52 protein-coding genes and 7 tRNA genes (1 of these 59 cut by a window edge) are annotated in these 56,049 nt (G+C 65.1%); 32 read left to right on the forward strand and 27 right to left on the reverse strand.

Going from position 1 to position 56,049, the window contains the following annotated elements:
- Positions 1–4: 4 nt before the first annotated feature.
- From AC1RNP_RS16510 to AC1RNP_RS16530, 5 genes are all read right to left on the reverse strand, one after another.
- Positions 5–511: a hypothetical protein gene (locus AC1RNP_RS16510; protein ID WP_493052379.1), complete on the reverse strand. Its 507-nt coding sequence runs from the start codon at positions 509–511 to the stop codon at positions 5–7.
- An 82-nt stretch (positions 512–593) separates the two neighbouring features.
- Positions 594–860, reverse strand: coding sequence for a cell division topological specificity factor MinE (gene minE, locus AC1RNP_RS16515; RefSeq protein ID WP_226469836.1), 267 nt, complete (start codon positions 858–860; stop codon positions 594–596).
- Positions 861–862: 2 nt separating this feature from the next.
- Positions 863–1,672 carry a septum site-determining protein MinD gene (gene minD / locus AC1RNP_RS16520; protein WP_493052380.1) on the reverse strand — a complete coding sequence of 270 codons (810 nt, stop codon included), beginning with the start codon at positions 1,670–1,672 and terminating at the stop codon, positions 863–865.
- A gap of 81 nt (positions 1,673–1,753) precedes the next feature.
- Complete coding sequence (gene minC, locus AC1RNP_RS16525; RefSeq protein ID WP_493052381.1) at positions 1,754–2,548, reverse strand: septum site-determining protein MinC; 795 nt, start codon at positions 2,546–2,548, stop codon at positions 1,754–1,756.
- 2 nt (positions 2,549–2,550) lie between these two features.
- Positions 2,551–3,156, reverse strand: coding sequence for a GNAT family N-acetyltransferase (locus AC1RNP_RS16530; RefSeq protein WP_493052382.1), 606 nt, complete (start codon positions 3,154–3,156; stop codon positions 2,551–2,553).
- 456 nt (positions 3,157–3,612) lie between these two features.
- Here AC1RNP_RS16530 and AC1RNP_RS16535 point away from each other — a divergent pair, with 456 nt between their 5' ends.
- From AC1RNP_RS16535 to AC1RNP_RS16555, 5 genes are all read left to right on the forward strand, one after another.
- Positions 3,613–4,860 (forward strand): sensor histidine kinase, encoded by a 1,248-nt coding sequence (locus tag AC1RNP_RS16535; RefSeq protein WP_493052383.1) that lies wholly within the window; start codon positions 3,613–3,615, stop codon positions 4,858–4,860.
- A 97-nt stretch (positions 4,861–4,957) separates the two neighbouring features.
- The gene (locus AC1RNP_RS16540; RefSeq protein ID WP_226469841.1) at positions 4,958–5,599 is read left to right on the forward strand and encodes a response regulator; all 642 of its coding nucleotides are present in this window, start codon (positions 4,958–4,960) and stop codon (positions 5,597–5,599) included.
- 198 nt (positions 5,600–5,797) lie between these two features.
- The gene (locus AC1RNP_RS16545; RefSeq protein ID WP_493052384.1) at positions 5,798–6,988 is read left to right on the forward strand and encodes a polyketide cyclase; all 1,191 of its coding nucleotides are present in this window, start codon (positions 5,798–5,800) and stop codon (positions 6,986–6,988) included.
- 80 nt (positions 6,989–7,068) lie between these two features.
- Positions 7,069–7,428, forward strand: a complete 360-nt coding sequence (locus AC1RNP_RS16550) for a DUF423 domain-containing protein (protein ID WP_493052385.1) — start codon at positions 7,069–7,071, stop codon at positions 7,426–7,428.
- Between the two features lie 149 nt (positions 7,429–7,577).
- On the forward strand, positions 7,578–8,252 hold the full coding sequence (locus AC1RNP_RS16555; protein ID WP_493052386.1) for a DNA-3-methyladenine glycosylase family protein: 675 nt from the start codon (positions 7,578–7,580) through the stop codon (positions 8,250–8,252).
- 12 nt (positions 8,253–8,264) lie between these two features.
- On the opposite strand, the gene mfd is transcribed toward AC1RNP_RS16555, so the two are convergent.
- Complete coding sequence (gene mfd / locus AC1RNP_RS16560) at positions 8,265–11,798, reverse strand: transcription-repair coupling factor (protein ID WP_493052387.1); 3,534 nt, start codon at positions 11,796–11,798, stop codon at positions 8,265–8,267.
- 250 nt (positions 11,799–12,048) lie between these two features.
- Here mfd and AC1RNP_RS16565 point away from each other — a divergent pair, with 250 nt between their 5' ends.
- From AC1RNP_RS16565 to AC1RNP_RS16575, 3 genes are all read left to right on the forward strand, one after another.
- The gene (locus AC1RNP_RS16565; RefSeq protein ID WP_493052388.1) at positions 12,049–12,315 is read left to right on the forward strand and encodes a DUF6289 family protein; all 267 of its coding nucleotides are present in this window, start codon (positions 12,049–12,051) and stop codon (positions 12,313–12,315) included.
- A gap of 35 nt (positions 12,316–12,350) precedes the next feature.
- Positions 12,351–12,602 (forward strand): hypothetical protein, encoded by a 252-nt coding sequence (locus AC1RNP_RS16570; RefSeq protein ID WP_493052389.1) that lies wholly within the window; start codon positions 12,351–12,353, stop codon positions 12,600–12,602.
- A 108-nt stretch (positions 12,603–12,710) separates the two neighbouring features.
- Complete coding sequence (locus tag AC1RNP_RS16575; protein WP_493052390.1) at positions 12,711–12,980, forward strand: hypothetical protein; 270 nt, start codon at positions 12,711–12,713, stop codon at positions 12,978–12,980.
- A gap of 100 nt (positions 12,981–13,080) precedes the next feature.
- Here the strand turns inward: AC1RNP_RS16575 and AC1RNP_RS16580 are convergent, their stop codons facing one another.
- The 3 genes from AC1RNP_RS16580 to AC1RNP_RS16590 all read right to left on the reverse strand — a co-directional run bounded on the left by AC1RNP_RS16580 (position 13,081) and on the right by AC1RNP_RS16590 (position 15,658).
- Positions 13,081–13,617 (reverse strand): GNAT family N-acetyltransferase, encoded by a 537-nt coding sequence (locus tag AC1RNP_RS16580; RefSeq protein WP_493052391.1) that lies wholly within the window; start codon positions 13,615–13,617, stop codon positions 13,081–13,083.
- Positions 13,618–13,779: 162 nt separating this feature from the next.
- Positions 13,780–14,703, reverse strand: coding sequence for a DUF808 domain-containing protein (locus AC1RNP_RS16585; protein WP_493052392.1), 924 nt, complete (start codon positions 14,701–14,703; stop codon positions 13,780–13,782).
- Positions 14,704–14,785: 82 nt separating this feature from the next.
- The gene (locus AC1RNP_RS16590) at positions 14,786–15,658 is read right to left on the reverse strand and encodes a 23S rRNA (adenine(2030)-N(6))-methyltransferase RlmJ (RefSeq protein WP_493052393.1); all 873 of its coding nucleotides are present in this window, start codon (positions 15,656–15,658) and stop codon (positions 14,786–14,788) included.
- A 142-nt stretch (positions 15,659–15,800) separates the two neighbouring features.
- Between AC1RNP_RS16590 and creB the strand changes: the two genes are divergently transcribed.
- The 3 genes from creB to creD are packed head-to-tail and all read left to right on the forward strand — an operon-like array spanning position 15,801 to position 19,397.
- The gene (gene creB / locus AC1RNP_RS16595) at positions 15,801–16,490 is read left to right on the forward strand and encodes a two-component system response regulator CreB (RefSeq protein WP_493052394.1); all 690 of its coding nucleotides are present in this window, start codon (positions 15,801–15,803) and stop codon (positions 16,488–16,490) included.
- 9 nt (positions 16,491–16,499) lie between these two features.
- Entirely contained in the window at positions 16,500–17,942 is a 1,443-nt protein-coding gene (gene creC, locus AC1RNP_RS16600; protein ID WP_493052395.1) for a two-component system sensor histidine kinase CreC, read from the forward strand.
- A 39-nt stretch (positions 17,943–17,981) separates the two neighbouring features.
- Positions 17,982–19,397, forward strand: a complete 1,416-nt coding sequence (creD, locus tag AC1RNP_RS16605; RefSeq protein WP_493052396.1) for a cell envelope integrity protein CreD — start codon at positions 17,982–17,984, stop codon at positions 19,395–19,397.
- A gap of 75 nt (positions 19,398–19,472) precedes the next feature.
- On the opposite strand, the gene AC1RNP_RS16610 is transcribed toward creD, so the two are convergent.
- The 7 genes from AC1RNP_RS16610 to phoB all read right to left on the reverse strand — a co-directional run bounded on the left by AC1RNP_RS16610 (position 19,473) and on the right by phoB (position 27,844).
- Positions 19,473–20,024, reverse strand: a complete 552-nt coding sequence (locus AC1RNP_RS16610) for a phosphatase PAP2 family protein (RefSeq protein WP_493052397.1) — start codon at positions 20,022–20,024, stop codon at positions 19,473–19,475.
- Entirely contained in the window at positions 20,002–21,153 is a 1,152-nt protein-coding gene (locus tag AC1RNP_RS16615) for a glycosyltransferase family 4 protein (protein ID WP_493052398.1), read from the reverse strand. Before AC1RNP_RS16615 ends, AC1RNP_RS16610 begins: the two co-directional genes overlap by 23 nt.
- A 130-nt stretch (positions 21,154–21,283) precedes the next feature.
- Complete coding sequence (locus AC1RNP_RS16620) at positions 21,284–22,012, reverse strand: tellurite resistance TerB family protein (RefSeq protein WP_493052399.1); 729 nt, start codon at positions 22,010–22,012, stop codon at positions 21,284–21,286.
- A gap of 90 nt (positions 22,013–22,102) precedes the next feature.
- On the reverse strand, positions 22,103–23,635 hold the full coding sequence (gene ppx, locus AC1RNP_RS16625) for an exopolyphosphatase (RefSeq protein ID WP_493052400.1): 1,533 nt from the start codon (positions 23,633–23,635) through the stop codon (positions 22,103–22,105).
- Positions 23,632–25,740 carry a polyphosphate kinase 1 gene (gene ppk1, locus AC1RNP_RS16630; protein ID WP_493052401.1) on the reverse strand — a complete coding sequence of 703 codons (2,109 nt, stop codon included), beginning with the start codon at positions 25,738–25,740 and terminating at the stop codon, positions 23,632–23,634. Before ppk1 ends, ppx begins: the two co-directional genes overlap by 4 nt.
- Positions 25,737–27,071: a phosphate regulon sensor histidine kinase PhoR gene (phoR, locus tag AC1RNP_RS16635; RefSeq protein WP_493052402.1), complete on the reverse strand. Its 1,335-nt coding sequence runs from the start codon at positions 27,069–27,071 to the stop codon at positions 25,737–25,739. The genes ppk1 and phoR overlap by 4 nt, the downstream gene beginning before the upstream one ends.
- Positions 27,072–27,154: 83 nt before the next feature.
- Complete coding sequence (gene phoB, locus AC1RNP_RS16640) at positions 27,155–27,844, reverse strand: phosphate regulon transcriptional regulator PhoB (protein WP_226469858.1); 690 nt, start codon at positions 27,842–27,844, stop codon at positions 27,155–27,157.
- A gap of 144 nt (positions 27,845–27,988) precedes the next feature.
- On the opposite strand from phoB, the gene AC1RNP_RS16645 reads away from it, so the two are divergent.
- Together AC1RNP_RS16645 and AC1RNP_RS16650 are read left to right on the forward strand one after the other, a co-directional pair.
- Positions 27,989–28,333, forward strand: a complete 345-nt coding sequence (locus AC1RNP_RS16645; RefSeq protein WP_493052403.1) for a hypothetical protein — start codon at positions 27,989–27,991, stop codon at positions 28,331–28,333.
- A gap of 57 nt (positions 28,334–28,390) precedes the next feature.
- A complete protein-coding gene (locus AC1RNP_RS16650) occupies positions 28,391–28,930 on the forward strand; it encodes a KOW domain-containing RNA-binding protein (RefSeq protein ID WP_493052405.1) in 540 nt (179 codons plus the stop codon).
- Between the two features lie 78 nt (positions 28,931–29,008).
- On the opposite strand, the gene AC1RNP_RS16655 is transcribed toward AC1RNP_RS16650, so the two are convergent.
- On the reverse strand, positions 29,009–30,652 hold the full coding sequence (locus tag AC1RNP_RS16655; protein WP_493052450.1) for a M48 family metalloprotease: 1,644 nt from the start codon (positions 30,650–30,652) through the stop codon (positions 29,009–29,011).
- Positions 30,653–30,944: 292 nt separating this feature from the next.
- Between AC1RNP_RS16655 and grxC the strand changes: the two genes are divergently transcribed.
- From grxC to AC1RNP_RS16680, 5 genes are all read left to right on the forward strand, one after another.
- Positions 30,945–31,223, forward strand: coding sequence for a glutaredoxin 3 (gene grxC / locus AC1RNP_RS16660; RefSeq protein WP_493052406.1), 279 nt, complete (start codon positions 30,945–30,947; stop codon positions 31,221–31,223).
- Positions 31,224–31,285: 62 nt separating this feature from the next.
- Positions 31,286–31,618 (forward strand): carboxymuconolactone decarboxylase family protein, encoded by a 333-nt coding sequence (locus AC1RNP_RS16665; protein WP_493052451.1) that lies wholly within the window; start codon positions 31,286–31,288, stop codon positions 31,616–31,618.
- A gap of 124 nt (positions 31,619–31,742) precedes the next feature.
- Positions 31,743–32,750 carry an isocitrate dehydrogenase gene (locus tag AC1RNP_RS16670; RefSeq protein WP_493052407.1) on the forward strand — a complete coding sequence of 336 codons (1,008 nt, stop codon included), beginning with the start codon at positions 31,743–31,745 and terminating at the stop codon, positions 32,748–32,750.
- 136 nt (positions 32,751–32,886) lie between these two features.
- The gene (locus tag AC1RNP_RS16675) at positions 32,887–34,563 is read left to right on the forward strand and encodes a serine hydrolase domain-containing protein (RefSeq protein ID WP_493052408.1); all 1,677 of its coding nucleotides are present in this window, start codon (positions 32,887–32,889) and stop codon (positions 34,561–34,563) included.
- Positions 34,564–34,682: 119 nt separating this feature from the next.
- On the forward strand, positions 34,683–36,005 hold the full coding sequence (locus tag AC1RNP_RS16680; protein WP_493052409.1) for a Na+/H+ antiporter NhaC family protein: 1,323 nt from the start codon (positions 34,683–34,685) through the stop codon (positions 36,003–36,005).
- Between the two features lie 232 nt (positions 36,006–36,237).
- On the opposite strand, the gene AC1RNP_RS16685 is transcribed toward AC1RNP_RS16680, so the two are convergent.
- The 6 genes from AC1RNP_RS16685 to AC1RNP_RS16710 all read right to left on the reverse strand — a co-directional run bounded on the left by AC1RNP_RS16685 (position 36,238) and on the right by AC1RNP_RS16710 (position 38,606).
- Positions 36,238–37,155 carry a hypothetical protein gene (locus tag AC1RNP_RS16685; RefSeq protein ID WP_493052410.1) on the reverse strand — a complete coding sequence of 306 codons (918 nt, stop codon included), beginning with the start codon at positions 37,153–37,155 and terminating at the stop codon, positions 36,238–36,240.
- Between the two features lie 8 nt (positions 37,156–37,163).
- Positions 37,164–37,760 carry a hypothetical protein gene (locus AC1RNP_RS16690; protein WP_493052411.1) on the reverse strand — a complete coding sequence of 199 codons (597 nt, stop codon included), beginning with the start codon at positions 37,758–37,760 and terminating at the stop codon, positions 37,164–37,166.
- 412 nt (positions 37,761–38,172) lie between these two features.
- Positions 38,173–38,248: transfer RNA gene (locus tag AC1RNP_RS16695), tRNA-Lys, on the reverse strand.
- 21 nt (positions 38,249–38,269) lie between these two features.
- Positions 38,270–38,346, reverse strand: a tRNA-His gene (locus AC1RNP_RS16700).
- Between the two features lie 41 nt (positions 38,347–38,387).
- Positions 38,388–38,464 (reverse strand) — tRNA-Arg (locus AC1RNP_RS16705).
- A gap of 65 nt (positions 38,465–38,529) precedes the next feature.
- Positions 38,530–38,606, reverse strand: a tRNA-Pro gene (locus tag AC1RNP_RS16710).
- Positions 38,607–38,781: 175 nt separating this feature from the next.
- Here AC1RNP_RS16710 and AC1RNP_RS16715 point away from each other — a divergent pair.
- From AC1RNP_RS16715 to AC1RNP_RS16765, 11 genes are all read left to right on the forward strand, one after another.
- A complete protein-coding gene (locus AC1RNP_RS16715) occupies positions 38,782–39,543 on the forward strand; it encodes a Bax inhibitor-1/YccA family protein (RefSeq protein ID WP_493052412.1) in 762 nt (253 codons plus the stop codon).
- A 34-nt stretch (positions 39,544–39,577) separates the two neighbouring features.
- A tRNA-Leu gene (locus AC1RNP_RS16720) sits at positions 39,578–39,662 on the forward strand.
- Positions 39,663–40,022: 360 nt separating this feature from the next.
- Positions 40,023–41,324: a trigger factor gene (gene tig, locus AC1RNP_RS16725; RefSeq protein WP_493052414.1), complete on the forward strand. Its 1,302-nt coding sequence runs from the start codon at positions 40,023–40,025 to the stop codon at positions 41,322–41,324.
- Between the two features lie 45 nt (positions 41,325–41,369).
- Positions 41,370–41,990, forward strand: coding sequence for an ATP-dependent Clp endopeptidase proteolytic subunit ClpP (gene clpP, locus AC1RNP_RS16730; RefSeq protein WP_493052415.1), 621 nt, complete (start codon positions 41,370–41,372; stop codon positions 41,988–41,990).
- Positions 41,991–42,155: 165 nt separating this feature from the next.
- Positions 42,156–43,445 carry an ATP-dependent Clp protease ATP-binding subunit ClpX gene (gene clpX / locus AC1RNP_RS16735; protein WP_226469866.1) on the forward strand — a complete coding sequence of 430 codons (1,290 nt, stop codon included), beginning with the start codon at positions 42,156–42,158 and terminating at the stop codon, positions 43,443–43,445.
- Positions 43,446–43,898: 453 nt separating this feature from the next.
- Positions 43,899–45,575 carry a galactose oxidase early set domain-containing protein gene (locus AC1RNP_RS16740; RefSeq protein WP_493052417.1) on the forward strand — a complete coding sequence of 559 codons (1,677 nt, stop codon included), beginning with the start codon at positions 43,899–43,901 and terminating at the stop codon, positions 45,573–45,575.
- A gap of 203 nt (positions 45,576–45,778) precedes the next feature.
- The gene (gene lon / locus AC1RNP_RS16745; RefSeq protein ID WP_493052418.1) at positions 45,779–48,247 is read left to right on the forward strand and encodes an endopeptidase La; all 2,469 of its coding nucleotides are present in this window, start codon (positions 45,779–45,781) and stop codon (positions 48,245–48,247) included.
- 231 nt (positions 48,248–48,478) lie between these two features.
- The gene (locus AC1RNP_RS16750) at positions 48,479–48,751 is read left to right on the forward strand and encodes an HU family DNA-binding protein (RefSeq protein WP_493052419.1); all 273 of its coding nucleotides are present in this window, start codon (positions 48,479–48,481) and stop codon (positions 48,749–48,751) included.
- Positions 48,752–48,802: 51 nt separating this feature from the next.
- Positions 48,803–48,877: transfer RNA gene (locus AC1RNP_RS16755), tRNA-Val, on the forward strand.
- Between the two features lie 138 nt (positions 48,878–49,015).
- Positions 49,016–49,092 (forward strand) — tRNA-Asp (locus tag AC1RNP_RS16760).
- 155 nt (positions 49,093–49,247) lie between these two features.
- Positions 49,248–51,239 carry a SurA N-terminal domain-containing protein gene (locus AC1RNP_RS16765; RefSeq protein WP_493052420.1) on the forward strand — a complete coding sequence of 664 codons (1,992 nt, stop codon included), beginning with the start codon at positions 49,248–49,250 and terminating at the stop codon, positions 51,237–51,239.
- A gap of 105 nt (positions 51,240–51,344) precedes the next feature.
- Here the strand turns inward: AC1RNP_RS16765 and AC1RNP_RS16770 are convergent, their stop codons facing one another.
- The 4 genes from AC1RNP_RS16770 to gloB all read right to left on the reverse strand — a co-directional run bounded on the left by AC1RNP_RS16770 (position 51,345) and on the right by gloB (position 54,738).
- Positions 51,345–51,731 carry a YciI family protein gene (locus tag AC1RNP_RS16770; protein WP_493052421.1) on the reverse strand — a complete coding sequence of 129 codons (387 nt, stop codon included), beginning with the start codon at positions 51,729–51,731 and terminating at the stop codon, positions 51,345–51,347.
- A gap of 14 nt (positions 51,732–51,745) precedes the next feature.
- Complete coding sequence (locus AC1RNP_RS16775; RefSeq protein ID WP_493052422.1) at positions 51,746–52,540, reverse strand: enoyl-ACP reductase FabI; 795 nt, start codon at positions 52,538–52,540, stop codon at positions 51,746–51,748.
- A 117-nt stretch (positions 52,541–52,657) separates the two neighbouring features.
- The gene (locus AC1RNP_RS16780; protein WP_493052452.1) at positions 52,658–53,944 is read right to left on the reverse strand and encodes a lytic transglycosylase domain-containing protein; all 1,287 of its coding nucleotides are present in this window, start codon (positions 53,942–53,944) and stop codon (positions 52,658–52,660) included.
- A gap of 14 nt (positions 53,945–53,958) precedes the next feature.
- Complete coding sequence (gene gloB / locus AC1RNP_RS16785) at positions 53,959–54,738, reverse strand: hydroxyacylglutathione hydrolase (RefSeq protein WP_493052423.1); 780 nt, start codon at positions 54,736–54,738, stop codon at positions 53,959–53,961.
- Positions 54,739–54,846: 108 nt separating this feature from the next.
- Between gloB and AC1RNP_RS16790 the strand changes: the two genes are divergently transcribed.
- The 3 genes in view from AC1RNP_RS16790 to dnaQ are tightly spaced (each overlapping or abutting the next) and all read left to right on the forward strand, a layout consistent with a single transcriptional unit that may run on beyond the window.
- The gene (locus tag AC1RNP_RS16790) at positions 54,847–55,545 is read left to right on the forward strand and encodes a hypothetical protein (RefSeq protein WP_493052424.1); all 699 of its coding nucleotides are present in this window, start codon (positions 54,847–54,849) and stop codon (positions 55,543–55,545) included.
- Positions 55,542–55,991, forward strand: a complete 450-nt coding sequence (rnhA, locus tag AC1RNP_RS16795) for a ribonuclease HI (protein ID WP_493052425.1) — start codon at positions 55,542–55,544, stop codon at positions 55,989–55,991. The genes AC1RNP_RS16790 and rnhA overlap by 4 nt, the downstream gene beginning before the upstream one ends.
- Positions 55,991–56,049, forward strand: partial view of a DNA polymerase III subunit epsilon gene (dnaQ, locus tag AC1RNP_RS16800; protein WP_493052426.1) — the 5' portion only. It continues 640 nt past the right edge of the window; only the first 59 of its 699 coding nucleotides appear in the window; it begins with the start codon at positions 55,991–55,993; the stop codon falls past the right edge of the window. Before rnhA ends, dnaQ begins: the two co-directional genes overlap by 1 nt.

Genomic DNA, 56,049 nt, shown 5'->3' on the forward strand with positions numbered 1-56,049 from the left:
AGCCTCAGGCCGCGAGAGCGGGCAGCAATCCACGCTGCTGCAGCCAGCTTCGCGCGTCCTCGGCATCGCGTTCGAACCACGCCCGCGTGGAGCCGAGGCGGAAGGAATAACCCCAGGTGTCCATGTCACGCATCAGGCGCTCGCTGCCGACGCCGGGCAGTGCGTCGGCGAGCACGATCTGCAGGTAGCAGGTCGCGTCTTCCTCTTCGACCGAATCGGTGGCGTCGGTGTGTACCAGGGCGCGGCGCTGCGGCGGCAGCACGATGAGATGGCAGGCCTCGTGCAGCAGCGAATGCACCGGCGTGTCGTCGCGGGCATAGACCGCCGCACCGATCACGCCGGCTTCGGGATCTCCCCAGTAGCTGCCGGGAATCGGCGTATGCGCTTCCACATGCGCCAACTGCAGGTCGTAGCGGGCGAGCAGGGCGCTGACGTCGCCGAAAGCGACGTCGCGCAGGCACAGCACGGCGCCATCGCCCTCGTCAGTGGTTGCGGGTTGTGCGGTTCGCATGGAATTGCGCATCGTCTTCGCGACAGGATCGGCGCACGATGAATGCTGTGACCGAATCACTCCGAGTGGTGCGGCGGCGTTTTTACGAGGAAGCGGGGATGCGCTCTTCCGGAAGCGCCACGGAAATATCGAGCACGTCGTGCTCGCCTTCCTTGACCAGGTCGACCTTGATCGCATCGACGTCGATGCTGACGTACTTGCGGATCACTTCCAGCAGCTCGCGCTGCAGCAGCGGCAGGTAGTCGGGGCCACCCCGCTTGGTGCGTTCCTGCGCGACGATGATGCGCAGGCGCTCCTTGGCGATCGACGCGGTGTTCTTCTTGGTTTTCAGGAAGTCGAACAGTCCCATGCTCAACCTCCGAAGAGCTTGCTGAAGAAGCCCTTCTTCTCGAACTGGGTAAAGCGCATCGGCCGGTTCTCGCCGAGCAGGCGCGCGACGGCGTCGTCGTAGGCCAGGCCAGCCTCGGATTCGAGATCGAGGATGACCGGTTCACCCTTGTTGGAAGCGTTGAGCACATCGCCGGATTCCGGGATCACGCCGATCGTCTTCAGGCCGAGCACTTCCTCCACATCCTTGATCGACAGCATCTCGCCTTCTTCGACGCGCCGCGGGTTATAGCGCGTCAGCAGCAGGTTGGCCTTGGGCGATTCGCCGGCTTCGGCCTTGCGGGTCTTGGAGTCGAGCAGGCCGAGGATGCGGTCGGAGTCGCGCACGCTGGAGACTTCCGGATTCACCACCACGATCGCCTGGTCGGCGAAGTACATCGCCAGGAACGCACCCTTCTCGATGCCGGCCGGGGAGTCGCAGACGATGAAGTCGAAGCCGTCCTCGCCGAGGTCGTTGAGCACCTTCTCCACGCCTTCCTTGGTCAGCGCGTCCTTGTCGCGAGTCTGCGAGGCGGCCAGGATGAACAGGTTGTCGAAGCGCTTGTCCTTGATCAGCGCCTGCTTCAGCGTCGCCTCGCCCTGCGTGACGTTGACGAAATCGTAGACCACGCGCCGTTCGCACCCCATGATCAGGTCGAGGTTGCGCAGGCCGACGTCGAAGTCGATCACTGCAACCTTCTTGCCGTGGCGCGCGAGCCCGCAGGCGATGCTGGCGCTGGTGGTGGTTTTGCCGACGCCGCCCTTGCCGGACGTGACTACGATGATTTCTGCCAAAGCCTTATCTCCTGTTGATCGATGTGCCGCGCCCTCGCCAAGCCTGCGGGAACACCCGCGGATTTTGTGAAGGGCTCCGCATTATTGCAGAGCGGCTATTTTGAGTTCTTCTTTTTCGAGCCAGACCTGCACGGCCTTGCCATGCAGCTCCTTGGGAATTTCGTCCAGCACCTTGTAGTGCCCGGCAACGGCGACGAGTTCGGCATGGAACTCGCGGCAGAAGATACGCGCCTTCTCGTTGCCCTGGGCGCCCGCCAGCGCCCGCCCGCGCAGGGCGCCGTAAATGTGAACGGAGCCGTCGGCGATCACCTCGGCACCGGCGCCGACCGTGGTCAGGACGGTGAGGTCGCGGTTGTCCGCGTAGATCTGCTGGCCGGAGCGGACCGGGGCGGTCTGGATCATGCCGGGCTCGCCGCCGGGGGCGGGGGCCGTCGGGCGGGGCGTCGGGCCGGGGTCCGGAGCGGCCTGCGGCGATGGCGCGGAGGTTGCCCGCGGGGCCGGCGCGGCCGCCTCGGCCGAGGATTCGTACTGGGCGCGGAACTTGGCCAGCAGCGGCAGGCCGAGCTCGACGGCGAGCTTCTCGTTGTCGCTGCTGCCGTAGGCCAGGGCGACCGGCAGCACGCCGGCGTCCTTCAGGCCCTCGAGCAGGGCGCGGGCGGTGGCGGCGTCGGGCGTGGCGGCGAGGCCGCCGAAATCGATGATCACCGCGGCCCGCGCGAACAGCTTCGGCGCGCGGGCGACGCGCTCGCGCATTTCCTGGGCCAGCTGCGCCACGTCGAGCGTGCGCACGCGCAGGTTAGCGATGCCGACCTGGCCGATCTTCAGTTCGCCGGCGAGTTCGTAGTTCGGGATTTGGGAGGAGGGTGTCGCTGCCATGCTCAGGTTCCCGTCGCGCGCCGGGCCTGCGACAGGTCGCGTGGGCGGGTGAGCCAGGGGGCATTGGGCAACTCGTCACCGTACTGCTCGCGCACCCAGGCGTAGCTGCACAGGTCTTTCATCAGCATCGAGGCGCGCACGCCGTTCTCGGGCATCACGTGCTGGCCGACTTCCTGGAAGCCGAAGCTGCCGTGGAACACGCGCGCCGGATCGCTGTCGTGCTCGATGAAGACCTCGCAGGTCAGCAGCGGATAGCGCAGCTCGGCGTAGCTCTGCACATCGGCATAGAACGCGCGGCCCACGCCGCCGCCACGGCGGCGGCTGGCGACCACGATGCGGTCGATGTAGAAGAAGCGCTCGTGGCGCTGGCGGAACCAGTCGTAGTTGCTGCTGTCGTGGCCGGGGTCATACTCGGGGGTGCGGCCGAAACCGACCAGGAAACCGGCCATCAGCCCGTCGCGCTCGGCGACGCGGAAATATTCGGCCGTATCGAAGAAACGGCGCAGCCGCGTGGCTTCGAGCGGCAGGATCACGGGGCCGGCGGCATTGTTCAGGGCAAGGATGGAATCCAGCTCGTGCTCGCGCACGTCGCGGATGACAATCGACATTCCAGAGTTCCTCGCTGCTTAAAAACGTCCTGGGCCGGCGGTGCGCAAATGCATCGCACGACCGGGGCGGGATTATCGCATATGAGCGAAGAAGCGCGTGCTTGGCGGACACCTTCAAGGCGTCCGCTGCGCTTCTGAGCGCTCGGCCATGGACGGCCGGGCGGGCGGCCCGAATCCGCGATATCGCGCCAGGGACGGCAGCGATGAAGCGCGAGATGAAAACTGCGCTTTCCATCGTGTGCGACCTTCGTTTGATGGTTCCGTTTTTTGCCATCCATGGCGCAAACCCCTTGTCTTCGGGCCATCCGGCCTGGCCATTCATGGCCGGGCGTTCGCTTAAGCAGCGCGGCATGCCGCGCAAAGCACGCTCGGCTCACCCCGAATTGTTTCAAACTCGTAAAACAGACATGACTTTCGGTGGGGTCCTCACCCGCCGTTTGCGCCTAACATGTCAAGATGTTCGCCCGTCTCGACCACCGACGCCTGCTGCGCTACGCGGGCCTGTTCACCTGGATCGTGGTGGGCGTGCCGTTGCTCGTGTTGTCGCAGCCGGCCGAACAGGCGATCGAGCTGGCGGTGCAAGCCGGCCCCAGTGCCGGTGAACCGATCTGGCAAGCCTGGATCGCATGGGGATTGTTCGGTGCGAGCTACGCCTGGCTGACGCAGGCCCTGGGCGCGCGCCGGGTCCGCATCTTCGATTTCATCGCGCTGCTGTTGCTCACCATCAGCGCGGTGGCCGTCAGCTACTACACCAACAGCGGACTGGGCAGCATCCTGCTGATGGTGGTGGCCTGCGTGCTGCCGTGGCTGCTGCCGCTGCCGGCGGGGATCGCCTGGCTGATCCTCAGCCAGCTGATGGTCATGCCGATGTTCCTCGGGATCGGCTTCTCGTGGGCGGAGGCCCTGCTGCAGTCGATTCTGTACGGCGGCTTCTGCGTCTTCATCTTCGTCACCAGCATGGTGGCGCGCCAGCAGTCACTGGCGCGCGAGGACCAACGCCGGCTCAACGCCGAACTGCGCGCCACGCGCGCGCTGCTGGCCGAGAGCGCGCGCGTCAACGAGCGCACCCGCATCTCGCGCGAGCTGCACGATCTGCTCGGCCATCATCTGACCGCGCTGAGCTTGAACCTGGAAGTCGCCAGCCATCTCACCGAAGGACAAGCGCATGAGCACGTCGACCAGGCACACACGCTAGCGCGGCTGTTGCTGAGCGACGTGCGCGAGGCGGTCAGCCAGATCCGCGACAACGACGCCATCGACATGGCCGCGACATTGCTGCCGCTGGCTGACAACGTCCCCGGCCTGCACATCGACATGGCCATGCCGAAGCCCTTCCTGATCGACGATCCCGAGCGCGCGCACGTCCTGCTGCGCTGCACACAGGAAATCATCACCAACGCCGTTCGCCACGCCCAGGCCCAGGTGTTGCGCCTGCGCTACAGCTGGGATGGGCACGCCATCCGGCTGCACGCGCGCGACGACGGTCGCGGCGCCGAGGATGCCGCGGCGGTCGGCAACGGCCTGCGCGGCATCCGCGAGCGCCTGGTCGAGTACGGTGGCGAACTGGAAACCGAAACGGCCGCGGGGCAGGGCTTCGTCCTGCGCCTGCGGCTGCCGCTGGAACCGGGGACTCCGGTCCCCGCCGAGCCGCCGGCGCCCGAACCGGCGGTCAGGCTCGATAACGACATGGCGGCGGCGCCATGAACACCCTCGCGTGCGGATCGGCGCATTCCCAGAGCGTGCGTCCACCTGCGTCATTCCGCGATCGAAACGCGAACAAGTCTTCCAAGGAGTAGTCAGCATGATCCGTGTGTGTCTGGTCGATGATCAAACGCTGGTGCGGCAGGGGATCCGCTCGCTGTTGGCCCTCGACGGCGGCATCGAAGTGGTTGCCGAGGCCGGTGACGGGCGGCAGGCGGTCGAACTGATCCCGCAGGTGAAGCCCGACGTGGTGCTGATGGACATGCGCATGCCGGCGATGTCCGGCCTCGAAGCGTTGCAGGCGCTGGCACGCCTCAATGCCTTGCCGCCGACCATCATCCTGACAACGTTCGACGATGACCAGCTCGTGCTGGCCGGACTGAAGGCCGGCGCCAAGGGCTATCTGCTCAAGGACGTCTCGCTGGAGCAACTGGTCGGTGCGATCCGCGCCGTGGCCGATGGCGGCTCGCTGGTGCAGCCGGCGGTGACCCAGCGCCTGCTCTCGGGCCTGGAACACATGCGCAACGATTTCGTCAGCCTCGACCGGCCCGATCCGCTGACCGATCGCGAGACCGAGATCCTGCGGCTGATGGCCAGCGGCTTCTCGAACAAGGAGATCGCCAATTCGCTGGGCGTGGCCGAGGGCACGATCAAGAACCACGTCTCGAACATCCTCTCGAAGCTGGGCGTGCGCGACCGCACGCGGGCTGTGCTGAAGGCCTTCGAGCTGCAATTGGTCTGATGCAAGGGCGATTGTGCGCCGCAACTCGCCCCGCGCCCCAAAAACAAGGGCAGAACGGGGGGATGACGGGCTATGCCCTTGATTTCATTCCAGCCATTTGGCGCTGATCGATGCCGCGATCGGCTCCGCGGTTCCAAAACTTGCTACGATTGCCGGTCTGTGCCCGCCCCAGCCGGATAAGGTCCTGGAGAACCCTGAATGACCCGCCTCATCGAGATTCTGATTTCGTTCGCAATCGTAGCCGCCCTGATGCTGATCGTCGGCCTTGTGTTGCCGTCCGAGCGCCACTTGAGCGAAAGCGTCGAAACCAATCGCAAGATGAACATCGTTTTCGACACGATCAACAGCCTGCGCCGCTTCAAGGATTGGAATCCGCTGTTCCTGCGCGATCCCCGCCTCAAGACCGAATTGTCGGGCCCCGGTTCCGGTGTCGGCGCCAAGCTCAGCTACAGCTCCGATGTGAAGCAGATCGGCAACGGCAGCTGGGAGATCGTCGAGTCCGAGCCGGGCAAGAAGGTCAAGTACGCGCTCGAGAATCCGCAGCGCGGCAGCGACAAGTTCATGACCTTCACCCTGAAGCCCACCGGTAAGGGCGCGGTGAAGCGCAACATCGAGATCACCCAGGAATACGACGTCAACTACGGCTGGAACCTGTTCGGCCGTTACGCCGGTCTCTACGTCAAGCGCCACGTCGGCGACGACATCAAGCTCGGCCTCGCGCGCCTGACCACGATGCTGGCCACCGTGCCGAACGTCGACTGGGCCGTGCCGGGCACCAAGATGCGCGGCATGCAGGTGGTCGAGCGTCCCGCCGAGGACCTGCTGGTGGTGAAGGCCGGTTCGATCGAGCGCAACAACGAGACGATCAAGGGCTCTATGAAGGCCAACATGGAGTGGATCAAGCGCACCATGGATGCCAACGGCCTGGTCGCCGCCGGCCCGATGCGCATCATCTCCACCGAACTCGGGCGCGAGAACTACACCTTCGACATCGCCCAGCCCGTGCGCAAGGCCGGCAGCGGCGAGAAGCCGAAGACCGAGGAAGCCAAGCCCGAGGCCGACAAGCCGGCCGCCGATGCCGCCACTGCCGAGGCCGCCGCGCCGAAGCCGGACAGCCTGACCCCGATCACCGCCGCCGGCGACAAGCTCGACATCAAGATTCCGGCCGGCGCCCCGGTCGAATACGTGCAGACCAAGGGCGGCCGCGTTTCCGTGGCGTACTACACCGGCTTCATGGCCGAACTCGACAACGTCCGCAACGCACTGCGCGCCTGGACGCTGACCCAGGGTTACGAAGTCGCGGATCGCCCATACGAGATCTACAAGAACGGCATCGACAAGGCGTTCACCGCCGAGGGCGAATACGAGGTCCTGTGGACCCTGAAGTAAGCGTTCGCACTCATCGATGAAGATCGACCGACGCGCCGCATCCTCGTGATGCGGCGCGTTGCGTTTGTGGAGGCGGAAACATGTCGAACGTAGGGAACGGCGCGCGGTGGCTGGTGTCGGCGGGCGCCGTGCTGGCCGCGGCGGCGGTGGCGTTATCGGCGTATGCCGCGCATGGCGCCGAAGGCGAGGCGCAGACGCGTTTGCAGACGGCGGCCGTGTTCGCCTTCGGCCACGGCATCGCGCTCGCGGCCCTGGCGCGCAGATCATTGCGCAGGCTGGCCTGGATTGCCCTGGTCGCGATCCTGTGTGGGACGCTGCTGTTCTCGGGCGCGCTGGCCCTGGCCGAGATCGCCGGCGTGCGCGCGCGCACGGCGCCGTTCGGCGGCACGCTGTTGATCCTCGCCTGGCTGCTGTATGCAATCGATGCATTGCGCAGGTAAGCTGCGCAGGCCGTGATCTTGAACACCTCGATGCCTTCCATGGCGAAACATTCTCCCCTTCGGAACGTCAGGCCCGGCCATCCATGGGCGGGCGTTCCGAAGCGCAGCAGGCGCCTTGAAGGCGCCTGCTAGCACACGCGCTCTCACCCATGCCACGACACGCCCGAGGATTCGACACCGACGCCGCTTTCGCGCACCTGACCAAGCGCGACCGCAAGCTCGGCACCTGGATGAAGCGCCTGGGCGCGATCGATCCCGATCCGCGCTGGCGCAAATCCTTCGATCCGGTCGACGCACTGGCACGCGCGATCCTCTACCAGCAGCTCAGCGGCAAGGCCGCATCGACGATTGTTTCGCGCGTGGAAGCCGCGATCGGCAGTGATCGTTTCCATTGCGACACCCTCGGCCGCATCGACGACGCCGGCCTGCGCGCCTGCGGGGTTTCCGGCAACAAGACCCTGGCGCTGCGCGATCTGGCCTTGCGCGAATCGCGCGGCGAAATCCCCGATCTGCGCCGCATGTCGACGATGCACCACGACGACATCGTCGCCGCGCTCGTCCCGATCCGCGGCATCGGCCGCTGGACCGTGGAAATGATGCTGATGTTCCGCCTCGGCCGGCCCGATCTGCTGCCGGTCGATGATCTTGGCGTCCGCAAAGGGGCGCAGGTCGTCGACAAGCTCGAAGAGATGCCCACGCCCAAGGAATTGGTCGAGCGTGGTGAACGCTGGGGCCCGTATCGCACCTACGCCAGCCTCTATCTGTGGCGCATCGCCGATTTCGGTTCGCAAGCGAAAGAGCCCACGAAACGGTCGCAGGAATAGCCCGGCAGACCTCTAAGCCGCGGGCCGCAGCGTTGTCAGCAACCCGCGCGCGGCATTGAAGCGCGTGGCCGCATCGGGCAATTCCAGCTTGATGCGCAGCTTGTCCGGGCCATCCATCTGATAGAGCTTCGGCTGGCCCTGGATCATGCGGATGATCGACATCGGATCGACGTTCGGCTTCTCCACGAACTGCACACGCCCGCCGCCCGGCCCGAGATCGAGCTTGCGGATGCCCAGTTCGGTGGCTTGCAGCTTGAGTTCGGCCGTGGCGAAAAGATGTTTGGCCGCATCCGGCAAGAGGCCGAAACGGTCGATCATCTCCACCTGCAGTTCGCGCAATTCCTCGGCCGTGCGCGCGGAGCTGATGCGCTTGTAGAGCGTCAGGCGCGTGTGCACGTCGGGTAGGTAGTCGTCGGGGATCAGCGCTGGCACGTTCATCACCACGTCGGCGCCGCGTTCCTCGGGCATGTCGACGTCGGGTAGCTTGCCTTGCTTGATCGAGCGCACCGCGCGTTCCAGCAGTTCGGTGTAGAGGCTGAAGCCGACTTCGGCCATCTGGCCGCTCTGATCCTCGCCCAGCAATTCGCCGGCGCCGCGGATTTCCAGATCGTGCGTGGCAAGCGTGAAGCCCGCGCCCAACTCGTCCATCGCCGAGATCGCGTCGAGGCGCTTGCGCGCGTCGGCCGTGATCGAACGCTGATCCGGCGTCACCAGATAGGCATAAGCACGGTGATGCGAACGCCCGACACGGCCGCGTAGCTGGTGCAGCTGCGCGAGGCCGAACTTGTCGGCGCGATTGATGATGATCGTGTTGGCGTTCGGGATGTCGATGCCGGATTCGATGATCGTCGAGCACAGCAGCACGTTGGTGCGCTGCTTGTGGAAATCGAGCATCACCCGTTCCAGTTCGCGTTCCGGCATCTGGCCATGGGCGACGCCGATGCGGGCATCCGGGACGAGTTCCTGCAGCTGGCGCTGCATGCGCTGGATGCTTTCGACATCGTTGTGCAGGAAATACACCTGGCCGCCGCGTGCGAGTTCGCGCTGGAAAGCCTCGCGCAATTGCGCATCGTCCCAAGGCACGACGAAGGTCTGCACGGCCAGGCGATGCGCGGGCGGCGTGGCGATGATGGCCAGATCGCGCAGGCCCGCCATTGCCATGTTGAGCGTGCGCGGGATGGGCGTGGCCGTCAGCGTGAGCAGATGCACGTTGGCGCGCAGCGCCTTCAGCGCTTCCTTCTGGCGCACGCCGAAGCGCTGCTCCTCGTCGACGATCACCAGGCCGAGGTCCTTGAAGCGCACGTCCGGCTGCAATAGCCGATGCGTGCCGACGATGACGTCGATCTTGCCTTCGGCGAGCTTGTCGAGCTCGGCCTTGATCTCCTTCGTGCTCTTGAAGCGCGACAGCACTTCCACGCGGATCGGCCAGTCGGCGAAGCGGTCGCGCATCGTGCGGTAATGTTGTTCGGCCAGCAGCGTGGTCGGCACCAGCACCGCGACCTGCTTGCCAGCGGTGGCGGCGACGAAGGCGGCACGCACGGCGACTTCGGTCTTGCCGAAGCCGACGTCGCCGCAAACCACGCGATCCATCGGCTGCGACGAGGACAGATCGCGGATGACCGCCTCGATCGCGCTGTGCTGGTCCGGCGTTTCCTCGAACGGGAAGGTCGCGGCGAACGGTTCGTACAGCGAGCGATCGACATCCAGCGCGAGTCCGGCGCGCGCCTGCCGCTTGGCCTGGATTTCCAGCAGTTCGGCGGCGACGTCGCGCACCTTCTCGGCGGCCCGGCGTCTGGCCTTGGTCCATTGCTCGCCGCCGAGCGAATGCAGCGGCGCGGTCTCCGGCGACGCGCCGGAGTAGCGGCTGATCAGGTGCAGCTGCGCGACCGGCACGTAGAGGCGGTCGCCCTTGGCGTATTCGATCTCGAGGTATTCGCCGGGCTGGCCGCCGGCTTCGAGCGTGATCAGCCCGCGATAACGGCCGACGCCGTGGTCTTCATGGACGATCGGTGCGCCTTCGCTCAATTCGCCGAGGTCGCGAATGATCGCTTCCGGCTCGCGGCCCACGCGCTTGCGCCGGCGTGGCTGCGAAGCGCGCTCGGGAAACAGCTGGCGTTCGGTGAGGATGGCGATCGGCCCGCCGTCGATGCTGTCCGCATCGAGCGCAGAGCCGTTATCAAGCGCGAATCCGTTGTCGAGCGGCGCGACCGCGATGGAGAATTTCGCGGCTTTCTTCGTGGGCTTGCCGCTATGGATGAAGCTCTGGAAATCCGGTAGCACTTCCGGCTGCAATCCCGCTGCCTGCAACACTTCCAGAAGCGCTTCGCGCCGGCCCGCCGAATCCGTGGCGATCAGCGTACGGCCGGGATAGGCGGCGAGGAAGGATTTCAGTGCCGCGGCGGGTGCGACGTCCTTGGCGGCGACGGGCAGGTCGGGTGCGGGCTGGTCGCCGAGCGGCATGGCCTGCGCATGGCGAGGATGCTGCGCATTGCAGACTTCGACGCGCTCGGACAGATTGAGCCGCTCGCGCAGCGCATCGGGAGACAGATAAAGCTCGTTCGGCGGCAGCAGCGGACGTTCGATGTCGTGCCGGCGCTGCTCGTAACGATCGCCGGTCTGCTTCCAGAAATGATCGGCCGCCTCCGAGACGCCATCGCACAGCAGCGGCAGCGCCGCGGCGTCGAAATAGTCGAACAGCGTGGCGGTCGACTGCTTGTCCTTGCCGGAAGGCGCGAAGAACAGCGGCAGGTAGTACTCGATGCCGGCGGGCGCATGCCCTGATTTCAAATCCTGGAACAGCGCGCTGCGTCGCGTATCGATGTCGAAGCGCTCGCGCAGCGCGTCCATCGCGCGCTCGAGCGAATCCTCGTCCATCGGCACTTCGCGTCCCGGCAGCAGTTGCACGGCATCGACCTTGTCGAGCGAGCGCTGGCTTTCCGGATCGAAGGCGCGAATGGTGTCGATGCTGTCGTCGAACAGCTCCACGCGATAGGGCGTTTCCGCGCCCATCGGATAGACGTCGAGCAGCGCGCCGCGCACGGCGAAATCGCCGGGATCGAACACCTGCGGCACGTTGCGGTAGCCGGCCGCTTCCAGGCGGCGCTTCTCGGCATCGAGATCGAGTGTCTGCCCGACCCGCACGTCGAAGGCGCTGCCGACCACATACGACAGCGGCGGCAGGCGCTGCATCAGCGTCTGCACCGGCACCACGACAATGCCGCGCTTGAGCGTCGGCAGGCGATACAGCGTGGCCAGGCGCTGCGACACGATGTCCGGATGCGGACTGAACTGGTCGTAGGGCAGGGTTTCCCAGTCCGGGAAGGGCAGGACCGGGAGCGTGTCGTCGTGGCCGATCAGCGTGTGCAGATCGGATTCGAGCTGATGCGCGCTCTGGTTGTCGCGCGCGACCACCAGCAAGGGGCCGGCGTGCGCGGTGGCGGTGCGGGCGATGCTCCAGGCGAGCGCGCTGGCGCTGGCTGGCGCGCGCCACCAGGCGCGTTGTTGGCCGGACTTCGGCAGCAGGTCGAGGGCGCTGGGAGGAGTCATGAAACCAGATAGTTTAGCTGCACTGCATCATGCGCGTACTGCCAAGCGCGTCGCGTCGGCGTCACTGCCGGGTGCGGAAACGCCGTGTTATACCGGACAAGCCGTTGGCGGGGACTTGTCCGTTGGCTGCTCGCGGGCATGCGCCGATGCTGGTGGGGAAGGATCGAATTGCGTCGTCCCGGGTAGATGGGGACGCAATGACCCAGGGCAACAGGGTTTGTTGCCATCACTTTTGAAGGAAGCAATGCTCATGAAAGAAGTGAAGAAGGGAATGCGCATCAGGAATTTTCTGCTGGGCGGCGTGTTCGCGCTGACCGCCTTGTCGTCGGCCGCCGTTCTGGCACTGCCGGTGACGCCAGCGGGTTACTGGGGGATGTACACCTATTACGATGCCTCGGGCGAAATCGTGGGCCAGCGTTCACAAGGCCTGTGTCCGGGCATGGCGCCGGTCGAATGGGGCGTCCGAACGACCCACTTCGACTTCGATAAGGGCCCGTGCCAGAGCGATCCGTACTGATCCGGCAGCTCTCTCAAATTCCCGGGAGAATGGAGATGAAAAAGATCAGGCTCGTGCCCTTGGCGCGAAGAATGCTGTTTGCGATGGCATTGTTCGGAACGTTGCTGGGAACACGCGCGGCACCGGCATATGCCGCCGGCTATGTGTGGGTGACGTTCTATTACGACGACAGCGGCGCCATCGTCGGAGCCGAGAGCTGGGGCGACTGTTCGATCGGATCGTGGGGCCGCACGACCGCGAATTCGACGACACAGGTCTATGCCTGCGACGGCGAACAGCCCTACTGAACATCGGTCGCGCAACCCGCCAGCCAGGAGCCGTCATGCGTGGCGGCGGTGCGGGCGATGGATGTAATCGTTGCATTGACAATCAAACCAATCAAAGGAATCGATCACATGAAGAACACGAGGAAGGGCATGAGCACCGTGACCAAGCTGGCGCTGGTGAGTGGCGTTCTTGCGCTGGGAACGCTGTTCTCGGCTATGGCGATCCCGCCGGTGCCGGCCAATGGCTGGATCACCTACACGTACTACAACGGCGAGGGCGAAGTAGTGGGTGAGCGCTCGGAAGTCGCCGGCTACTGCAACGGCATGCAACCCTTCGAGTGGGGGGAGAGGACGCGGATCATGACGTGGCGTACCGGCAGCTGCGGTCCGATCGAGTAAATTCCAATCGAACAGAGGGACGCCCGCTCGGGCGTTCCATGCAATCAGGCGCCGGCGGATGGGAATCCATGCGCCGGCGCCGCCATTTCACTTCAGATTCTCACTCCAGATCCAGCACCACGTGGATCAGGCCCGGGGTATCGGCGACTTCGCGGCGAAAGCCCAGCGATTGCACCAGCGAGAGCATCGGCACGTTGCTCTCCAGCACATCGCCGTAGAGGTGCTTGAGCTTCTTGCCGCGCGCCCAGCGCACGAGGCGGCGCATCAGATGGCGGCCCAGGCCCATGCCGGCGATGTAGCGGCTCACCAGGATCGCGAATTCGGCATCCTGCGTGCCGGGAGTGATCGAGACGCGGGCCACGGCCCCGATCAGCGCCTCTCCGGGCGGCAGTGGCTCGGCGGCGACCAGGGCGAATTCGGTCTTGGGATGCGGCTGGGTGAGCCGCTGCGCCATCTCTGGCGAGAGCTCCTTGAGCGCGTAGAGGAAGCGCTGGCGGATCTCGTCGGGCTGCAGCAGGCCAAAGCCGGCCTGCAGCGGGCCGGCGTCATCGGCCCGGATCGGTCGGATCAGGAGGTCGCGCCCGTTGGCGAGTCGGACTTCTTCATGCCAGGGCGGAAGACGGTTGCGAGCAGCCATTGGCCCATGCTCGCATAGGGAAGGTGAAGACTGACTCTAGACGGCATGCTCTAGACGGCATGCCCTATGGACGGCATGCCCTGGACGGTATGGGCCCATCCCATGCGGGACTGGGTTCGCGCTACGCGCGTGGGCCCGTTCCCGTTCTTGAGTTTAGGCGCTCTAGGCGTGCTTGGGCTTGCGCAGGCGTGAGATCACGGCAACCACGGCCAGCACGATGATGCCCGTCACGATGCCGACGACGGCATCGAAGAGCAGGCTCACCACCGTTCCCAGCGCGCCGCCGGTATACGGTTCGATCAGATGATGGAGTGCCGCGATGCCATGGACGAGGATGCCGCCACCAACCAGGAACATCGCGGCCGTGCCGGCGATGGACAGCGTTTTCATCAGATAGGGGGCGGCGCGCAGGATCAGCGCGCCGACACCGCGCTTGAACCGCGCCCATGCGTTTTGGCGCGCGTCGCGGCTCAGCAGCAGGCCGAGATCGTCGAGCTTGACGATGCCGGCGACCAGGCCGTAGACGCCGACCGTCATGATCAGCGCGATCGCGACCAGCACCGAGATCTGGCGCGTCAGATCCTGTCCGGCGACGCTGCCGAGCGAGATGACGATGATTTCCGCCGAGAGGATGAAGTCGGTGCGGATCGCGCCTTTGATCTTGTCCTTCTCGAACGCGATGATGTCGACCTTCTCGTCCTGCACCGCATGCACCAGTTCCGCGTGGTGTTGCTCGTCCTCGGTCTTGCTGTGCAGGAACTTGTGCGCGAGCTTTTCCACGCCCTCGTAGCAGAGGAATCCACCGCCGAGCATCAGCAGCGGCGTGATCGCCCAGGGCGCGAACGCGCTGATCGCGATCGCAGCCGGAACGAGAATCGCCTTGTTGAGCAGCGAGCCTCTCGCCACCGCCCAGACCACGGGCAGCTCGCGGTCGGCATTGACGCCGGATACCTGCTGCGCGTTGAGCGCGAGATCATCGCCGAGCACGCCGGCGGTCTTCTTCGCGGCCACCTTCGTCATCACCGACACGTCGTCGAGCAGGGTGGCGATATCGTCGATGAGGGCGAACAGGCTGGATCCGGCCATGGGATTGATGATTGTGCGGTTGCCACATTCTGGCATACCGCGGCGACCGTCAGTGCGGACGGATCAAGCCGGAAGCGAGCGGCTATCCAGAGGCGCGCAGATAGTCCAGTCGCCAGGAAGCACCATCTTCTCCCAGTGCGTCACGCAGGATCGGCAGGGCGGGCGAGAGCCGCTCGTCGATCTTCCACGGTGGGTTCAAGAGCAGCATGCCGCTGCCATTCAAGCGCAGCGGCGAATCGTCCGGGCGCACCAGCAGTTCGGCCAGCAGTGCCGGCTTCGCGACGGCATGTCTGGCCGGCAGGGCGGCGGCCTTGCGCAGGAACGGCAACAGGCTGCGGCGCTGCTTGATCGGATACCACACGGCACAGATCGCCTGCGGCCAGCGCGTCAGGATTTCCTCCAGGGCCTGGAGAATGCGGGGATACTCGGCCTCCTGCGCCTCGTAGGGCGGATCGATCAGCACCAGGCCGCGTGCGTAGCGCGTCGACCCGATCCGGGGCGGCAGCAGCGCCTTGATCGCGTCGTAGCCGTCGCGCGCGTGCACGGCCACGCGCGCGTCGCCGGCGAACAGTGATTTCAGGGCGGCCGCTTCTCCGGGCTCGAGTTCGCAGGCGGCCAGACGGTCCTGCGCGCGCAGGGCATCCGCCGTCAGCAGCGGCGAGCCTGGATAGATGTCCCATGTTCCCGGCGTGTTGTGGGCCGCCACGGCATGCAGATAGCGCGCGATCGCGGGCGGCGTCGAGCCGTCGCCGGCCAGGCGCAGGATGCCGAGATCGGATTCGCCGGTCTTGCGGCTTGCCTCCTCGGCCAGCACGTAACGGCCGCGCCCGGCATGCGTGTCGAGCACGAAGAAGGCCGCATCCTTTTCCCGCAGAGCATCCAGGATCGCCAGCAGCACGACGTGCTTGAGCACATCGGCGTGGTTGCCGGCGTGGAAGGCATGGCGATAGTTCACAGGGATAGATGCGCGGGAGACGGGAAAAGTATGGAGGTTTTACCGCTACCCGTCATGCCCGCGCCGAAGCGCGCCGCCGGGATGCCGAAGCGGGAATGACGGAAAGGGGTTACGCTTTTCCCGTCCCGGATCCGCCGTCCCAATGCCCAACATCCTGCTCGTCGAAGACGAAAGCGCCATCGCCGACACCGTGCTGTATGCCCTGCGCGCGGAAGGATTCACGGCGACGCATTGCCTGGCCGGACACGAGGCGCTGCAGGCTGCGCGAGAACACACCTTCGACCTGGCCATCCTGGACGTCGGCCTGCCGGACATCGGCGGATTCGCCCTGTGCCGGGAATTGCGCCGCGATCGCGACCTGCCGGTGATCTTCCTGACCGCGCGTGATGCCGAGATGGATCGCGTGCTGGGCCTCGAACTCGGCGCCGACGACTACGTCGTTAAACCATTTTCGCCGCGCGAACTGGTCGCGCGCGTGCGCGTGGTGCTGCGCCGGATCATCACGAGCACGGGCACGACGAGCGCGGGCACATCGCAGCGACACGGCGATTTCGAACACGACGGCGAGGGCAAGCGCATCCGCTACCGTGGACAGATGCTGGATTTGACGCGATACGAATACGGCTTGCTGGCCGCGCTGCTGTCGCGCCCCGGCGCGGTGCTGTCGCGCGGGCAATTGATGGATCGCGTCTGGGGCGACGCGCTGGAAAGCGGCGACCGCACTGTCGACACCCACGTCAAGACGTTGCGCGCGAAGCTCAAGGCGATCGCGCCGGAGGTCGATCCGATCCGCACGCACCGGAGTCTGGGTTATTCGCTGGAGATCACCTAAGGCCGCGTCATGAAGATCGGTCTGCGCATCCTGCTCGGTTACTTCCTCATCGTCGCATTGGCGGGGGTTCTGCTGGCACGGGTATTCATCCAGGAGGTGAAGCCAGGCGTGCGCCAGGCGGTGGAAGATACCCTGGCCGACACCGCCAATGTCCTGGCCGAACTCGTCCGCGACGATTTCATCGGCGGCAGCATCAACGACGGACGCTTCGCCGAACGCATGCATGCGCTGGCGAAGCGGCAAGTGGGCGCCAACATCTGGGGGTTCAAGAAGGGCAAGGTGAGCTATCGCGTCTACATCACCGACGCGCGCGGCATGGTCGTGTTCGATTCGACCGGGCGGGACGTCGGCAAGGACTATTCGCGCTGGAACGATGTCTATCTCACCTTGCGCGGAAAGTACGGCGCGCGCTCCACGCGCACCGATCCCGACGACGACAACACCAGCGTCATGCATGTCGCCGCGCCGATCCGCGATGTCGATGGTCGCATCATCGGTGTCCTGACCGTCGCGAAACCCAATCAGGTGCTCGCGCCGTTCATCGCCCGCAGCCAGCGGGTGGTGATGAGTTGGGGGCTGGTGTTGCTGGGAACGGCATTGCTCGTAGGTTTGATGGCCGCGTGGTGGTTGTCACGTCAACTCGGAGGATTGCGCCGATACGCCAACGCGGTCACGGCGGGCGAGCGTGCACAGCTCCCTGATTCCGCTGGCGAGTTCGCGGACCTCGGCCGCGCGCTCGAGACCATGCGCACGCGTCTGGAAGGCAAGCAATACGTCGAGCAGTATGTTCATGCATTGACGCACGAACTGAAGAGCCCGCTCTCGGCGATCCGCGGTTCCGCGGAACTGCTGGAACCGCATCCCGGCCAGCCACCACTGCCCGAAGCGGATCGCGCGCGCTTCGTGGCCGCGATCCGCGCGCAGGGAGAGCGGATGGCGCAGACGATCGACAAGCTGCTGGCGCTGGCGGCGGTCGAGCATCGCCAGCGCATCGAAGAACCGGACGCCATCGAGCTGGACGAACTGCTGCGGGACGCCACGACCCAGGTCGAACAGAAAGCCGCCGATGCCGGTGTCGTAATCGCGTTGCCCGTTGCGAACGATGCGGTAGTGCGTGGCGATCGCTTCCTGCTACGTCAGGCGTTGGTCAACCTGCTCGACAACGCGATCGACTTCGCGCCGCGCGATTCCCGGATCGAAGTCAGCGTCGACAACAACGACGAGACGTCACGCATCATCGTGGCCGATCGTGGCCCGGGCATCCCGGACTACGCCATCGGCCGCGTCTTCGAACGTTTTTACTCCCTCCCGCGCCCCGGTGGTGGCAGCCGCAGCAGCGGACTGGGGCTGTGTTTCGTCGCGCAGGTGGCGGATCTGCATGGGGGGCATGCGGTCCTGGCCAATCGTGATGGCGGCGGAGCCCTGGCGACATTGAACCTGCCCAAGGGCTGACTTCACCCTGACTTCACCATGCCGCCATCGCGGCCCCGCATGCCTGCGGAATCCTGTCCTGCAATACGACAGAGGAGGATTCCCGTGCAGCTCGTTTCCAGGATTTCGTCGATTTTCAAGATTGCCATTGTTGTGGTGCTCACGCTGCTGATCCTGATCCCGTTGAGCATGATCCGCAGCACGATCTCGGAACGTCAGGCCTACCGCGAGCAGGCGGTGGCCACCATCGCGCGCAGCGAGGCAGGCGCGCAGGGCGTGGCCGGCCCGGTTTTGGTGGTGCCTTACACCGAGACCATCGAAGTTGAGGAAACCAACAAGGCCGGCGAAGTGATGCGTAAGGTGAAGCGCGATGGCGAGAGCGGACAGTGGATCTTCTTTCCAGGATCACTGGCGCTCTCCGGACGGATGGAGCCCTACACGCGCCGTCTCGGTCTGCACGAAGTGCGGATGTTTTCGCTTGCCGGCACGATAGGAGCACGGTTCGACGTCACCATACCGCGTGATGTCGACCCCAACCTGCCGCGCAAGATCGGGCGGCCCTGGCTGGCCTACGGCATCGCCGACGTGCGCGGATTGCGCGGAATGCCGAAGCTGCGGGTCGATGGAAAGGAAGTCTCGTTGGAGCGGGGACTGGGTGCGAGCGATGCTCCGGGACTGCATACACGTTTCGGAGCACCGGCTGCGGGAGCGCAGATGGCATTTTCGACGCAATTGCAGATCGAAGTCGGAGGTAGTGAAGCCTTTGCGTTCGCGCCGCTTGGCGACAGCAACAGACTCGAACTCGATTCGCGCTGGCCGCATCCGCAATTCAACGGTGCCTTCCTGCCGCGGACGCGCAAGGTGGACGACGCCGGCTTCAAGGCGACATGGGAAGTCTCATCGCTGGCGAGCAATGCACAGGCCCAGTATCTGCGTGGCAGCCGCATCGGGTCCGACCAGATCTCCGCGCTTGCTTCTGGCGCTCCCGGCACGCTCGATCTGATGGGCGTTTCGCTTGTGGAACCAGTCAACGTCTATTCCCAAGCCGATCGCGCCACCAAGTATGGACTGCTGTTCGTGATGCTGACTTTCGTCGGATTCTTCATGTTCGAGCTGATCAAGCAACTTCGCATCCACCCGATCCAGTACGGACTGGTCGGGCTGGCGTTGGCAATCTTCTTCCTGCTGTTGGTCAGCCTGTCCGAGCACATTGCTTTTGGTCTGGCTTATCTGGTGGCGAGTGCGGCGTGTATCGGATTGATCGGATTCTATCTGTGCAATGTCCTGCATAGCGTGGCCAGAGGCATCGGGTTCTCGGCGATGCTCGCGACGCTTTATGCTGCGCTCTATGGTTTGCTGGTATCCGAAGACAACGCCCTGGTGCTCGGATCCGGCCTGCTGTTCGTGATTCTTGCGGCGATCATGGTGATCACGCGGCGCGTCGACTGGTACCGGACCACGACGTTGCCGCAATGAGGGAGGAAAGTGCCCGGTCAGGTGATCCTGGCCGGGCATTCTGACGCGCACAGCCTCGAATCGTAGCGTCCCGCCTCACCCGAACAGGGTTGCGTTCGGAATGAGCCACAACGAAAACCCGGCCAGCCCGCTGCCGATCGCGGTCGCCGCCAGCACATCGCTGGGGTAGTGCAGACCGAGCACCACCCGCGACAGCGCCACGCTCGCCGCGAACGGTACCAGCACCCAGACGAGAGCCGGATAGTGCGCGATCGCAACCAGCGTGAAGGCGACGGCATGCAGCGTATGCCCGGACGGGAAACTGAACTCGTCCAGTGGTGCCACCCAGGCGCGGATGCGCACATCGGACGCGAATGGACGCGGCCTGCGCGTCCAGCGCTTCAGCCCCTTGTACAACAGCAATGCAATCAGACCGGTACAAGCCATGTGCGCGGAAGCGAACAAGCCGTCGTACCCATCGAAGAGCACGAGGATCGCCATCAGCGCATACCAGAACGCGCCGTCGCCGAGCCGGCTGACGATGGCGAAGAAGCGACGCACGCCGTCGCGCGCACCGTATCGGTTTGCCCGCAGGCACCAGCCCGATTCGCGGGCGAGCATGCGGCTACGCGGCGACAGTGCCTGCATCGGCGCCTCCTCGTGCTCGTGCGAGCCCTTCAAGAATGTTGTCGAATTCCGCCGCGACCTGCTCCGGCCGCAGGCTGGCGACCGCGCTGCGTGCGGCGGCACCCATCGCGGCCCGCAATGCGGGATCGCGCCCGATCCTGCAGGCAGCTTCGATGAAGCCCTCATCGTCGCCGTCGGCAATGGCGGCGCCATGCACGCCATGCCGCAGATATTCGTGCGCCGCGCCGTAATCGAATGCCACGGTGGGAATCCCGCTGGCCATTGCCTCGAGCGTCACGTTGCCGAAAGTTTCCGAATGGCTGGGGAACAGGAACAGATCGCCGCTGGCGAAATGCCGTCCGAGCGCATCGTCGCGCTGCACGCCGCGGAAGATGAAGTCCGGATGCTCGCGCTGCAGGCGCTCGCGTGCCGGCCCGTCGCCGATCCAGACGAAGCGCGCATCCGGCTGCACCGTCTGCAGGGCACGGAAGGCACGCACCGCCAGCGCCAGGTTTTTTTCCGCGGCGATACGCCCCACGTGCACTACCGCCACGGTGTCTTCCGTGATACCCCATTCGGCGCGCAGGGCGGGGTCGTGCTTCGCGGGATCGAACAGGACCGTGTCTACGGCACGCGGAAGCAACTTCACGTTATCGAAGCCGTTCCTGGAAAGAAAAGACTGCAACTCACGCGTCGGCACCAGCGTCGCGTCGGCGCCGTTATGGAAATAGCGCATCCAGCGCAGCGCCGTTCCTTCCAGGAAGGCCGCGCCGTAATCGCGCATGTAGCTGTCGAAGCGTGTGTGGAACCCAGTGGCGGCTGGGATGCCGAGTTTGCGCGCTGCCCGCAAGGCCGACCATCCAAGCGGGCCTTCCGTGGCGACATAGATGGCATCGGGGCGGTGTGTGCTCCACAGATGCGACAACCGGCGCGTGGCCGGGAATCCGAACTTCAATCCCGGATAGCGTGGCAACCCCGCGCCACGCACGAACGTTTCATGGGCGAGAGATTGCTGCCCGGCATGCTGGCGCGGCCGCACCAGCGACACCTCGTGCCCGCGCGAACGCAGTCCCTGTTCCAACGACTGCACCGTCAGCGCAACGCCGTTGACTTCTGGTGGCCAGGTTTCGGTCACGATCGCGTAATGCATACGCGGCGTCCGGGCTGAGTTCGGATGCCGCCATCGTGTTGTCGGCCGATGACGTCACGATGGCGCTTTGGTGACAGCTCTGCGACAGCGTTTATGGCATTGGTTTGACATGCCAGTTAATCGCAAGGGTTCATTGCCCTTTGGCTTGCTGCAGCTGTTGCTCTAACTGTGCTTTCAAGGCATCGTCGATCTTCAGCTGCCGCGCAAGCTCATCGAGGTAGGCGCGCTCCATGTAGCTCTGCTCGTCCGCGGCGAGCAGGCTGGCGAGGTACATCTCCGAGGCGATTTCCGGGGTGGTCGCGGCCGAGGCCACTTCGGCCGGGTCGAGCGGCTTTTCGAGTTCGGTGTGCAGCCACTGTCGCAGTTGGGGATCGTTGTCGATGCGGGTGAACTCGCCTTCGATGACTTCGCGTTCACGGGCATCGATATGGCCGTCGGCCTTGGCGGCGGCGACCAGGGCCTTGAGGATCGCCTGGCTGTGCTGTTCGGCCTGCGGTGGCGGCAGGCGATCGACGGTTTGCGGCTCGATGCCGGGCTGGCCCTGCTGCTTGCGATATTCGCCATAGGCCTTGTAGGCCAGCACGCCGACGGCGGCGACACCGCCGTAGAGAGCGATCTTGCCGGCGTGCTTGCGCACCTTCTTGTTGCCGAGGAGTAGGCCCAGCGCGCCGCCGGCCAGCGCGCCCTTGCCGAAATCGGCGTTGAGGAAGTCCGTGCCGAGCGCGCCGCGCTTTTCCTGCTGTTGCGGAGCTTCCTGCCGGACCGGCGCCTTGTTCCTCAGCAGGCCATCGAGTGCTCCACCGCCGAGGCTCTGTTGCGCGGTCTTCAGCAGTTGGTCGAGAAAGCCCTGGGTCTTCATGCGCGTCGCTCCGGAGTGGTCATGAAATCCCGACCTGTGGGCGGCGGCAATGGCCTTCAAGGATGCCGGAATGCACCGGCGGGGCGAGATTCAGACCGTCTGCACCGCCAGCAGGACACCGAGCGCTTCAAGATCGTCCGGTTCGCCGGCGAGATCGGCGCGCAGCAGCGGGCGCGATTCCAGCCAACGTTTTGATAACGCGATCGCCAGCGCCGGGCCTTCGGTAGCGGCGTCGAGCTGCGGAATCGCCGCGGTCTCGTGGGCGCGATGCAGCAGTACGGCGATGCGCAGCAATGCGGCGCTGCGACGCGCGGCGGCGAGCAGGCGATCGGGCAGGGCGTTGAAGTTCGATTTGGAGATCTTGCGCCGGTGCGCGCGCACGAGCGCGGCGAGGAATTGTTGTTCCTGGCGCGAGAAGCCGGCGATGTCCGAGTTCTCCAGCACGTAGGCACCGTGAACGTGATATTGGCTGTGCGCGATGGCAAGGCCGAGTTCGTGCACGCGCGCGGCCCAGCCGAGCATGAGGCGGTCGTCGGCGGTGAGCTGCCAGGTTTCCGCCACCTGATCGAACAGGTGCAGCGCGGTCTGTTCGACCAGCGAGGCCTGTTCGGGATCGATGGCGTAGCGCTGCATGAGCGCGGCGATCGAGGCATCGCGTGGATCGTGATCGCCGGCGCGGCCGACCATGTCGTGCAGCACGCCTTCGCGCAGCGCCGCCTTGCTGACGACCATGCGATCGATGCCGAGTGCGTCGAACGCGGCTTCGAGCACGAGCACGCCGCCGGCGATGATCGGACGGCGATCCTCGGAGAGGCCTGGCAGGTTGATCGCGTCGATGCTCTCGGCCTGCAGCAGCCGGTCGCGCACTTGCGGCAGGGCTTCGGCGGTCACCGAACCCTTGGTCAGCTTCATCGCGGCGCAGATGTCGCCGATGGCCTTGTTGGTGCCGGACGAGCCCAGCACCTCGTTCCAGCCGAGCGCGCGGTAGATGCCGGCGAACTGCTGGAATTCGGCGCTCACTTCGGTCAGTGCTTCCTTCCAGCGTTTTCGCGAGAGCTTGCCGTTGCTGAAAAAGCGCCGCGTGCTGGCGACGCAGCCGACCTGCAGGCTTTCACGCTCGACCGCGTCGAAGCCGCTGCCGATGATGCATTCGGTGGAACCGCCGCCGATGTCGATCACCAGGCGCAATTGTCCCGGCTTCGGTGGTTGCGCGTGGGCGACGCCGAGATAGACCAGTCGCGCCTCTTCGCGGCCGGAGACCACTTCGATGGCATGTCCGAGCGCGTTTTCGGCCGGGACGAGGAAGGTCTGCGGCGCCGACAGCGCGCGCACGGTGTTGGTGGCGACGGCGCGCACGCGTTCGGGCGGGATGTCGCGGATGCGCTGGCCGAAGCGGGCCAGGCAGTCCAGCGCACGCTGGCGCACGTCGACGCGCAAGCCGCCCTTGCCGTCGAGGCCCTCGGCCAGGCGCACGGTCTCGCGGATGCGATCGATGGTGCGCAACTGCCCGAGCATGTAGCGCGCCACCACCATGTGGAAGCTGTTGGAACCGAGGTCGATGGCGGCAAGCAGTTCGCCGTCCTGCAATGGGGCGGCGGCGGCGCGGGCGAGGGCTGGACTCATGCGCAGATTTTAGCCAACAGAGCCGCTTGCGCCGAATGCGGCATGTCGCCGTTTTCCGGTTGCAGCTTGCGGTAGCTGCCGTCGCTCTGCAGTTCCCAGGCGTTGAGGTTGTCGGCGAGATAGTTGTCGAGAGCCTCGTCCTGCACGCGCGCCGCGAGTTCGGGATCGAGGATCGGGAAGCCGGTCTCCACGCGTCGCAGCAGATTGCGTTCGAGCCAGTCGGCGCTGGTGCAGAACAGGTCGGGATCGCCGTCGTTGGCGAACCAGTAGACGCGGCTGTGTTCGAGGAAGCGGCCGACGATCGAGCGCACGCGGATGTTGTCGGAGAAGCCGGACACGCCCGGGCGCAGCGTGCAGGCGCCGCGCACGATCAGGTCGATGCGGACGCCGGCCTGCGAAGCGTTGTACAGCGCGCGCACCACTTCGGGTTCGTTGAGGGCGTTCATCTTGGCGATGATACGTGCTGGCCTGCCGGCCTTGGCATGCCTGGTCTCGCGCTCGATGCGCTTGAGCACGCCGGTGTGCAGGGTGAAGGGCGATTGCAGCAGGCGCTTGAGCTTGATCGCGGGCGCGAGGCCGGACAATTGCTGGAAGATCAGGTGCACGTCGTTGCCGATGTCGGGATCGGCGGTGATCAGGCTGAAATCGGTGTAGACGCGCGCGGTGCCGGAGTGATAGTTGCCGGTGCCCAGGTGCACGTAGCGGCGCAGCTTGCGGCCTTCGCGGCGCACGATCAGCAGCATCTTGGCGTGGGTCTTGAAGCCGACCACGCCGTACACGACCTGCACGCCGGCTTCCTGCAGGCGATCGGCGAAGGCGAGGTTGGCTTCCTCGTCGAAGCGCGCGCGCAGTTCGATCACCGCGGTCACGTCCTTGCCGTTGCGCGCGGCCTGGATCAGGTTCTCGACGATGGGCGAATCCTTGCCGGTGCGGTACAGCGTCTGCTTGATCGCCAGCACGTTCGGGTCTTCGGCGGCTTGCTTGATCAGTTCCACGATGGGGGCGAAGCTGTCGAAGGGGTGGTGCAGCAGCACGTCGCCGTCACCGATGCGGTCGAAAATGGCATCGCTGTCCGTCATCAGGCGCGGCTGGAACGGCGGGAATTTCAGATCCGGGCGATCCACCTCATCGTAGATCTGGATGATGCGGCTGAGATTGACCGCGCCGTTGATGCGGTAGACGGCGTTGTCGGTGAGATCGAAATTGCGCAGCAGTGTCTGCACGATGGGCTTGGGGCATTGCGCGGCGATTTCCAATCGCATGGCGCGCAGATAACCACGGCCGACTAGTTCGTCGCGCAGGGCGAGGGCGAGGTTCTCGACTTCGTCCTCGTCGACGATCAATTCGGAATTGCGGGTGACGCGGAACTGATAGGCGCCTTTCACTTCCATGCCGGGGAACAGCTCGTCGACGAATTCCGACAGGATCGAGGACAGGAACACGAAGTCGTATTCGCCGCCGGAGACTTTTTGCGGCAGCTGGATGATGCGCGGCAGCGAGCGCGGCGCACGCACGATGGCGAGGTTGCCGGTTCGGCCAAAGGCGTCCTTGCCCTTGAGCACCACCACGATGTTGAGCGATTTGTTGAGGATTTTCGGGAACGGATGCGCCGGGTCGAGTCCGAGCGGAGACAGGACCGGCAGGATCTCGTCGCGGAAATAGGCACGCAGCCAGCGTGTCTGTTTCGAGTTCCAGCTGTCGCGGCCGAGCACGCGGATTCCGGCCTCGGCGAGTGATGGGCGAAGCTCGTAGTTCCAGCAATGGTATTGCGCTTCCACCAGTTCCGCGGCGCGGTCGTGGATGCGCTTGAGCAGGGCCGCGGGCGCCACGCCGTCAGTGGCGATGGGCATGCCGAAATCCTGGGCATGGCGCACGGTGGCGGCACGGATCTCGAAGAACTCGTCGAGATTGGTGCAGGAGATGCACAGGTAGCGCAGGCGTTCGAGCAGCGGCACGGTCACGTCCTGCGCCTGCGCCAGCACGCGGAAGTTGAAGTCCAGCTGCGACAGCTCGCGGTTGAAGTACAGCGAGGGATCGCGCAACGCGTCCTGTTGCGCGTTGTCGGTCGCGGGGGTTTCGAGATTGGCGACGGCTGGAGGGGTCATAGGAGGGCGGGAGAGGAGGAGGCCTGGTCGCGAATGCGCGTGCGCTCGGGACCGAAGTGACAGGAGAAGATGCTGCCGCGCCCGACTTCGCTTTCGATCTCGAGGCGGGCCTGGTGCAGCTGCAGGACGTGCTTCACGATCGACAGGCCGAGGCCGGTGCCGCCGAGTTCGCGCGAACGGCTGGTGGAGACGCGATAGAAGCGTTCGGTGATGCGCGGCAGGTGCGCAGCGGGAATGCCGTAGCCGGTGTCCTGCACGGAGAGGACGGCGCCGCCGTCATCGCCACGCGCGAAACGGATGCTGACGCGGCCACCGGCCGGCGTGTAGCGCACGGCGTTGGCGACGAGATTGGAGAAGGCGCTGTGCAGTTCCTTGATCGAGCCCCACAGGTCGACCTGGGCGACATCCTCGACCGTGATCTCGTGGCGACGCTGGCTCAGCGCTTCGGCCTCGCGCTTGAGCGTGGCCAGCATCGGCGTCATTGCCACGGATTCGTCGGTGAGGCTGTCCTGCGCTTCCAGTCGCGAGAGCGTCAGCAGGTCCTCGACGAGCTGGGTCATGCGCTGCGACTGGCGCTGCATCTCGCTGAGCATCGGCGCCCATTCGGGCTGGTCGGCCGGATCGAGCATGTCGAGATAGCCGTGCACCACGGTGAGCGGCGTGCGCAGTTCGTGCGAGACGTTGGCGACGAAGTCGCGGCGCATCTGCTCCAGGCGCATCAGCTTGCTGACGTCGCGCGCGACCAGCAGCCATAGTTCGTCGGAGTAGGGGATCAGGCGCAGGCTGAGGCGGATCGCCGGGTCGACGGGCGAGGGCGCGTCGAGCAATGGTTCGGCATGGCGCCCGGTGGCGAGCCAATGCGACACCGGCAGCGGCTGCAGGCGTTCGCTCAGCGGGGCGTCGATGTCGTCGGGATAGCGCAAGCCCAGCAGATTGGTGGCGGCGTCGTTGAACCAGCGTACCCGCTGATTGTTGCGTTCCAGTACCACCACGGCATCGGGCAGGGCGGCGGCGGCGGCGCTGTAGGCGCGCAGCATTTCGACCAGGCGGTGCTTGCGCGAACGGGTTTCGTCCTGGCTGCGGTAGAGCAGGCGATCAAGTTCGCTCCACACACCGGTGCCGGCGGCCGGCGGGGCGATCCATTGGCGTGCGGTCAGCCGCGTGAGCACGTCGCGCAGCTTCCAGTAATGCCAGGCGACGATGCCGAGCGCGGTGAGCGTGAGCACCGGCCATGGATGCTGGATCAGCAGTCCCAGCACCAGCGCGGCGACGAGAATCAGCGCCAGCTGGCCGAGCGTCTTGATCCAGGCGGTGCGGGCGTGAGGAGGCATGCGGGAATTGTGACAGACGGCGTTGGAACGTCAGGGGTGGCGCTGTCGCGTTCGCTGCTCCCCTCCAGCAAGGGGAGGAACGCTCACATCGCCGCGGAAAAGCGATAACCCGCGCCGCGCACCGTTTGCACCATGCCTTCCAGCCCGGTGGGCTCCAGCGTCTTGCGCAGGCGGCGGATGTGCACGTCGACGGTACGTTCTTCGACATAGACGCTGCCGCCCCAGACGTGGTCGAGCAGTTGCGAGCGCGTGTAGACGCGTTCGGGGTGGGTCATGAAGAAATGCAGCAGGCGGTATTCGGTGGGGCCGATCGACACCGGAGCGTCGCTGGCGAAGACGCGGTGCGCGCTGCCGTCGATGCGCAGCTGGCCGACCGCGACGCTGCCGTCCTCGTCGTCGTCGCGCGAACGGCGCATCACCGCGCGGATGCGCGCCAGCAGTTCGCGCGAGGAGAAGGGCTTGACCACGTAGTCGTCGACGCCGGCCTCGAGGCCGCCGACGCGGTCATTCTCCTCACCGCGGGCGGTGAGCATGATGATCGGCACCTCGCGGGTCAGCGCCTCGCGGCGCCAGCGCCGGGCCAGTTCGATGCCGCTGGTGCCGGGGAGCATCCAGTCGAGCAGGATCAGGTCGGGGACGCGGTCGGCGATGGAGGCCTGGGCTTCGCGGGCGTCGCCGGCATGGGCGGGCTCGTATTCACCCTTGCGCAGGGCAAAGGCCACCATGTCGCGGATGGCGGGTTCGTCGTCGACGATCAGGATGCGTTTTTGCATGCTCTAGCGGGGCAGAAGCCTGGACGCTGGGATTAGACGACAGTTTTGTGACGGTCACATTACACCGATTGCGGCCATTCCGCCGGGGCTGCCGGCGCTAGACTCGGCTGCCTGGGGATCCGGGACTATTTAAGGAGAAGGGGCGTGAAACGTTTCCTGTCGTTTTTCGTCATTTGCCTGCTGGGGCTGGCTGCCTGCGCCAAGCCGTTGCCGGAGGATCGGAAGGACTATGTCGGTATCTGGACCGGCACCAGGGACGCCGAGCAGATGACGCTCGCCATCGACGCAGGCGGTATGGTCAATTACAAGCGCGAGAAGCCCGGCATGAGCAAGTCGGTAAACGCGCCGATCAAGGCGTTCGAGGGCGATGATTTCGTCGTGGGGATCGGGCCGATGACCACCCGGTTCAAGGTGACGCAGCGGCCGAAGCAGATGGAGGGGGCGTGGACGATGGTGGTGGATGGGGTGACCTTGGAACGTCGGCAGTAGCCGCGATTTGGTCGCCGAATTATGTTCAGACGACTACTCGCCCTTCCTGGTAAGAGCTTGCAGGGACGCACTGGCGGTGCATATACCGTCACCGAACAAGACGCCGACGTTGTCCGACAATTGAGTGATCTGCCGCAGTCTTCGATCGGCGCGCCGCTCCCCACCATTCTTGCGGGGGAGTTCTGCCTGGCAGTTGCTTACCTTTGTGAACTACCTGATGCCAATTGGGATGGTTCGTATGTGCGGGTGGTTTCGGCGGAATCAGAAGGTGAAACGATTTGCGTGGTGTCTTTCGACAATGCGATCGCCCATTTCTTCGGGCCACCGAACGATGAAGCCTTCTCGGGCCATCCTCTCGCCGACAGGGGATTGAGGCCTTACGGAACGTTCGAAATCACTTCTTCCTCATGGATTCGTGCGCTGGAACGCATGAATTCCGTCCATCCGCACCACAAGCCGGAGATTTTCTCGGGGTACAGGCACTTTGTATTGTCCTTTCACGACACGACGTTCGAATGTGTGGCAGCCGGTTATACGTTCCAGACCCGCAGCGGTAGGCTGCGGGATGTGATGGGTGATGTGTGCGCTTCGTTGTAGCGAAGCTGCGGCGGAACCTCTGGAGCAAACTGTCTGCACGCTCGGGATGTCGTTACGCAGGCGATCCTGTCCGTTCCGTCACTGCGGCCGCACGTCCTGATCCCGCATGCCCTGCCGCCGCAGTTCCAACACCATCGGCGTGATCGCCGCGATGCGCGCATCGATGCGGGCGCGCGCGTAGTAATCCAGATCGTCGCGTCGCTTCAGGTTGTTGAGCTGCACCAGCGCCTGCTCGGCGCGGCCGTTGAGGTAGGCGGCTTCGGCGTAGGCTTCACCGGCGCGAATCGGATCACCGGCGATCTCGTTGGCGCGAGCGAAGGTGGTCTGGAACAGCGGATCGTCGCTGGCCGAGTTCAGAAGCGGCCGCAGGATGGTTTGTGCCTGCTGGCCCGCGACCTTGGTGTTGCGTTCGCCCAGCACGCCGGCATAGGTCAGGGCGACGGCACGATTGCCGGGCATGCGTGAGAGCAATCCCTTGAAACGAGTGTCGGCGGCGTCCTGCTTGCCGGCGCGCGCTTCGGCCTGGCCCATGGCGAGCGAGAGCCAGAGGTCGCCGGGATATTCGGTCAGCAATGCGGTGAGATCCGTCATCGCCGCGGCACTGCTGCCGCTGAGCAGGCGCGCCAGCGCGAGGCCGTAACGCTGCGCGTCGTTGAGCTTGCCGTTGCGCGCCATGCGCTCGTATTCCTGCACGGCGGCCGAGGGTCTGTCGGCACTGAGCACGCGCAGGCGTTCGCGCACCCAGCCGTACTGGGTCTCGTCGTTGCGGTACAGGCCATCGACCGACAGGTTGAGCGCGCTCGGCAACAGCGGATTGCTGCTGGCCGGCGCCGAACTGATCGGGCCTTCCGGCACCGGCACCTGTTCGACGCGGGTCGCTTCCGGTGTCGCGGTGATCGCGCGCACGTTGCGCTGCTTCTGGAGGATGCGCTCGGCGCGTTCCTTGGCCTCGGCGATGCGCAGGGTGGTGACCGGGTGGGTCATCAGGTAGTCGGGCGTGCGTTCCTTCTCGCCGCCGCGGTTCACGCGCGAGAGGGCCTGCATGGTCTCGAACATCTGCGCCATCGCGCGCGGGTCGTAGCCGCTGCGCGCCAGCGTCTGGATGCCGAGGCGGTCGGCTTCGGATTCGTTGGAGCGGGTGTAGTTGATCTGGCGCTGCGCGGCGATGCCCTGCGCGCTGGCCATCGCGGCCATGGCGGCATCGCCGGAGGAATTGCCGCCGGACTGCGAGATCGCGATCGCGCCCAGCATCGCCAGCAGGATCGGGATGCTGTCGCGCTTGGCGCGCTCCACGCCGCGCAGGACGTGTTGCTGGGTGACGTGGGCGATTTCGTGGCCGAGCACGCCGGCCACTTCGTCCTCGGTGTCCGCCGCCAGCACCAGCCCCGCGTTGACGCCGACGTAGCCGCCCAGCGTGGCGAAGGCGTTGATCTGGCGGTCCTTCATCATGAAGAAGGTGAAGTCCTGCTTCGGGTTGTCGCTGGCAGAGCCGAGGCGGGTGCCGAGCGTGCGCAGCCATTCGTCGACGAGCGGGTCTTCGAGGATGTAGTCGTAGTGGCGCAGCTGCGCCAGCATCATCTGGCCGTATTCCTTCTGCTCGGCCGGGCCGAGCACGGTGCCGGCGGAGGAGCCGATGTCCGGAAGCTTGGTGTCCTGGGCGGGCGCGCACAGGCTGGCCACCGTGAGTGTCAGTGCGGTGGCGTACAGAAGCGGGGAGGGGATGCGTGCCAGCCGGCGTCCGATGCGCCGGGCGAATGCCCGCAGGCGACCGGAGTCCCGCCCGGAATCCCGCGATGCCGGAAACACCGTGCTTCGGATCACATCAATGAATCTGGTCAAGGGCACGGGATGCCTCGGCATCAACGGTCTGGGAGAAAGCATGGATGCGCGCGCCTGAAGATTCCATAATTCCACCTGTACGCGGTCATCTGTGTTGCAGGCGTGCCCCTGTGGAGCCGCGGCCAGGCACCCCATCATTCGACCATATCCCGCCTTCTTAGTTCAGGAGACTGTCTTGAACGCCCGCAACACCCCGGAAATCACCCTCTACACCGGTGCCGCCTGCGCCTACTGCGTGGCGGCCAAGAACTTCCTCAAGGGCCGCGGCCTGGAATGGAACGAGGTGCGCGTCGACCTCGACCCTTCGCAACGCGAAAAGATGGTGGCGCTGACCCGCCGCACCAGCGTGCCGCAGATCTTCATCGGCAGCACCCATGTCGGCGGCTACGACGACATGATGGCGTTGCATCGCGCCGGCAAGCTCGATCCGTTGCTGTCCGGAGACGCCTCGTGAGTGCGGGCGGCGGTGCGGGCGAGGACGATCGCGTCCGTCAGTTCACCGAATTCCGCAAACGCATGAACGAGCGCATCCTGGCCGAACCCAACCAGGTCGTGCGCCGCTTCTTCGCCCTCGACACCCAGACCTACCAGGCCGGCGCGCTGGACGTGAAAACCAAGGAGCTGCTGGGCCTGGTCGCCTCGCTCGTGCTCCGCTGCGACGACTGCATCAGCTACCACGTCGCGCAATGCCGCGAGGCTGGCGTGAACCGCGAGGAGATGTTCGAGACGTTCTCGGTCGGGCTGGTGGTGGGCGGCAGCATCGTGATCCCGCATCTGCGCCGCGCCGTGGATTTCCTCGACCGGCTGGAGCAGGGCGACGCGGCGGCCCCGGACGCGCACGACCACTGAAACCGTCATTTCCACAACGCCGGGAATGACGGGCAGAAGCACTTACGGCATAATATCCAGCTGATTTTTCGCCTTTGCGCCGCACGGACGCCGTGTGGCGCGCTTCTGCATGGACCCCACACCAATGACCCAGACGATTACGGTCATCCGCGGCGACGGCATCGGCCCGGAGATCATGGACGCCACCCTGCACGTGCTCGACGCGATGCAGCTCGGCCTGCAGTACGAGGAAGCCGACGCCGGCCTGGCCGCGCTCGAGAAGCACGGCGAGCTGCTGCCGCAGGCGACCATGGACTCGATCCGCAAGAATCGCATCGCCCTGAAGAGCCCGCTCACCACGCCGGTGGGCGAGGGCTTCTCCTCGATCAACGTCGAGCTGCGCAAGCGCTTCGACCTGTACGCCAACGTGCGTCCGGCCAAGTCGTTCCCGAACACCAAGTCGCGCTTTCCCAGCGGCGTCGACCTGATCACGGTGCGCGAGAACACCGAAGGCGCCTACATCGGTGAAGGTCAAATGGTCAGCGAGGACGGCGCCACCGCCACGCTCACGCAGAAGATCACCCGCAAGGGTTCCGAGCGCATCGTGCGCTATGCCTTCGACCTGGCCCGCAAGACCGGCCGCAAGAAGGTCACGGTGGTGCACAAGGCCAACATCCTCAAGTCGACCTCGGGCCTGTTCCTGAAGGTGGCGCGCGAGGTGGCCGCGCAGTATCCGGAAATCCAGTGCAACGAGATGATCGTCGACAACACCTGCATGCAGCTGGTGATGCGGCCGGAACAGTTCGACATCATCGTCACTACCAACCTGTTCGGCGACATCATCTCCGATCTGTGCGCGGGTCTGGTCGGCGGTCTCGGCCTCGCGCCCGGCGCGAACATCGGCACCGATGCGGCGATCTTCGAAGCCGTGCATGGTTCGGCGCCGGACATCGCCGGCAAGGGCATCGCCAATCCGTGCGCGCTGCTGCTCGGCGCCGCGCAGATGCTCGATCACCTCGGCCTGCCCGAGAAGGCCACGCGCCTGCGTGACGCAATCGTCGCCACGCTCGAAGCCAAGGATTCGCTGACACCGGATCTGGGCGGCGACGGCAACACGATGAGCTTCGCCAAGGCCATCGCCAGCCGGGTTTGACGGCTGTCGCGCTTCCCTCGAAGGCGAGGGAAGCGCCTGACTTTCGACCGATGCCGCCTCTTCGCAGGCGGTGATAGCGTCGGCCCCGACATCTCATTGCCGGGGGGATTCCATGCGTGTCGTTCGATCCGCTTTCTTGTCGACGATCCTTGCCGCATCGGTCATTCCTGTCGTCGACGCACAGGACACGAGCGCGCCGCGAGCCGATCTCCACAAGCGGGTGGATGCGATCTTCGCACCCTGGGCCGGCACGCAGACGCCGGGCTGCGCGGCCGGCGTTTCGCGCGATGGTGTGCCGGAGTACGTGCGTGGTTACGGCATGTCGAACCTGGAACATGGCATCGTCATCGCGCCGGATTCGATTTTCCACGTCGCCTCGGTTTCCAAGCAGTTCACCGCTTTCTCGATCCTGCTGCTGGCGCAGGAAGGCAAGTTGTCGCTGGACGACGACGTTCACAAATATCTGCCGGAGCTGGCGGACTACGGCAAGCCGCTGACCCTCTCGCACCTGATGCACCACACCAACGGTTTGCGCGAGCAAGGGCAACTACTGTTCATGTCGGGCTGGCGTTCCGACGATGTGTTCGCGCAGGACGACATGCTGAAAGTCCTCGCGAAGCAGCGCGGCTTGAATTTCGTGCCCGGTAGCGAAGTGAGCTACAACAACAGCGGTTATGTGCTGCTGGCGGAAATCGTGAAGCGGGTGTCGGGCAAGGCGCTGCCGGAGTTCGCACGCGAGCGAATTTTCGAGCCGCTGGGCATGCGTGACACGCAGTTTCAGGAGGATCACAACAAAATCGTGCCGCGTCGCGCCGCAGCCTATCGCTCTGATGAGAAAGGGCTTTGGCGCACGAGCATCCCGTCCGCCGACTATTACGGTTCGAGCACGCTGCTGACGACGGTCGGCGATTTGCTCAAGTGGCAACAGAACCTGGTCGACGGGCGCATCGGCGGAAAGGATGTGCAGCGACAGATGCTGATTTCGGGCCGGCTCAACGACGGCACCGAGATCGGCTACGGCGGTGGTCTGCGCGTGCGCAGTTATCGGGGGCTGAAGACGATCGGGCACGATGGTCTGGAAGGCGGGTATCGCGCCGACACGATCCTGTTCCCCGAGCAGCGCTTGGGCATTGTGGCCCTGTGCAACGGCACCACGATCGTGCCCGATGAGCTGACGCGCAAGGTGGCCGAGGTCTATCTGGGCGATCAGCTCGGCACCGACATCAAACCTGAAGTGACCCTGCCGCCGGGCCGGCTCGAAGCCCTGGCCGGGACGTACTGGAATCCCGTGACCGATGAGGTCGCGCGTCTGGAGTTCAAGGACGGCGCCCTGCGCGCGGCCGGAGTGCGCGGAGCATTGATCCCCACCGGCGGAGAAACGTTCCGTGTCGGTGAGACCATGCAGGAGTGGTCTTTCCGCAACACCGGCACGGCGACGGAGCTGAGCATCGTCGATTTCTGGCCGACCGCGCGAATCTTCCGGCGTGTGGACGAACCGATGCCCACGGCCGCCACGTTGGAGGCGCTGGTGGGGCAGTACCGCAGCGACGAGACCGGGGCGACCTACACGGTGGCGTTGAAGGACGGCAAATTGCTGCTGCAGTGGCTGAAGCAGCCCGGGATGGCGCTCGAAGCCCTGGGCGGGGACCGTTTCGCGACCGCGCAATCATGGACGGTCACCTTCACCCGCTCGGCCGGGAACGCGGTGGACGGATTGACGGTCACCAGCCGCCGGCTGCGTCGTCTGCAGTTGCAGCGGATCGGGCCGGAACAGGCAGTCGCGTCCGCCTCGCGGCAGACCGGGGCGCGCTGATCCCGGCTCCAGGGCCGCCAGCCTCGTTCCATCCCCGCAAGGCGATCGTTCCGGTCATGCGCTGGACAGGGGGGATGCTGCGTCGCACAATTATCTAATCTTTTTATCCGGATAGAGCGATGAATGATCGCCCCAGTGCTCTGGCGCTGACTCCGCTGCTAGTGTTTCTGGCCGTGTTCTTCGGCGCAGGCCTCTGGTTCACCAGCCGCGGCGACACCATGGGCTTCTATCAGCTGCACGCGCCGGTTGCGATCCTGCCGGCGCTCGCGCTGGCGCTGTGGATAGCGCATCGCCGCGGCGTGCCGGCCATGGACAAATTGCTGGAAGGCATCGGCGATTCGAACATCATCCTGATGTGCCTGATCTTCCTGCTCGCCGGCGCGTTCGCGACGGTGACCAAGCAGATCGGCGCTGTCGACGCGGTGGTGTCGCTCGGCGTCGGCACACTGCCGCCAGCGTTCATCCTGCCGGGCCTGTTCCTGATGGCCGGATTCCTGTCGCTGGCGATCGGCTCCTCGATGGGCACGATCGCGGCGGTCACGCCGATCGCGCTCGGTGTCGCCGATGCCTCGGGACTGGATCGTGCGCTCGTGATCGGCGCGGTGCTGGGCGGCGCGACCTTCGGCGACAACCTCTCGGTGATCTCGGACACGGCCATTGCCGCCGCGCGCACGCAAGGCTGCAGCGTGCGCGCGAAATTCCGCGAGAACCTCAAGCTCGCGTTGCCCGCTGCATTGCTCACGCTCGGCATCCTGGGTTTCGTCGGCGAAGCTTCGCCCGTGGAAGCGGCCGAACATGCCCCGCCATGGCTGATCCTGCCGTATCTGCTGGTATTGGGACTGGCGATCGCCGGTATCGACGTACTCGTCGTGCTCGGTATCGGTCTGGTGTTCGCGGCGGTGATCGGCGCGGTCTTCGCGGGGGATGGCTACAGCCCGATCCAGTTCGCAGGCGACATCTACGGCGGTTTCGAGAGCGTCATCGAGATCACGCTGCTGGCGCTGCTGATCGGCGGCCTCGGCGCGCTGATCAAGGCCAGTGGCGGACTGGCCTGGCTTGCGGCGCAGATCTCGTGCATCGCGCGCGGCAGCACGGGATTGCGCAGCGGCGAATGGAGCCTTGCGGCATTGGCCGCGCTGACGGATGTCTTCACCGCCAACAACACCGTCGCGATCCTGATCAGCGGCAACGTCGCCCGCGACATCGCCGAGCGCCACGGCGTGCCGCCGGCGCGCGCGGCGAGTTTGCTCGATATCTTCGTCTGCAGTGTGCAGAGCCTGTTGCCTTACGGCGCGCAGATTCTCCTGGCGGCGTCGTTGGCGGGATTGTCGCCGCTGGCGTTGATCGGCAAGGCGCATTACTGCTGGGCGCTGCTTGGGGTGACTGTGCTCTTCATGCTGTGGCCGGGGAGGGGAGGAGAGAGGGCAGCGCAGGTGGCGTAGCTGTGCATTGATGGCAGGTGTGCGCGATCGCGATCGCCTGCATGAAGCGAGTGAATGGTCGGGCGACGTAAGTGGTGATGTTCAAGCCCTCTGATTCGGCTTCGCGCCGTGGATCCGGCGGCGCCAAAACGCGTGGGGTAGCGCTTCGCGTACCTCACGGGCTGGCGTCGGTGCCATGGATGGGGTATCGATTCTGGCGTGCCCAAAAACGCCCTGCCGGGTCTTTTAATTACTAGCTAGTCGTTGAGAAAAATTTCGTAAGCTCAGCCTCGCAGTGAGCGTTCAATCGTTGCCCGCTTTTGGAGTCCAGCAGAATCTTGTCGCCCTCCATCAAGTTAAGCAGATATTTCCTGGTTTCGTATGCGGCAAATGATGAGTGCGTCACCGCTTCCGGCATATCCGTTGATTTTGGGATGGGGGCGCCTGGAAGAAAATTCCTTGTAAGCAATCCGTTTGCATTCAACTGCGCGCATGCGCCAGCCAGATAGGCCGTTCTTTCTTCGTAATCTGGATCAACCTTGATTCCGTTCAAGGCCGCATGGATATGCACATGCTCGTGGGCGAAGACGTCCACGAGATTGGCCTTGTTCTTCTCAGAGTCGAGCCCCCATGTAGCGATAAATAAGGGGGTGAGCTTTGTAATGGGGTAAAAGCTTCTTTTCTTGACCTCTTTTCTCACGCCCGGCGGGGACAGGATTGCCCTGTATTCAAAGCCGCTCGAGAATCTGCTCTCCCGATCGAATCGGTTCATATATGCGATTGAACTGGTCACGAGCCGGCATGCTGTCGTCGCATCACCATCCTGCATCGAATCATCCATCCAGTCGATTCTTGCCCTAACCCCGGCTTGGTCACAGGAGCTCATCCGCATGTCGCTTGGGTTGCCAGCCGCTTCTTTCCCCGGGATGAAACTGACGGATGTCAAATACACGAATCCCATCATTTTTTTGACGTAAGTGGAGGCCAAACCCTCCGGGGACACCTCCTTTTTCAGGTTGTCGGGCACGTAGATCGTGCAGCTGGAAACAGCGAATGCAAGCGCAAGAATTACTGCAGCCGCCCATCTGTCAAATTTCTTCCAGCGCATAGCCACCGCCTTGCGAATGCAGAATCCGCCAAGACTTGGCGGATTCTGCAACTCCTTATCCACGGAATTGGTTAATTGTTGCTGCAAAGGCCCGGAGTTGGGTATCTCGGGCAGTCATTAATGAATGTGCTTTGGAAGCTTGCCAACGTCTCCGCACCATCCTTTGCGGCGCCAGCAATCGTCTTCGTTCCGGAGCCATAAGCGGAATAGAACGGCGCGAGTTGGTAATTGATGCTGTCGGCATCGCCCGCATTCGCGAGCGCCCAGGTATTCACGGCATCCGGATCTTGCAGCTTGATGACCGTGCCGCTCCGTACCCATCCGAAGCTCTTGGTGGCTTGCGCCGCGCCTGTAGAGGATATTTTCAGTGTCACGATAACGGTACCGCTTGTGGGGTAGGGGATTGTGGAGCCAGCCGTATCCAACGAGAACTGCGCGGCATCAGGCACGATGTCTGCCTCAGCCACCAATGCGAGAAGCGGGGCAAATTGCTTGCCACCTGGTTCCCAGGTCGCGTCGACGCCAGATTTACAGCTGCCTCCGGAAGCAGTGGAAGAGGTGCACTCTCCGTACACCCTGACAGATTTCAGCCTCAAATTGCATCCAGTCAAGCTGGCGCAGCAGGCCGTCACGAGCATTGCAGTTGTTGCCATTTTCATTGCTTTCATAAACTGATCCTTCAATTTTTATTGAAATGCTCCCCTGGCCGGATCGATGCTAGGGCGGCAATGTCGCCGTCACGTGAAAAGCAACGTGCGCGCAGGAGACGGTAACGAGGCTTGGCTAGGGCATGCACTCGCTGCCGTTGCACAGGCCCAACTGGCCGGCTTCCTGGCTCACATGGGCGAACGCCACAGTGCGGCCGCGCTCCCGGAAGGCGCTGGTCAGCACATTCAACATTTGCGTCGGGCATGGGGTAGCCGTGTACTACCTCGTGGCCTTCCACCTAGTCGAGCCTGAGCTTATGAACGAGCAACGGCCCGCCATAAGCCAATGGTCTGAAAAACTTTCAGGGCGGCGCACGCAGGGTGCGCCTGAAAGAGAAAGGCGCCTGGGATTTCTCCCAAGCGCCTTCTTGTTTGGTGGGCCGTCAAGGATTCGAACCTTGGACCTATTGATTAAGAGTCAACTGCTCTACCAACTGAGCTAACGGCCCCGAACTGCAATGATAACAAATTGGGGTGGCTGAGGGGACTCGAACCCCCGACATCTGGAATCACAATCCAGTACTCTAACCAACTGAGCTACAGCCACCATTGAAACTTCCGCGGAACGCCCGTTTTCACGGCCTGTTCTGGCGCGCCCGGCGGGACTCGAACCCACAACCACCGGCTTAGAAGGCCGGTGCTCTATCCGGTTGAGCTACGGGCGCGTGCATCCATGATAACGGCCACGCATGCATAGCGGGGCGGTCGGACGCGCGCGTCGTGGCCAGGATGGTCGGGGTAGAGGGATTCGAACCCCCGACATCCTGCTCCCAAAGCAGGCGCGCTACCAGACTGCGCTATACCCCGCCGGATCGAGCGGTTGGTTCGGATTCCCGGGGCGTCCGGCATTCAGGCCGGGGCACCGCGAAGGGCGGTTATTGTCCGGGACCCGCCGATACGCTGTCAACGCACGCTTGAAACCGATTGCGCTGTATCCTCATGTCTTCTTCAGCCAGCAATCCTCCTCGGCGAGGCACACACCATGATGCGCAGCGGCAATCCAGCTCTCAAGGAATCCACGTTCCTCGACCTCGCCAGCGGGAGCGTGGTCTCGCGCGGCGGCGCGGTGATGACCCTCGGCGGCACTGTCAACAAGACCGGTCTGCTGCTGTTGCTGAGCCTGATCACCGGCGCCTTCGCCTGGAATCAGATCGAGTTCTCCGCCGCCGGCGTCACCAACGGCACGGCCTACATCTGGGGCGGCGCGCTCGTCGGCTTCGTGCTGGCGATGGTGACGGTCTTCAAGAAGGAGTGGGCGCCGGTGACGGCGCCGCTGTACGCGCTGGCGGAAGGCTTCTTCCTCGGCGCCATCTCCGCCGTCTACAACCACCTGTACCAGGGCATCGTGATGCAGGCGGTGATGCTGACCTTCGGCACGCTGTTCGCGCTGCTGTTCGCCTACCGGTCCGGGCTGATCAAGGCCACCGAGAACTTCAAGCTCGGCGTGGTCGCGGCCACTGGCGGCATCTTCGTGATCTATCTGGCGACGATGGTGCTGCGCCTGTTCAACATCAACATTCCCTATATCCACGATTCCGGGGTGATCGGCATCGGTTTCAGCCTGTTCGTGGTGGTGATCGCGGCGCTGAACCTGGTGCTGGACTTCGATTTCATCGAGACCGGGGTGGAGCAGGGCGCGCCGAAGTACATGGAGTGGTACGGGGCGTTCGGCCTGATGGTCACCCTGGTGTGGCTGTATCTCGAGTTCCTGCGCCTGCTGTCGAAGCTGCAGTCGCGCAACTGAACCGTCCGCGGCCTCCCGGCCGCGGGCCGGCGATGCGAAAGTGGCGGAATTGGTAGACGCCCTGGATTTAGGTTCCAGTGCCGCAAGGCGTGCGGGTTCGAGTCCCGCCTTTCGCACCAGGCTTGATCGGCGTAGGCCGATCAAGCCCCCAAAGTTTGTTTGCGTAGCAAACTTTGGGCCCCGTGGCATCGCTTCCAAACCCCGCCGCTTCGCGGCGCCCCCTTGCTAAGGGGGCTTTCCTCCAGAAAGTTGGTCGCCGAGGGCCTGTGGCGGGATAGCGCTGCGTCCTCAGGTATCTGCCGACTGCGGGTTTTGCCCGAATTAGTGGCGGGCGGGGCGGGATTCGGCCAAAATAGCCAGTTCGATTGGCCCGTCCCCAGGGTGCCTGCGCAAGCTGGCGTCGTGGCCGGCCAGTCGCTTACTAAACGTGCCCATCGCGTCGTCGGCTCCGACTCAGCCGGCGACAGTCAGGAGTTCAAATGCAGGTCTCGGTCGAAAACACAGGCAATCTCGAACGCCGCATCACCTTCCGCGTGCCCACCGAACGCCTGGATACCCAGGTCGGCGGCCGTCTGCGCGAGATCGCGCGCACGGCGCGCATCAAGGGCTTCCGCCCCGGCAAGGTGCCGGCCAAGGTGATCGAGCAGCGCTTCGGTCAGCAGGTCCGCGCCGAAATCCTCGATGGCCTGCTGCGTGAAGGCCTCGACGAGGCCGTGCGCGACAATGCGCTGCGCCTGGCCGGCGCTCCGCGCATCGAGCCGAGCCCCGAGGCTGGCGAGCAGGAGCTGGCTTACGTCGCCACCTTCGAGGTGGTGCCGGATTTCGGCGAGATCGACGTGGCCAAGCTGCAGGTGATCCGCAACACCTCGGAAGTCACCGAGGCCGACATCGACCGCATGATCGAGAACCTGCGCCTGCAGCGCCGCACCTGGAGCGCGGTCACCCGCGCCGCCCAGCCCGGTGATGCGGTCGACGTGGAAACCTGGTCGCAGGTCGGCGACGACCGCCTGCCCGCCGAGGGCGTGGAGCGCGGCGTCACTGTGATCGGCTCCGGCGGCATGTATCCGGACGTGGAGAACGCGCTGGCCGGGCTGAAGAAGGACGAGGAGAAGTCCGTCGAGGTCACGTTCCCGGCCGACTGGCGCGTGCCGCAGCTGGCCGGCAAGACCGCGCAGGTGCATCTGAAGGCCGAGCAGGTCTCCGAGCCGGTGCTGCCCGAGGTCGACGCCGCCTTCATCAAGAGCTTCGGCGTGAAGAGCGGTGAGATCGACCAGTTCCGCGCCGACATCCGCACCAACCTGGAGCGCGAGCTCAAGGGCGCGCTAATGAACCGCCTGCGCCGCGAGGTCGGCGAGCAGCTGGTGGCCGCCTATGCGAACGTCGAGATGCCGCCGAAGCTGGTCGAGAACGAGGCTCGTTCGATGCTGCAGCAGGACGTCGAGCAGGCCCGCCGCCGCGGCCAGCAGGTCGAATTGCCGGAAGACGCCCACGCCCCGTACCTCGATGCCGCCCGCAAGCGCGTCCTGGTCGGCCTGCTGGTGGGCGAGGTTGCCCGCCGCAACGAGTTGCGTCTGGACCCCAAGCGTCTGAACGAGACGATGCGCCTGATCGCTTCGACCTACGAGGAGCCGGAGCAGGTCATTGAGTTGTACCGCAACGATCCCCAGTTGATGTCGGGACTGCAGAACCGTGTTATGGAAGAGCAGGTGATCGATTGGATCGCCGAGCGCGCCCAGCACACCGAACAACCGCTCACGTTCCAGGAAGCGATCCAGAACTGACGCGGGTCCTGCGGACCCCCAGACCTTCAATCAGCAGGTGGAAAGATGGAAACCAAAGCCTTGAACCTCGTCCCGATGGTGGTTGAACAGACCAGCCGCGGCGAGCGTGCCTACGACATCTATTCGCGCCTGCTGAAGGAACGTGTGATCTTCCTGGTCGGCGGCATCGACGACCAGGTCGCCAACGTGATCGTGGCGCAGATGCTGTTCCTGGAAGCGGAAAATCCGGAAAAGGACATCAGCCTGTACATCAACTCGCCAGGCGGCATCGTCACTTCCGGCATGGCGATCTACGACACCATGCAGTTCATCAAGCCGGACGTGAGCACGATCTGCGTTGGCCAGGCGGCCAGCATGGGTGCCGTGCTGCTGGCGGCCGGCGCGCCCGGCAAGCGCTACGCGCTGCCGAACTCGCGGGTGATGATCCACCAGCCGCTGGGCGGCTTCCAGGGCCAGGCCACGGACATCGACATCCACGCCCGCGAAATCCTGTCCATGCGCCAGCGCCTGAACGAGATCCTGGCCCGTCACACCGGCCAGCCGCTGGACACCATCGCCCACGACACCGAGCGCGACAACTTCAAGAGTGCCGAGGCGGCGAAGGAATACGGCCTGGTCGATCAGGTGCTCGAACGGCGCCCGGAAGAGTCGATCCAGCCGGCGTAAGCCGGCGTGATTGGCAGGATCAGGCAAGCGGATCGGCGAAAAACAATGCAGAATCAGTTATTTGGCGGCTACGGTCGCCCTGATTCCGGTCCCCGCATGCGCGTTGCGCAGCATGCTATTCTCGGGCCGTAACCCTATGACTCCGCACCACAGATTGGCGAAAGCATGAGCGAAGACAGACCCGGCCGTTCCGGCGGCGACAGCAACAAGATTCTGTACTGCTCGTTCTGCGGGAAAAGCCAGCACGAGGTCCGCAAGCTGATCGCGGGCCCGAGTGTGTTCATCTGCGACGAATGCGTCGAGCTGTGCAACGACATCATTCGCGAGGAACTCGAGGAAAAGGCCCAGTCGGCGCGCAGCAGCCTGCCCAAGCCGAAGGAAATCCTCGAGGTTCTCGACCAGTACGTGATCGGGCAGCAGCGCGCCAAGCGCACGCTCGCCGTGGCGGTGTACAACCACTACAAGCGCATCGAGAGCCGGCAGAAGAACGACGACGTCGAACTGGCGAAGTCGAACATCCTGCTGGTCGGTCCGACCGGTTCGGGCAAGACACTGCTCGCCGAGACGCTGGCACGTCTGCTCAATGTTCCCTTCACGATGGCCGATGCCACAACGCTGACCGAAGCCGGTTACGTGGGCGAGGACGTCGAGAACATCATCCAGAAGCTGCTGCAGAAGTGCGACTACGATGTCGAGAAGGCGCAGGCCGGCATCGTCTACATCGATGAGATCGACAAGATTTCGCGCAAGAGCGAAAACCCGTCGATCACTCGCGACGTGTCCGGCGAAGGCGTGCAGCAGGCGCTGCTGAAGCTGATCGAAGGCACCATCGCCAGCGTGCCGCCGCAAGGCGGGCGCAAGCATCCGCAGCAGGAATTCCTGCAGGTGGACACGCGCAACATCCTTTTCATCGTCGGTGGCGCGTTCGCAGGTCTGGACAAGATCATCCAGCAGCGCAGCACCGAGGCCGGCGGGATTGGCTTTGGCGCCAAGATCAAGAGCTCTGAGCGCAAGACTGAGGTCGGCAAGGTGCTGGCCGATGTCGAGCCGGAAGACCTGATCAAGTTCGGCCTGATCCCCGAGTTCGTCGGCCGCCTGCCGGTGGTCGCCACGCTCGAAGAGTTGGACGAAGCCGCGCTGGTGAAGATCCTCACCGAGCCGAAGAACGCGATCAGCAAGCAGTTCAAGAAGCTGTTCGAGATGGAAGGCGTGGAGCTGGAGTTCCGCCCCGACGCGCTCGCCGCGATCGCGCGCAAGGCGCTCAAGCGCAAGACCGGCGCGCGTGGCCTGCGTACCATCGTCGAGTCGGTGTTGCTGGATACGATGTACGACCTGCCGTCGCTGGAAAACGTCAGCAAGGTGGTGGTCGACGAATCGGTGATCGAGCACAAGTCCGATCCGTATCTGATCTACCAGAACACGCCGGTCCAGCCCAAGGTCGCTTCGGCCGAATAAAGGGCACTCCGATGCATCCCGGTGCGCTGTTTGGCGCACTGGTTTTGCTTCCTTGTCGCAACGATCGCACCGCAAATTTTCCCGGCTCCGCGTCACGGCCGAGGAAGACATGCCAACGCCCGACGAAGGCCGCTGCTCGAGAGTAGGGCGGCTTGTTTCGTCAACATTCTTCGCCGATTCCGCGCTCTGCGGCCCTACCGCGACGTCATCCGTTTTCGTCATGCAAACGCGCACCGGCTTTTCGACCGCGGCGCCGTCATGTCGTGCGCGAGGGCTTTAAGCCCGCGAGGAAGCGCTCCAACAATCCAGTAACGTTTTTTTCACTACAGCCTTGTTTTTATGTGAGTGTCGTCACATAAAAGGCATGATAAACGACGCGAATCGGTGGGCAGGGGGCGCCATGCGTGGCTGCTTGCGTGATCGACATCACCACCCACACAGCAGACCGAGACAATGAAACCAACGCTTCACCGCAGCCGGCGCCACGGGCTGGCGCTTGGCACATTGACGATTGGCGTGCTGGCGATCGCGGCTTACGCGGCCAGCAACGACCCTTCCTTCGATCCTCCTTCCACTTCCGAACCGCCTCCGTTCGATGCCAACGGGCACGACAACGGCTTTCTCGCCGCCGTGCAGGTGCCTGACGTCAACAAGGTCGTGCGTGGAGAAGCCATCCTGCCGGGGCTCCTCGATCTCGCGCGAAAAGGCGGCGCCTCGAGCGCCGTTCCGGACACCGGCGATCCGGTCAAGGGCAGTTTCTCGCCCGTCCTCGACTGGCCGCTGATCGGCATCCATGCCGTGCTGACGCCGGAAGGCCGCGTGCTGAGCTACGGCAGCGATGCCAATGGCACGCAGACCGGCCTGTTCGTCTACGACGTCTGGGATCCGGAACTCGGCCTCGACGCGGCATCGCATCAGCTGTTGCCCAACAACACCAACGTCGACATCTTCTGCAGCGCGCAGTTGCTGCTGCCCAGTGGCGATGTCGAGATCTACGGCGGCGATGTCACGCTCAACGGACGTTCGACCAACGCGCCGAACGCCGGCGTCACGCTGTACCGTCCGATCGACGACAGCCTGACGCGCACCGGCACGATGAACCGTGAGCGCTGGTACGCCACCGCGACCACGCTGCCCAACGGCGAGGTCTACATCCAAGGCGGCACCGGCGGCGCCGACTATCCGGAAGTGCGCGGCACCGACGGCAAATTCCGCCTGCTGACGGGCGCGCCGACCGGCAATCTGGCCAGCGGCTATCCGCGCAACTTCGTCAACAAGGACGGCAAGATTTTCGGCATCGCCAACAAGGCGATGTACGAAGTCGATCCGAACGGCGCCGGAACGATCATCGCGCGCGGTGCGTTCCCCACCGACAACATCGGCGGCACGTCTTCGGCGGTGATGTTCGCGCCAGACCGCATCCTGCAGGTCGGCGGCGGCATCAATCGGGACGCGGCCAGCCGCAACGCCAGCCTGATCGACATCAGCACGGGGTTGCCGCAGGTGACCGCGCTGCCGCCGATGCAGTACGCCCGGCACTGGGGCAACGCCACGGTGATGCCCGACGGGCGCGTGTTCGTTTCGGGTGGCAGTGCGGTGAACAATGTCGACGATCATGTCGCCTATACCAGCGAGATCTACGACCCGCGTAGCAACACCTGGACGCTCGGCGCCACCGCCAAGCAGATGCGGCTCTACCATTCCACCTCGCTGCTGCTGCCGGATGCCACCATCCTCACCATGGGCGGCGGCGCGCCCGGTCCGCAGCGCAATCTCAATGCCGAGATCTACTACCCGCCGTACTTGTTCGACGCGAAGGGCAGGCGGGCGCCACGGCCGACGATCCTGTCGGCGCCGATGACGGCGGGTGTCGGCCAGCAGATCGTCGTGGGCACGCCGCAGGCCCGGTCCATCAGCCGTGTCGTGCTGATCAAGGCCGGTTCGGTGACGCACTCCTTCGACATGGACCAGCGCTTCCTGGAACTCCCGTTCTCGGCATTTCCCGGGACGCTGAAGGTCGATCTCCCCGTCCAGGCCTACCAGACGCCGCCCGGCTTCTACTTGCTGTTCGCGATCAACAAGGAAGGCGTGCCGTCCAAGGCGGCGATGCTGCGGATCAACCCCCAGTGAACGGTTCGCCCGCGGCCGGGGCGGGCGGCTCCGTCCCGGCTGCGGAAATGTCTGTCCGAGCCACCTAAGGTATTGATTCGGAAGGCGTCCTGTCATCCTGCCAAGGATGACAGGGGTTCCGTGCTTGCATCGTCCCGGCCGGGGCCCCATAACACCGCCATGGCGGCCGGATTGGCCGCCCGCTGTCTTCCTTCGGAGCCCCCATGACACACCCCACCGAACACGAAACGCTCGAACTGCCGGTGTTGCCGCTGCGCGACGTCGTCGTGTTCCCGCATATGGTGATCCCGCTGTTTGTCGGCCGCGACAAGTCGATCCATGCGCTCGATCAGGCGATGGAGTCCGACAAGCGCATCCTGCTGGTCGCGCAGAAATCGGCCGAGGTCGACGACCCCGGCGCCGAGGACCTCTATGCGATCGGCACGCTGGCGCAGGTGCTGCAACTGCTGAAGCTGCCCGACGGCACCATCAAGGTGCTGGTGGAAGGCGTCGCGCGCGCGCGCGTGGACAAAGTCGTCTCGCGCAACGGTTCGCTCACCGGCACCGGCGTGGTCATCGATTCCACCGACACCCGCGAAACCCGCGAAGTGGAAGCGGTGGCGCGCTCGCTGATGTCGCTGTTCGAACAGTACGTCAAGACCAACCGCAAGCTGCCGCCGGAACTGCTGCAGACGCTCTCCGGCATCGACGAGCCGGGCCGCCTGGCTGACACCATCGCCGCGCACCTGGGCGTGCGCCTGGCCGACAAGCAGCGCCTGCTCGAAACCATCGAAACGGCCGATCGCCTCGAACTGCTGGTCGGTTTCGTCGACGGTGAGATCGACGTGCAGCAGATGGAGAAGCGCATCCGCGGCCGCGTCAAATCGCAGATGGAGAAGTCGCAGCGCGAGTACTACCTCAACGAACAGATGAAGGCGATCCAGAAGGAACTGGGCGAGATCGACGACGCGCCCAACGACCTCGACGAGATCGCGCGCAAGATCGCCGAGAGCGGCATGCCGAAGGCGGTCGAGACCAAGGCCAAGGCCGAGTTCAACAAGCTCAAGCAGATGTCGCCGATGTCGGCCGAGGCCGCGGTGGTGCGCAATTATCTCGACTGGCTGCTGGGCGTGCCGTGGAAGAAGCGCAGCAAGGTCCGCAAGGACCTGAAGGCCGCGCAGGACGTGCTCGATGCCGACCACTATGGCCTGGAGAAGGTGAAGGAGCGCATCCTCGAATATCTCGCCGTGCAGACGCGCGTGAAGCAGATGAAGGGCGCGATCCTGTGCCTCGTCGGTCCGCCCGGCGTCGGCAAGACCTCGCTCGGCCAGTCGATCGCCAAGGCGACGAACCGCAAGTTCGTGCGCATGTCGCTCGGCGGCGTGCGTGACGAAGCCGAGATTCGCGGCCATCGCCGTACTTACGTCGGTTCAATGCCGGGCCGCATCGTGCAGAACCTCAACAAGGCCGGCAGCAAGAACCCGCTGTTCGTGCTCGACGAGATCGACAAGATGTCGATGGACTTCCGCGGCGATCCGTCCTCGGCGCTGCTCGAAGTGCTCGATCCCGAGCAGAACAACGCCTTCAACGATCACTACCTCGAGGTCGATCTCGACCTGTCCGAAGTGATGTTCGTGGCGACGTCGAACTCGCTGAACATTCCAGGCCCGCTGCTAGACCGCATGGAGGTGATCCGCATCCCCGGCTACACCGAGGACGAGAAGATCAACATCGCCACGCGCTATCTCGTGCCGAAGCAGATGAAGGCGAACGGCCTCAAGGCCGAGGAACTGAAGATCGCCGATGGCGCGATCCAGGACATCGTGCGCTACTACACGCGCGAATCCGGTGTGCGCAATCTGGAACGCGAGATCGCCAAGATCTGCCGCAAGGTAGTGAAGGAAATCGCGCTGGCCGGTCCGCAGCCGGTGGGCGCGAAGGCGAAGAAGGCCAAGGGCGGCGTCAGCGTCTCGTCGAAGAATCTCGAGAAGTACCTCGGTGTGCAGCGCTACGACTTCGGTCGTGCCGAGCAGGAGAACGAAGTCGGCCTGGTCACTGGCCTGGCCTGGACCGAGGTCGGCGGCGATCTGCTGCAGATCGAATCCACACTCGTGCCGGGCAAGGGCCAGCTGATCCTCACCGGCCAGCTCGGTGACGTGATGAAGGAATCCGCATCGGCCGCATTGTCGGTGGTGCGCGCGCGCGCCGAGCGCCTCGGCATCGAGCTGGATTTCCTGCAGAAATTCGACGTGCACGTGCACGTGCCCGACGGCGCCACGCCGAAGGACGGCCCGAGCGCGGGCACCGCGATGGCGACTTCGCTGGTGTCGGTGCTGACCAAGATTCCGGTGCGCGCCGACGTGGCGATGACCGGCGAAATTACTCTGCGCGGCAAGGTCACGGCGATCGGCGGCCTGAAGGAGAAGCTGCTGGCGGCGATGCGTGGCGGCATCCGCACCGTGATCATTCCGGAGGAAAACCGCAAGGATCTGGCCGATATTCCGAAGACCGTCACCCAGACGATGAAGATCGTGCCGGTGAAGTGGATCGACGAAGTACTCGACCTCGCGCTGGAACGTCCGCTGACGCCGAACGCGGGTGCAGGCGACGTGAAGGAGCAGGTGAAAGAACAGGTGAAGAAAATTCCACGTGTCTCGCGCAAGCCATCCGCCCCCGCGGATGTCAAGCATTGACATTCACGCGTAATGCAAAACGCCTGAAATCCGCGGATTTCAGGCGTTTTTTTGTTGCCTGGGCTGTAGGGCGCTGGTATAACGGCGCGGTCGCGAAGTAGGCATGTCGTCACATACCTCCTCGCATCGTCGACGGGAACAGCCCGCGCATTGCCGCACAGGGGAATCCAGTCATGACATCCCGCGGGACATTCGTCCTGCCCACTTTTCGTAAATGGAGCTTTTATCCAAATGAATAAGAACGATCTCGTTTCCCATGTCGCCGAGAGTGCTGGCCTGTCCAAGGCCGATGCGGGCCGTGCGGTCGACGCCGTCCTCGACGGCATCGCCAGCACGCTCAAGGGCGGCGGCACGGTCAGCCTGACCGGTTTTGGCGCCTTCGACGTGCGCAGCCGCGCCGCGCGCACCGGCTTGAACCCGCAGACCAAGGAAAAGATCCAGATCCCCGCCTCCAAGGCCCCTGTCTTCAAGGCTGGCAAGGCGCTGAAGGATGCCGTAAACTAATCGGCCCGCCACCGCCGCCTTGGCGACGGTATCGGGACAGTCCCGAATCGGGGGTGCTTAGCTCAGCGGTAGAGCGTCTCCTTTACACGGAGAGGGTCGGGGGTTCGAAACCCTCAGCACCCACCAAGTAAATGCAGATCCCCTCTACGAGTCCGCGCGATCCAGCAACACGCGACGCGCGGGCTCTTCCAAGGTGAAGCGATTCATTCTTGGATGCTGTACAATTTTCAGACACGGTTTCAAACGTGCCTTTTTCAAAAACGCGGAGTGGTAGTTCAGTCGGTTAGAATGCTGGCCTGTCACGCCGGAGGTCGCGGGTTCGAGTCCCGTCCACTCCGCCAGTTATCCCGGAAGCCCCGCAGCGATGCGGGGCTTCCGCTTTTCCGGGGCCCGGGTTCCGGATGCGGCGGACTTCCTGCCCCGCAGCGCCAAAAGCGGGCTTTTCGCCTGAATATAGGTAAACTGCGCGGTCCGTCCCGACGCTAGTGCGCTCCCGATGCTGCAGAAACTCCGCGACAAGACCTCAGGCTGGTTTGCGACCGTGGTGCTGGCACTGCTGACCGTGCCGTTCGCCTTCTTCGGCATGGAGCAGTACCTGTTCGCGCGCAACGTGACGTTCGCGGCCAAGATCGAGGCGCCGCCGCAGTGGTGGCCGTCAGCGCCGCAATGGTGGCCGGTGACGATGCTGTGGCAGCGCGAGGAAATCGACGCCAACGATTTCAAGAACGCCTTCGAGCAGGCGCGCCAGCAGCAGCGGCAGATCATGGGCGAGCAGTTCGACCCGGAAGAATTCGAAACCATGGAGAACAAGCGCAGGACGCTTGATCGCCTGATCGATGAGAAGGTGCTGGCGATGGCGGCGGGCCGTGCCGGCATCGCGGTCGGCGATGCGCAGGTGCGCGACGCGATCCAGGCGGTCCCGGCGTTCCAGGTCGACGGCAAGTTCGATGCGCAGCGCTATCAGCTGGCGCTGTCCGCGCAGTCGCCGCCGATGACACCGCGCAGCTTCGAGCAGCGCATCCGTGATTCGCTGCAGCAGTCGCTGGTGCCGACGCAGCTGGCGCAATCGGCGTTCGTGACCTCGGCCGAGACGGAGCGCCTGCTCAAGCTGCTCGGCCAGAAGCGCGACGTGTCCTTCGCGATCGTGCCGCCGGCGGCCGAGGACTCCGCGCCGGTGTCCGATGCCGATGCGCAGAAATGGTTCCAGGAACATCAGGCCGAATATCGCGCGCCGGAAACCGTCACGATCGAATACGTCGATATCGACGGCAGCACGTTGCCGGCGGCGACGGCGGCCATGAGCGAAAGCGATCTGCGCAAGCGTTATGACGAAGAGATCAAGGCGGGGCGCTTCGTGGAGCCCGAGCAGCGCCTGACCTCGCACATCCTGGTGCAGGTGGCGGCGGGCGCCGATGCGAAGACGCAGAAGGCCGCGGAAGAGAAGGCGAAGAAGCTCGATGCCGAGGCGCGGCAGCCCGGCGCCGATTTCGCGGCGCTGGCACGCGCCAATTCCGACGATGCCGGCTCCAAGGCCAGCGGCGGCGATCTTGGCTGGGTGACGAAGGGGAACATGGTGGCCCCGTTCGAAAATGCCTTGTTCGCGATGAAAGCAGGCGAGATCAGCCAGCCGGTGAAGAGCGAGTTCGGTTGGCACATCATCCAATTGCGCGAAGTGAAGACCGGCCAGCAGACGCCGTTCGAAGTCGCGCGCGCGCAGCTTGAGAAGGAATCCGGCGAATCCGAGCGCGAACGCGCCTTCAACGATCTCACCACCAAGTTCTACGATCAGGTGCTGAAGAATCCGACGGCGTTGGCGCCCGCCGCGGCCGGTGCCAATCTGCCGGTGCAGAAGCTCGGCCCCATCACCAAGGATGCCGCGAGTGGGCAGGGCATCGCCGCCAATCCTGCGGTGTTGCGCGCGGCGTTTTCCGATTCGCTGATCCAGGACGGCACGGTGAGCGATCCGATCGAGATCGGCCCGAACCACAACGTGTTCCTGCGCGTCATCGAGCACGCGCCCGAGCGCACGCAGACGCTGGCGCAGGTGAAGGACAAGGTGACTGCCGCGATCCGCGCCGACCGCAGGCACAAGGCCGCCGAGGCGCAGGCCGATGCCATGGTGGCCAAGCTCAAGGCCGGCGAATCGCTGGCGACCATCGCCGCCGCGCAGAAACTGGCGGTGCAGGACGTCCCCGGCCTGCCGCGCACCGCGCCGGTGCCGGATCCGGCCGCGACCAAGGCCTATTTCGAAGCGCCCGCGCCGGCCGCCGGCAAGGTGTCGCCGGGCAAGGCGTCGCTGCCGGACGGCAGCATCGTCGTCTTCGCCGTGACCAAGGTGACGCCGGGCGATCCGAAGGAGGCCGGCGAGCCGGAGCGCATGCAGTTGCGTCAGCAGTTCGGGCAGTTGATCGGTGCCGAGGACGCGACCTCGCTGGTGGAAGCCTTGCGCAAGCGCATGAAGATCACGGTGGCCGAAGAGCGTCTCTGATCGGACGACGCGTCACTGCAACGAAAAAGCCCGGCGTGATGCCGGGCTTTTCGTTTCTGCTTCAGTTGCAGTCGAACGTCATGTTCGCCGCTATCGGAATTGTTTTCAGTCCGGCGTTTCCGAGCTGACGACGGAAGCATCGGCCTTCGCGGGATCGATCGGCCGGATCTCATAGGACAAGCCGTATTGAAGGCATGGATTGCCCGAGGCGAGCATCGCGGCCTCTTCGAGGCTGCCGGCGAGGATGAACCAGTAGCCGCCGATCACTTCCTTGGCTTCGGTGAACGGGCCATCGATGATCGCCTGCTTCCGGACGAGTTTGGCTTCCTTCGCGAGCCGCTGCCCGTGCTTCATCCGTCCCGCCTCGACGTGACGTTCGATCCAGACGTAAAACTCGTCGATTGCCTGTTGTATCTGCTGCGGTTCGGCCGAGGCGTCCCACTTGCCTCGGGAGATGACGAGATATTCGCCGGGAGCTGTGGTTCCGGACATGCGGAATTCTCCGATCAGTCGCCGCCTTCGATCCCGGTCATGCCGAGGATGTTGTAGCCACCATCGACATAGGTGACTTCGCCGGTGACGCCCGAGGCGAGATCGGAGCACAGGAAGGCGGCGACGTTGCCGACATCCTCGATGGTCACGGTGCGGCGGATCGGCGCGTTCTGTTCGACGTGGCCGAGGATCTTGCGGAAGCCGGCGATGCCCGAGGCGGCCAGCGTCTTGATCGGGCCGGCGGAGATGGCGTTGACGCGGATGCCTTCCGGACCGAGGTTCAGCGCGAGATAGCGCACGCTCGCTTCCAGGCTGGCCTTGGCCACGCCCATCAGGTTGTAGCCCTGCAGCGCGCGTTCGGCACCGAGGTAGCTGAGCGTCAGCAGCGCGCCGTTGCGGCCCTGCATCATCGGACGCGCGGCGCGGGCCAGCGCGGTCAGCGAATAGGCGGAGATGTCATGGGCGAGGGCGAAGTTCTCGCGCGTCGCGCCGTCCAGGTATTGACCTGCCACGGCCTCGCGCGGCGCGAAGGCGATGGCGTGCACCACGATGTCCACGCCGTCCCAGTGCTTGCCCAGTTCGGCGAAGCAGGCATCGATCTGCGCATCGTCGGCGACGTCCAGCGGCAACACGATCTTGCTGCCGTATTCCGCGGCGGCCTTGTCCACGCGCGTCTTGAGCTTGTCGTTGAGATAGGTGAAGGCCAGTTCGGCACCTTCGCGATGCATGGCTTCGGCGATGCCGGAGGCGATCGAACGTTCGCTGGCGATGCCGGTGATCAGTGCGCGCTTGCCTTGCAGGAAACCCATGGCGTTCTCTTGAAGTTGAGCTAGCGCTCTAGTTTGCCATGACGGCCGCGATCCCCGCTGTGGAGGCGTGCCACAAAGCGGCGGGGATTTGCAGGCGGGGGCTGGAACTTCGGCGCTTTATCTGGCGCTCGCACCGGAGCCCGACAGGACTTCGTCGATCTTGAGCACCATGCCCGGATGCAGCCTGCTACCCATCGTGAGGTTGTTGCGCGAGAGCAGGGCGTCGCGGCTGAGGCCGTAGCGCTGGGCGATGCGCCAGATCGAATCACCACGCGCCACCGTATGGGTGCGCGCGGGTGTCGCGGGTATCGACGCGGGATCGATTGCGATGTTGGTGGCGATTTCGGTGGCGGTTTCCGCATCGGCGAGTGTCGTCACTTTCGTTTCCTCGGGTTTCGAGGAAGGCACGGTGGCGATGGCCGGAACGGAAGTGGTGGATGCCGGTGTTGCGGTTGCGGCGGTGGCCGTGACCGGTGCCAGCACCCGCAGGTCGCGGCCGCCGCGAACGATGCGGCCATCCGGGAAGACGGGGTTGAGCCGTTTCACGAGTCCGGCATCGGTACCCTGCGCGGCGGCCCAGGCGTCGAGGCTGGGGATGCCGACGGGCAAGGTGGTCGGCGCCAGCACGGCGACCGGGCGGTCGAGCGCCTGCATCCAGCTTTCCTTGTCGTCGGCGCGGTCCAGCACGCAGGACAGGGCATGCAGCTTGCGCACGTAGCCCTGGGTGATGGCGGACAGGCCGACGAGCTTGTCGGGCTGCGCGTTCATCGCCTGCTGCCCGCTGCGCTTCAGCGCGCCGAGCAGGCGGTACTCGCCGGCGTTGAAGGCCATCACCGCTAGCCGCCAGTCGCCGGCGAACATGCCGTGCAGGGTCTTGAGATAACGCACCGCGGCCTGGGTGGATTCGACCGGGGACAGGCGTCCGTCGTAGCCCGGGCGGATGGCGACGTCGTGATTGCGGGCGGTGAGGGCGATGAACTGCCACAGCCCCGCCGGGCCGGCGCCGCTGCGGGCGCCCGGCTTGTAGCCGCTCTCGACGAAGGGGATCAGCGCATATTCGGTGGGCAGATGGGCCTGGCGCAGGGCATCGACCACGTAGCCGAACAGGGCCAGGGAATCGCTGTCGCTGGAGGCGAGCTGTTTCGGGGCGTTGGCGAAGTGGCGCTGCCAGCGTTCGCTGGTGTCCGGCCCACAGCTGGGGTCGGCCAGCCCTTCGCGGAAGCGGGTGTAGATTTCGCGGCCGTTGCGCGTCGTGGCCGGCGGGGATGGTGGCTGGGCCTGTGGTTGCGGTTGCGTCGCCGTGGACGGCATCCCGGGGACGTCGGCAATGAGCACGGGCGCATCGCCCGCGTGCGCGCCCGCACAGGCGCAGGCAAGCAGCATGCCGGCCGCGAGGCCGCGCAAGCCCGGACCGCGTTTCATGCGCGGAACCCGTCCTTCCAGCGCCGCAACGCGGCGAAGGTGGCGACGCGGTCGTTTCCGGCCTGACCGGCCTGGTTTTCGACGGCGGCGCGCACGCCGGGCGCGTCGACACGCAGGAACGGATTGGTCTCACGTTCGACCGCGATCGTGCTCGGCAGGCTGGGTTGTCCGGCGTTGCGCATGGCCTGGGCCTCTTCGATACGGCGCAGGAGCGCCGGGTTGTCGGGTTCGACCACGCGCGCGAAGGCGGCGTTGGACATGGTGTACTCGTGGCCGCAGCAGACGCGGGTCTCGCCGGGAAGGGCGGCCAGGCGGTCCAGTGAGGCCAGCATCTGCGCGGGCGTACCTTCGAACAGCCGTCCGCAACCGAGGCTGAAGAGGGTGTCGCCGCTGAACAGGAGGCCGTGGCCGCCGACGTCCGCGGCGTGGAACGCCAGATGGCTCACGGTGTGGCCCGGGACGGCGATGACCGAGAACTCCCAGTCCGCGATCCGGGCGCGCTCGCCATCCCCGACGCGGCGGCTGGTGATGGCGATCCGGTCGTCCGCCGGGGCCACGACGGGCAGGTCAGGCCAGCGCTGGCGCAGCGCCACCACGCCGCCGATGTGGTCGTCGTGGTGGTGGGTGAGGAGGATGCCGACAGGCGCCAGGCCGTCCGAAACCGCGGCCAGGACCGGTTCGGCGTCGCCGGGATCGACGATGAGCGCGCGGCCGGCGTCATCGCGCAGCATCCAGATGTAGTTGTCGGCGAATGCCGGCAGGGCCTGCAACTGCATGGGGGGCGCTCTGTTGGAAAGTCCGCACATCGAACCACGCCGTCAGCGTGGTGAGGTGTGCGGGCTCTTGCGGAGGGATCCGCATGTGACTCCCGTAGAATTGCGACCATGCCCCCATCCCTATCCCCCGGTCAACCCGACAGCGCCGACGGCTGGTTCGGGACCCCTCCGGGACTGATCCTGCTGGAAAGCGAGCAAGCCACCGTCGAACGGGCCGTGGCCGAGCGTCCGGCGCTGCCCTGGCTCTGGCTGGCGCCACTGGTCCAGCCTCTCGACATCGTCGGTCGCGGCCTCAAGCTGGCGGTGTCCCGCGCTGCCGATGGCAAGCAGACGGCCTTCTCCGGCGATATCCACTGCGGCCTGCCGCTGCCCCTGGCCAACGAGTCGATCGGCGTGGTCGTGCTCCAGCACGTCGCCCGGCCCGACGGTGCCGGCAACGCCCTGCTGGCCGAATGCGCGCGCGTGCTGGTCCCGGGCGGCCGGCTGTGGCTGTTCGCCCTGAACCCGCTGGCCCCGTACCGCTGGCGCTGGCGCGGCGCCGGCCTGCGCGCCTCGGAGCCGCTGACCTGGCGCCGCCGCCTGCGCGCGGTCGGGCTGGCGCCCGAGCCGGTCTCGCAGGGCATCGGGCCGAGCTGGAAGCCGCTGGTGTCCGAACATCCCCAGGATGGCCCGGGCCTGCGCGCGGCCTACGCCGTGCGTGCCGACAAGCGCAGCATGCCGCTGACGCCCATGCGCCGGCGCCTGCCGCTGCGGCTGCCTGGCTCTCATGGAGCGCCGGCCGCATATCGAGAGTTTCTGGATTCATGAAGGAAATCGAAGTCCACACCGACGGAGCCTGCCTTGGCAACCCCGGCCCAGGCGGCTGGGCGGCGCTGCTGCGCTACGGCACCCGCGAGCGCGAGCTGGCCGGCGGCGAGGCCATGACCACCAACAACCGCATGGAGCTGATGGCCGCGATCATCGCCCTGGAAACCCTCACCGAACCCTGCATCGTCGCGCTGACCACCGATTCGCAGTATGTGCGTCAGGGCATCACAGAATGGATGCCGGGCTGGGTGCGGCGCGGGTGGAAGACCGCCGGCGGCGATCCGGTCAAGAACCGCGACCTCTGGGAGCGCCTGCACGCCGCCACGCTGCGCCACCGCATCGAATGGCATTGGGTGAAGGGCCATTCCGGTGATCCGGACAACGAACGCGTCGACGCGCTGGCGCGCGCCGAGGCCATCAAATGGAAGGAAGGAGTCAACGTCTAATGCGCCAGATCGTGCTCGACACCGAAACCACCGGTCTGGAATGGAAGAAGGGCAATCG

Source organism: Luteimonas sp. GW821-FHT14E02 (assembly GCF_058803905.1).

Excerpts from the sequence above, each read along its gene's own strand:
- AC1RNP_RS16510 (WP_493052379.1), bottom strand. The coding sequence starts at position 511 with ATGCGAACCGCACAACCCGCAACCACTGACGAGGGCGATGGCGCCGTG.
- minE (WP_226469836.1), bottom strand. The coding sequence starts at position 860 with ATGGGACTGTTCGACTTCCTGAAAACCAAGAAGAACACCGCGTCGATC.
- minC (WP_493052381.1), bottom strand. The coding sequence starts at position 2,548 with ATGGCAGCGACACCCTCCTCCCAAATCCCGAACTACGAACTCGCCGGC.
- AC1RNP_RS16530 (WP_493052382.1), bottom strand. The coding sequence starts at position 3,156 with ATGTCGATTGTCATCCGCGACGTGCGCGAGCACGAGCTGGATTCCATC.
- AC1RNP_RS16535 (WP_493052383.1), top strand. The coding sequence starts at position 3,613 with ATGTTCGCCCGTCTCGACCACCGACGCCTGCTGCGCTACGCGGGCCTG.
- AC1RNP_RS16540 (WP_226469841.1), top strand. The coding sequence starts at position 4,958 with ATGATCCGTGTGTGTCTGGTCGATGATCAAACGCTGGTGCGGCAGGGG.
- AC1RNP_RS16545 (WP_493052384.1), top strand. The coding sequence starts at position 5,798 with ATGACCCGCCTCATCGAGATTCTGATTTCGTTCGCAATCGTAGCCGCC.
- AC1RNP_RS16550 (WP_493052385.1), top strand. The coding sequence starts at position 7,069 with ATGTCGAACGTAGGGAACGGCGCGCGGTGGCTGGTGTCGGCGGGCGCC.
- AC1RNP_RS16555 (WP_493052386.1), top strand. The coding sequence starts at position 7,578 with ATGCCACGACACGCCCGAGGATTCGACACCGACGCCGCTTTCGCGCAC.
- mfd (WP_493052387.1), bottom strand. The coding sequence starts at position 11,798 with ATGACTCCTCCCAGCGCCCTCGACCTGCTGCCGAAGTCCGGCCAACAA.
- AC1RNP_RS16565 (WP_493052388.1), top strand. The coding sequence starts at position 12,049 with ATGAAAGAAGTGAAGAAGGGAATGCGCATCAGGAATTTTCTGCTGGGC.
- AC1RNP_RS16570 (WP_493052389.1), top strand. The coding sequence starts at position 12,351 with ATGAAAAAGATCAGGCTCGTGCCCTTGGCGCGAAGAATGCTGTTTGCG.
- AC1RNP_RS16575 (WP_493052390.1), top strand. The coding sequence starts at position 12,711 with ATGAAGAACACGAGGAAGGGCATGAGCACCGTGACCAAGCTGGCGCTG.
- AC1RNP_RS16580 (WP_493052391.1), bottom strand. The coding sequence starts at position 13,617 with ATGGCTGCTCGCAACCGTCTTCCGCCCTGGCATGAAGAAGTCCGACTC.
- AC1RNP_RS16585 (WP_493052392.1), bottom strand. The coding sequence starts at position 14,703 with ATGGCCGGATCCAGCCTGTTCGCCCTCATCGACGATATCGCCACCCTG.
- creB (WP_493052394.1), top strand. The coding sequence starts at position 15,801 with ATGCCCAACATCCTGCTCGTCGAAGACGAAAGCGCCATCGCCGACACC.
- creC (WP_493052395.1), top strand. The coding sequence starts at position 16,500 with ATGAAGATCGGTCTGCGCATCCTGCTCGGTTACTTCCTCATCGTCGCA.
- creD (WP_493052396.1), top strand. The coding sequence starts at position 17,982 with ATGCCTGCGGAATCCTGTCCTGCAATACGACAGAGGAGGATTCCCGTG.
- AC1RNP_RS16610 (WP_493052397.1), bottom strand. The coding sequence starts at position 20,024 with ATGCAGGCACTGTCGCCGCGTAGCCGCATGCTCGCCCGCGAATCGGGC.
- AC1RNP_RS16615 (WP_493052398.1), bottom strand. The coding sequence starts at position 21,153 with ATGCATTACGCGATCGTGACCGAAACCTGGCCACCAGAAGTCAACGGC.
- AC1RNP_RS16620 (WP_493052399.1), bottom strand. The coding sequence starts at position 22,012 with ATGAAGACCCAGGGCTTTCTCGACCAACTGCTGAAGACCGCGCAACAG.
- ppx (WP_493052400.1), bottom strand. The coding sequence starts at position 23,635 with ATGAGTCCAGCCCTCGCCCGCGCCGCCGCCGCCCCATTGCAGGACGGC.
- ppk1 (WP_493052401.1), bottom strand. The coding sequence starts at position 25,740 with ATGACCCCTCCAGCCGTCGCCAATCTCGAAACCCCCGCGACCGACAAC.
- phoR (WP_493052402.1), bottom strand. The coding sequence starts at position 27,071 with ATGCCTCCTCACGCCCGCACCGCCTGGATCAAGACGCTCGGCCAGCTG.
- phoB (WP_226469858.1), bottom strand. The coding sequence starts at position 27,844 with ATGCAAAAACGCATCCTGATCGTCGACGACGAACCCGCCATCCGCGAC.
- AC1RNP_RS16665 (WP_493052451.1), top strand. The coding sequence starts at position 31,286 with ATGAACGAGCGCATCCTGGCCGAACCCAACCAGGTCGTGCGCCGCTTC.
- AC1RNP_RS16670 (WP_493052407.1), top strand. The coding sequence starts at position 31,743 with ATGACCCAGACGATTACGGTCATCCGCGGCGACGGCATCGGCCCGGAG.
- AC1RNP_RS16680 (WP_493052409.1), top strand. The coding sequence starts at position 34,683 with ATGAATGATCGCCCCAGTGCTCTGGCGCTGACTCCGCTGCTAGTGTTT.
- AC1RNP_RS16690 (WP_493052411.1), bottom strand. The coding sequence starts at position 37,760 with ATGAAAGCAATGAAAATGGCAACAACTGCAATGCTCGTGACGGCCTGC.
- AC1RNP_RS16715 (WP_493052412.1), top strand. The coding sequence starts at position 38,782 with ATGATGCGCAGCGGCAATCCAGCTCTCAAGGAATCCACGTTCCTCGAC.
- tig (WP_493052414.1), top strand. The coding sequence starts at position 40,023 with ATGCAGGTCTCGGTCGAAAACACAGGCAATCTCGAACGCCGCATCACC.
- clpP (WP_493052415.1), top strand. The coding sequence starts at position 41,370 with ATGGAAACCAAAGCCTTGAACCTCGTCCCGATGGTGGTTGAACAGACC.
- clpX (WP_226469866.1), top strand. The coding sequence starts at position 42,156 with ATGAGCGAAGACAGACCCGGCCGTTCCGGCGGCGACAGCAACAAGATT.
- AC1RNP_RS16740 (WP_493052417.1), top strand. The coding sequence starts at position 43,899 with ATGAAACCAACGCTTCACCGCAGCCGGCGCCACGGGCTGGCGCTTGGC.
- lon (WP_493052418.1), top strand. The coding sequence starts at position 45,779 with ATGACACACCCCACCGAACACGAAACGCTCGAACTGCCGGTGTTGCCG.
- AC1RNP_RS16750 (WP_493052419.1), top strand. The coding sequence starts at position 48,479 with ATGAATAAGAACGATCTCGTTTCCCATGTCGCCGAGAGTGCTGGCCTG.
- AC1RNP_RS16765 (WP_493052420.1), top strand. The coding sequence starts at position 49,248 with ATGCTGCAGAAACTCCGCGACAAGACCTCAGGCTGGTTTGCGACCGTG.
- AC1RNP_RS16770 (WP_493052421.1), bottom strand. The coding sequence starts at position 51,731 with ATGTCCGGAACCACAGCTCCCGGCGAATATCTCGTCATCTCCCGAGGC.
- AC1RNP_RS16775 (WP_493052422.1), bottom strand. The coding sequence starts at position 52,540 with ATGGGTTTCCTGCAAGGCAAGCGCGCACTGATCACCGGCATCGCCAGC.
- gloB (WP_493052423.1), bottom strand. The coding sequence starts at position 54,738 with ATGCAGTTGCAGGCCCTGCCGGCATTCGCCGACAACTACATCTGGATG.
- AC1RNP_RS16790 (WP_493052424.1), top strand. The coding sequence starts at position 54,847 with ATGCCCCCATCCCTATCCCCCGGTCAACCCGACAGCGCCGACGGCTGG.
- rnhA (WP_493052425.1), top strand. The coding sequence starts at position 55,542 with ATGAAGGAAATCGAAGTCCACACCGACGGAGCCTGCCTTGGCAACCCC.